Below are 57,671 nucleotides of genomic sequence, written 5' to 3'. Positions count from 1 at the left end.
GGCGCCGGCTCGACCGCGAGCTCGGCCTGCCCTCGGGCGTCGACCGCGCCCCGCGCGTCCCGGCCCCGCGGGCGGCCGAGGAGGGAGACGTCCATGTCGTTGCTTGAGACCCGGGGCATCACCGTCAGGTTCGGCGGCAACACCGCCGTCGACGACGTGAGCATCGGTGTCGACGAGGGCCGGATCACCGGGCTGATCGGGCCGAACGGCGCCGGCAAGACCACGCTGTTCAACACCGTCACCGGACTGCAGAAGCCCGCGTCGGGCCGGGTCCTGCTCGACGGGGCCGACATCACCCGGCTGGCGCCGGCCAGGCGGGCGCACCTCGGCATGGCCCGCACCTTCCAGCGGCTGGAGCTGTTCCTGTCGCTCTCGGTGCGGGACAACGTCAGGGTCGCCGGCGACATCCTGCGGGCCAACACGCGGCACCGCGTCGACGTCGACAAGGAGACCGACCGCGTCCTTTCGCGTACGGGCCTCGGCGACATCGCCCACCTGGAGATGTCCGACGTACCGACGGGACGGGCGCGGGTCGTGGAGGTCGCCAGGGCGCTGATGACCTCGCCCCGCGTACTGCTGCTGGACGAGCCCGCCTCCGGCCAGACCGAGCAGGAGACCGAGGACTTCGCCGGGCTGCTGGCCGGCCTCGCCGCCGAGGGTCTGGCGATCTGCCTGGTCGAGCATGACCTGCCGCTGGTGATGAAGCTCTGCTCGACCATCCACGTGCTCGACTACGGCGCCGTCATCGCGTCCGGCACGCCGAAGGAGATCCAGGAGTCGCCCGAGGTCATCGCGGCGTACATCGGCACCGAGGAGGTCACGGCGTGAGCGCGGCACGACAGACGGCGCCCCTGACCGGGGAGAACGCGGAACCGGCGCCGCTCCTCGAACTCGCGGGCGTACGCGCGGGCTACGGCCCGATCGAGGTGCTGCACGGCGTGGACCTGAAGGTGGGTCCAGGCTCCGTCGTCGCGCTCCTCGGCCCCAACGGCGGTGGCAAGTCCACCACCATGAAGGTCTGCGCGGGCCTGCTGCCGCTCACCGGCGGCGAGCTCAGGTTCGCCGGCCGCCGGATGAACGGCATATCGGGGGAGGACGCCGCCCGGCTCGGAGTGTGCTCCATCCCCGAGGGCCGGGGCATCTTCCCCAACCTCACGGTGCGGGAGAACCTCTGGGTCGGCACCGGCACCGGAGCGAAGCTCGCGGCCATGGAGGAGGCGGCCTACTCCCGCTTCCCGATCCTCGGCGAGCGGCGCCACCAGCTCGCCGGCTCGATGTCGGGCGGTCAGCAGCAGATGCTGGCGCTCTCCCGCGCCCTCGGCACGGACCCGGCCGTCCTGCTGCTCGACGAGCTGTCCATGGGACTCGCGCCCATGATCGTGACGCAGATGTACGACACCGTCGCGCAGCTCGTCGCCGAGGGCCTGTCCGTCCTGGTGGCGGAGCAGTTCGCCCGTGCCGTGCTGCCCATCGCCGACACCGCCGCCCTGATGCTGCACGGGCGCGTCGTCTCGGTCGGGCGGCCCGACGAGATCGAGGACCAACTCTCAAGCAGCTATCTAGGAGGCTGAGCGATGCTGACCGAGGAACGCCGTGAGAAGTTCACGTCGGACGTGGCGGACATGAAGCTGAAGACGGACGGGTCACGCGGGGACGCGTGGACGCGCGTGCTGGGCGTGCTCCTGATGATCGCCGGCGTCGTGGGCGGGTTCATCTCGTACGTGAACTCGCTGGCCCAGGACGACCTGCGCAACGTGGGCTCGTTCCAGGTGCTGGCGACCGCGTTCGCCGCGCTCACCGTGATGGGCGCCGCGCTGTACCTCGCCGCCGCGGTGGCGCGGGTGCTGCGGCTGTGGCTGCTCCGCCAGCTCCTTGAGGGGCAGGCGCACACGGACCAGATCGCGGCCGCGATCGGGGACCGCCGTCTCTGAGACGTCTTCCAAGGCGCGTCCGCGCCCCGTGACCCTCCCGTTCAGCGGGATTGGCCGGGGACGGGGGATCCTCCGCTCACTAACGTCAGCCGTGCTCCCGTGATGGAGTCCGGACGGAGGATCCCCCTTGACTCAGACAACGCCCAGGGCCCACGACGTGCCGGACGTGCTCGCTCCGGCGAAGCTCGGTCCGGTGACCCTGCGCAACCGCATCATCAAAGCGGCCACCTATGAGGGGCTGAGCCGCAAGAGCCTCGTCACCGACGAGCTCATCGAGTTCCACGTCCGGCACGCGGCCGGCGGAGTCGGGATGACCACGGTGGCCTACTGCGCGGTCGCCCCCGAGGGCCGGACCGACCGGCGCCAGATCCTGTGGACTCCGGAGGCGCTGCCCGGCCTGCGCAAGCTGACCGAGGCCGTGCACGCCGAAGGCGCCGCGGTCGCCGCGCAGATCGGCCACGCGGGTCCGGTGGCCAACCCCAAGTCCAACAGGCTCCCCGCGCTCGCGCCCAACCGGAACTTCCACGCCACCACCACCAGCTTCACGAAGGCCGCGACCCGGGACGACCTGACCCGCATCGTCGCCGCCCACGCCCACGCGGCGACCATGGCCATCGAGGCAGGGTTCGACGCCGTCGAGATCCACCTCGGGCACAACTACCTGGCCAGCTCGTTCCTGAGCCCCAAGGTCAACCACCGCAAGGACGAGTACGGCGGGAGCCTTGCGAACCGGGCCCGGCTGTCGCGGGACATCACCCGCGCCGTCCGCGACGCGGTCGGCGACCGCATCGCGATCACCGCGAAACTCAACATGGACGACGGCGTGCCCGGCGGCTTCTGGCTCGACGAGGCGATCAAGGTCGCCCAGTGGATCGAGCAGGACGGCTCCCTCGACGCCCTGGAGCTCACCGCGGGCAGCTCGCTGCTCAACCCCATGTACCTGTTCAAGGGTGACGCGCCCCTGCGGGAGTTCGCGGCCGTCATGAAGCAGCCGGTGAAGCTCGGCGTCAAGATCGTCGGCAAGCACTTCCTGCGTGCCTACCCGTACAAGGACGCCTACCTGCTGGAGGACGCCCGGCAGATCCGCGCCGCGGTCAAGATGCCGCTCATCCTCCTGGGCGGGATCACCAACAAGCAGGTCATGGACCAGGCGATGAGCGAGGGCTTCGAGTTCGTCGCGATGGCCCGCGCGCTGCTGCGGGAGCCGGACCTGATCAACAGGATCAAGGCCGACGACAGCGTCACGTCCCTGTGCATCCACTGCAACAAGTGCATGACGGCGATCTACGGCGGCACCCACTGCGTGCTCACGGGCCCCCTGATCGCGCAGCCGCCCGTGCCGTCCGCACGGAACGCGCAGTCCTGAGGAGAGAACCGAAACAGTGCGACACGAGACGATCGCCGACCTGCTGCTCGACCGGGTGGGGGACGACCGCCCGGGCCTGCGGACCCGCGAGCGGACCTGGACCTGGGACGAGGTGGTGCGCGAGAGCGCCGCCCGTGCCTCCCTCGCCGGGGCGCTGCGGATCGAAGGTCCGTTCCACATCGGGGTCCTGCTCGACAACGTGCCGGAGTACGTCTTCTGGCTCGGCGCGGCGGCGCTCAGCGGTGCCTCGATCGTCGGCATCAACTCCACCCGCCGCGGCGCGTACCTGGAGCAGGAGGTCAGGCACACCGATCTCCAGCTCGTCATCACCGACGCGGCCGGGCTGAAGCTGCTCGACGGCCTCGACATCGGCGTGGACCGCGACCGCTTCCTCCTCGTGGACGACGACGAGTACGCCGGGCAGGTCGCGGCGCACGCGTGCGAGCCCGTACGCGACCCCGGGATCACGGCGGAGACGCGGATGCTGCTGCTGTTCACCTCCGGTACCACCGGCGCGTCCAAGGCCGCCATCTGCTCCCAGGGACGGCTGACCGACCTGGGCTACTCCAACTGCGAGAAGTACGGCGTCGGCAGGGACGACATCACCTACTGCTGCATGCCGCTCTTCCACGGCAACGCGGTGATGGCGCTGTGGGCGCCGTCCCTGACGGCGGGCGCGTGTGTCACCCTCGTGCCGAAGTTCTCCGCGTCCGGCTTCCTGCCCGACGTCCGCTTCTACGGCGTCACGTTCTTCACGTACGTCGGGAAGGCCATCGCGTACGTGCTGGCCACGCGGGAACGGCCGGACGACGCGGACAACACGCTCACCCACGCGTTCGGTACCGAGGCGTCGCCCGAGGACCAGGCCGAGTTCCTGCGCCGCTTCGGCTGCCGGCTCATCGAGAGCTACGGGTCCAGCGAGGGATCGGGCATGATCCGGCTCGCGCCCGAGGGCCCGGCCGCCGCGCTGGGGCGCCCCGCCCACGCCGGTGTCGTGGTCGTCGATCCGGAGACCAGGGAGCCGCGTCCCCGCGCGGTGCTCGACGAGCACGGCCGGGTGACCAACGCGGAGGAGGCGATCGGCGAGATCGTCAACACCGAGGGCGCGGCGAAATTCGAGGGCTACTACAAGAACGACGCCGCGAACGCGGAGCGGGTCAGGCACGGCTGGTACTGGACCGGCGACCTCGGCTACGTCGACGAGGCCGGCTACATCTACTTCGCCGGGCGTTCCGGCGACTGGATCCGGGTGGACGGGGAGAACATCTCCGCGCTCCTGAGCGAGCGGGTCCTGCGCCGCCACCCCCACATCGTCGCCGCCGCCGTGTTCGGGGTGCCGGACGCGCGATCGGGCGATCAGGTGATGGCCGCGATCGAGATTCCCGAGGGGATGGGATTCGAGGACCTCGGCCTGCCCGCGTTCCTCGCCGAACAGGCGGACCTCGGCACCAAGGGGGCGCCCCGCTACGTCCGGGTGTCGCACGCGCTGCCCGCGACCGGGTCCAACAAGCTCCGCAAGAAGGAGATGCAGCACGACGGCTGGCGGATCGAGGACACCGGGGACACGGTGTACCGCTGGGTCGGCCGCGGCGAGCCGCACTACACCCTGATGACCGGAGAGGACAGGACCGCGCTGCGCGAGGAGTTCTACGCCAACGGACGCCAGAGATTCCTGCCGTAGCCCCGTCACGGCCCAGCAACCACGTAGGAGAGCGGAACATGGATCTGCGCGAGACCGCCGCGCAACGACAGCTGCGCATGGAGCTGCGCGGCTACTTCGCGAGCCTCATGCCGGAGGACGAACGCCGCCGGGTCGGCGAACAGGGCGTGGGAGGCGACCGATTCCGGGAGGTGGTCAGCCGGCTCGGCGCCGACGGCTGGCTCGGGATCGGATGGCCCACCGAGTACGGCGGGCAGGGCCGCTCGATCGAGGAGCAGTACGTCTTCTTCGACGAGGTCCAGCGGGCCGGGCTGCCGTTCCCGTTCGTCACCGTCAACACGGTCGGCCCCACGCTGATGAGCAAGGGGTCGGAGGAGCAGAAGAAGCGCTTCCTGCCCGGCATCCTGTCCGGTGACATCGTCTTCGCGATCGGCTACACCGAGCCGGACGCCGGAACCGACCTGGCGTCCCTGACGACCCGCGCGGTCCGGGACGGCGACGAGTTCGTCATCGACGGCAGCAAGATCTTCACGAGCGGCGCGAACACCGCCGACTACGTCTGGCTCGCCTGCCGTACCGACCCGGACGCGCCCAAGCACAAGGGCATCTCGATCCTGATCGTCCCGACGGACGCGCCCGGGTTCTCCTGGAGCCCGATCCAGACCGTCGGCGGCATGGTGGTCACGGCCACGTACTACGGCGGCGTCCGGGTGCCCGCGACCGAGGTGGTCGGCGAGGTCGACGGCGGCTGGCGGCTGATCACGCACCAGCTCAACCACGAGCGGATCGGCCTCGCCGCGCTCGGCGGGCGCATGATCCAGCTCTGGGAGAACGTCCTCGCCTGGGCGAAGGAGAACGGGACCATCGAGCTGCCGTGGGTCCAGCGGGACTTCGCCCGCACCTACGCCAAGCTGGAGGCGATGCGCCTGCTGAACTGGAAGATGACCAGCGCGGTGGCGCGGGACGTCCTGTCCGGCGCCGACGCCGGAGCGGCCAAGGCGTACGGCACGGAGACCCACATCGACGTGCAGCGCACCCTCACCGGCATCCTCGGCGCGGCCGGGAGGATCCGCCCCGAGTCGCCGGGAGCCGTGCTCGCCGGGCAGATCGAGCAGCTGTCCCGCCAGGGCATCGTGAACACCTTCGGCGGCGGCGTCAACGAGATCCTCAGGGACATGGTGGCCACCCAGGGGCTCGGCCTTCCCCGGTTGGGACGCGGCGCATGAACGAGGCGTACGAGGACCGGCTGCGGGCCTTCGTCGGACGCGAGATCAACCCGCTGAGGCCCGGCCAGGACCCGGTCAACCAGCCGATGATCCGGCACTGGGTCGAGGCGATGGAGGACGACAACCCGATCTACCTGGACGAGGCGGCCGCCCGCGCCACCGGCAGGGACGGGACCGTCGCGCCCGCCTCCATGGTCCAGGCGTGGACGATGCGCGGGTACGCCGCGACCGCCGCGCCGAAGGGCGGCGGCGGCTTCGACGACCTGGTCGCCCTGCTCGCCGAGGGCGGCTACACCTCGGTGGTGGCGACCGACTCCGAGTTCGAGTTCCACCGCGAGCTGGTGCCCGGTGACCACATCGGCATGCGGGAGGTCGTCGAGTCGATCTCCCCGGAGAAGGTCACCGGCCTGGGCACGGGACGCTTCGTGACCACCCTGAAGACGTACCACGACCAGGACGGTGAGATCGTGGCCGTCCAGCGCTGGCGCACCCTGCGGTTCCGCCCGAAGGAGAAGCCCGCGGAAAAGCGGAACGAGAAGCCGGAACCGAGGGCGCTGCGGCCCCGCCCGGCGCTCAACAGGGACAACACGTTCTGGTTCGAGGCGGCGCGCGAGCACCGGCTGGTGATCCAGCGGTGCGCGGCGTGCGAGACGCTGCGCCACCCGCCCGGCCCCTGCTGCCCTGAGTGCGGCTCGTTCGAATGGGACACCGTTCAGGCGTCCGGCCGCGGGCACGTCTACAGCTTCGTGGTCAACCACCACCCCCGCCATCCGGCGTTCGACTTCCCGATGATCGTCGCGGTCGTGGAACTCGCCGAAGGCACCCGGCTGATCACCAACCTGGTCGGCGTCACCCCGGAGGAGGTCGAGATCGACATGCCCGTCGTCCTCGACTGGTTGGACGCCGATCCCGAGTTGTCGCTTCCGGTGTTCCGGCCGGTCGCCCAGGAAGGTCACTGATGGACTTCACCCTTGACGAAGAGCTCGAAGCGGTCCGCGACCTGGCGCGGAAGATCTTCACCGACCGCGCCACCACCGAGCGGGTGCGCGAGGTGGAGAACTCGCCGTCGCACCTCGACGAGAGCCTGTGGGCCGAGCTGGGCAAGGCGGGCCTGCTCGGCATCGCCGCGCCCGAGGAGGCCGGCGGAGCCGGGCTCGGACTCGGCGCGCTGTGCGTCCTGCTGGAGGAGCAGGGCCGTGCCGTGGCCCCGGTCCCGCTGTGGGCGAACGCCGTCGGCGCCCTCACGATCGCCGCGTACGGCACCGCCGAGCAGCGCGCGAGCCTGCTGCCCGGCGCCGTGGACGGATCGTCGCGGCTCACCGTCGCGCTGGAGGAGTTCGGGCCGCACGCGCCCGGCGACCCCCGGTGCGCGGCCAGGCGGGACGGCGGGCAGGACGGCGGCGGCTGGCGGCTGACCGGCGTCAAGGCGGTCGTCCCCGCGCCCTTCGGCGCCGCCCACGTCCTGGTCGCCGCCCGGACCGAGACCGGCACCGGCCTGTTCCTGGTCGCCGCCGACGCGGACGGCGTCACCTGGGAGCGCGCGGAGACCACGACCCACGAGCTCAGCGGAAACCTGACCCTCGACGACGCGCCCGCGCGGGCGGTCGGCACGCCGGGCTCCGGCGTCCTCGAGTGGGCCGTCGATCACGCCTCGGTCGCGCTGGCCGCCGTACAGCTGGGCGTCGCCCGGGGCGCGCTGCGGCTCGCCGCCGGCTACCTCAGCGAGCGCAGGCAGTTCGGCCGGCCTCTGGCCACGTTCCAGGCGGTGCAGCACCAGCTCGCCGACTGCTACATCGACATCGAGGCCATGGGGGTCGCCCTCTGGCAGGCCGTCACCACGATCGAGGAGGGCGAGCCCGCCGCGGCCGCCGTCCTGGTCGCCAAGTGGTGGGCGGGCGAGGCCGGGCTGAACGTCGTCCACCGTGTCCAGCACGTCCACGGCGGCATCGGCGTCGACATCGACTATCCGGTGCACCGCTACTTCCTCTGGGGCAAGCAGATCTCGGGCACCCTGGGCGGTGCCAGCGCGGACCTCGCCCGCCTCGGCGCGGTGCTGGCTGCCGGGCCGGTGGTGTCATGACCGCGTCCACGGGAAAGCCCACCGGGCGGGCGGCGAGCCGGACGTACGACGAGGTCGCGGTGGGCGACGAGCTCCCCGAGCTGTCGATCCCGCTGACCAGGACCATGATCGTCGCGACCGCCATCGCCAGCCGCGACTACCAGGACGTGCACCACGACCCCGAGCTGGCGGTCGAGCGCGGTTCCGCGGACATCTTCATGAACATCCTGACCAGCAACGGCCTGGTCGACCGGTTCGTCACCCGCTGGGCCGGCCCCGCCGCGGTCGTCACCGCGATCAGGATCCGGCTCGGCGCGCCCAACTACCCCGGCGACACCATGGTGCTGACCGGCAGCGTCACCGCGAAGGACGACGCGGGCGACCGGGTCGAGGTCTCCGTGCGCGGCGTGAACGCGCTCGGTCCCCACGTGACGGGCACCGTCGTCGTACGGCTCCCGAAGGGAGAGAACGCGTGAACGGCGCAAGCCCCCTTTCCGGTGCCGCGGCGATCGCGGGCATCGGCGCCACCGAGTTCTCCAAGGACTCCGGGCGCAGCGAGCTGCGGCTCGCCTGCGAGGCGGTGCTCGCCGCCGTCGCCGACGCCGGGCTGAAGCCGTCCGACGTGGACGGCCTCGTCACGTTCACCGCCGACACCAACGCCGAGATCCACGTCGCGCGCAACACCGGCATCGGGGAGCTGAGGTTCTTCTCCCGCGTCGGCTACGGCGGCGGCGCGGCCTGCGGCACGCTTCAGCAGGCCGCGATGGCCGTCGCCACGGGCGTCGCCGACGTGGTCGTCTGCTACCGCGCCTTCAACGAGCGGTCCGGAGAGCGGTACGGCCTCGGCCAGGCGGACCGGGCGATGGACACCAGCGCCGACCGCGCCGCGTACTCGTGGATGACGCCGTTCGGCCTCTCCACGCCGGCGCAGTGGGTCGCGATGTTCGCCCGCCGCTACATGCACGAGTACGGCGCGACCAGCGAGGACTTCGGGCGGGTCGCGGTGGTGGACCGCAGGCACGCCGCGAACAACCCGGCGGCGTGGTTCTACCAGCGGCCGATCACCCTGGAGGAGCACCAGGCGTCGCGCTGGATCGCCGAACCTCTGCACCTGCTGGACTGCTGCCAGGAGACTGACGGCGGCCAGGCGCTGGTCGTGGTCTCGGCCGAACGCGCCCGCGACCTGCCGCACGCGCCCGCGATCATCCGGGCCGCCGCGCAGGGCTCGGGCAAGGACCAGCACATGATGACCAGCTACTACCGGCCCTCCGTCTCCGGCATCCCGGAGATGGGCCTGGTCGGCGATCAGCTCTACGCGCAGAGCGGCCTGCGTCCCGATGACATCGACGCGGCCGTCCTGTACGACCATTTCACGCCTCTGGTGCTCCCGCAGCTGGAGGAGCTGGGCTTCTGCGCCCGGGGAGAGGCCAAGGACTTCATCGCCGACGGGCACCTCGAGGTCGGAGGGCGGCTGCCGTGCAACACCCACGGCGGCCAGCTCGGCGAGGCCTACCTGCACGGTATGAACGGCGTCGCGGAGGCGGTACGGCTGGTCCGCGGCACGTCGGTGAACCAGCCGTCGTCCGAGACGCACAACGTGATCGTCACCGCTGGTACGGGCGTGCCCACCAGCGGTCTGGTTCTGGGAGTGGACGAATGAGCACGGGAACGGTTGACGTGGGGGAACAGAACGCGGGCGCCTGGGCCGGCCACAGCCTGGGCGAGCGCACGGTCGCCTACGACGAGCGGGATGTGATCCTCTACGCGCTCGCCGTCGGCGCGGCCGCGACCGACCTTGACCTGGTGTTCGAGGAGCGCCTCCGGGTGCTGCCGACGTTCGCGCTGACGCAGGCGCAGTGGGCTCCTGACGCCCTCGGCTCGCTGGGCGCGTTCGACATCACGACGGCGGTGCACGGCTCCCAGCGGCTGCTGGTACGCGAGCCGCTCCCGGTGTCCGGCGAGCTGACGATGACGGCGCGGGTCGCGGACGTGTGGGACAAGGGCAGCGCGGCGGTCTTCGACGTCGAGGTGGAGAGCGCGTACTTCCTCGCCACCTGGTCGCTGTTCGCGCCCGGCCGCGGCGGGTTCGGCGGGGACCGTGGCGCCTCACGGCCGAAGCCGCGCGAGACGCCCGCCGACCTCGAGCTGGAGGTTCGCACCGCGTCCAACCAGGCGGCGCTGTACCGCCTGCTGGGCGACCGGCACCACATGCACATCGACCCGGAGGCGGCGAAGGCGGCGGGCATGCCCCGGCCGTTCATGCACGGCCTGTGCACGCTGGCCGCGGTGACCCTGCCGCTGGCGGCGGCCGCGGGCGCGCATCCCGCGGATCTGGTCGAGTTGGAGGGGCGGTTCGCCTCCCCCGTCTTCCCCGGCGACCGGTTGGACGCGCGCGGCTGGACGGGCGGGGAGGCGGGGCAGGACGGGACGACCGTGCACTTCGAGGTGACCGCCGACGGCAGGACGGCGCTTTCAGGTGGCCGGGCCCAGTTCCGCGTCACGGCGTAGCCGTCCGTGTCGCGAGATAGCGGGCGGGGAACTCGCCCCCGCCGTGCACGGCGATGTCCGCGCCCGTGACATAGGACGCGAGGTCGCTGGCCAGGTAGAGGCAGGTGTCCGCCACGTCGGCGGGCACCGCCATCCGGCCCATCGGGATCACCGCCGCGACCGCGGCGCCCTCGTCCGGGCCATACACGTGGGCGGCCGCATCGGTCCGGATCAGCCCGGTGGTGATGTGGTTCACCCGCACCTTGGGCGACCATTCGAGCGCCAGCGCGCGGGTCAGCACGAGCAGTCCCGCCTTGGCGGCGGAGTAGGCGGCGGTGCCGGGCTGCGGGTCGTGCGCCGACACGCTGCCGATGTTGATGATGGAGCCACCGGACTCCTGCTCGCGCATCACCTTGTTGGCCGGCTGCGCCACGTAGAAAGGCGCGAGCAGGTTCAGGTCCACGATCCGCTCCACGAAACGGGGCGAGACCGTGGCCGCGTCCGCATCCGGGGACCCTCCGGCGTTGTTCACCAGCACGTCGAGCCGCCCGAGGCCGCCGACCACGCTGTCCACCAGACCGGCGGCGGCCGCGGCGTCCCGGATGTCCGCCGAGAAGAACCGCGCCGTCCTGCCGCCCGCGCGAGGCAGGACGTCGGGCTCGTTCCGCCCGCACACGGCGACATCGGCGCCCGCGGCCAGGAACCTCTCCGCGATCACGAATCCGATGCCCTTGGTGCCCCCGGTCACCAGTACGGCACGGCCGCTCAGGTCCACCGTCGCGTTCATCGCGTTCCTCTCGTCGACGTCAATCCGATCCCCCGGAGGGTACGGCCGGGTCCGTCGCGGCGGGGGTCTTGTACCGCCCACCGGGACGGCCCTGGCCGGGGGCGGATCCGGGCGACACGATGGTCATCGCGGCATGTCATCACTGGGACACGACAGATCCCCACCGAGGCAGGGAGCTCATGATCGAGAACGACACGTTGACGATTCCGGCTGTCCTGGAGCGCGCGGTACGCGAGTTCCCGGACGTCGAGGCCGTCGTGGACGGCCCGGTCCGGGTGACGTACGCGGAACTGGGGGAGCGGGTCCGCGAGGCGGCGAAGGCGTTCGTCGCGCTCGGAGTCGGGCGCGGTGACCGGATCGTGATCTGGGCGCCGAACAGCCTGCGCTGGATGGTGACCGCCCTGAGCGCGCTCGCGGCGGGCGCCGCCGTGGTTCCGGTCAACACCCGGTACAAGGGCGAAGAGGCGCGGTGGCTGATCCGGCGGAGCCGGGCCCGGATGCTCTTCGTCGAGGACGGGTTCCTCGGCAACGGCTATCTGGCCATGCTGGGGGCCTCCGCCGAAAACGCCGCCGGACTGCCCGACCTGCCTGATCTGCCCGACCTGGACACCGTGGTCACCTACGACGCCGAGCCGCGAACCGGCGCGACCTCCTGGGCGGACTTCGTCGCCGGGGCGGCGTCCGTCACGGACGAGGGGGCGGCGGCGCGGGCGGCGTCGGTGTCGCCGGACGACGTGGCGGACATCCTGTTCACCTCGGGCACGACGGGCAGGTCCAAGGGCGCCATGTGCACGCATGAGCAGAACGTCCGCACCTACCGGTCCTGGTGCGGCCGGACCGGCGTCGGCCACGGCGACCGCTACCTCATCGTGAACCCGTTCTTCCACTCCTTCGGCTACAAGGCGGGCCTGTTCGCCTGCCTGCTGCAGGGTGCCACGATGGTGCTCCAGCCCGTGTTCGAGGTCGCCGAGACGATGCGGCTGATCGAGTCCGAGCGGATCACCGTCCTGCCTGGCGCGCCGACCATCTACGTGTCGATGCTGGACGCGCCTGAGAGGGAGCGGTTCGATCTGTCCTCGCTCCGGCTCGCCGTGACCGGCGCGTCGGTGGTGCCGGTCACGCTGGTCCGGCGGATGCGGGCCGAGCTGTTCCCCCAGGTCGTCACCGCGTACGGACTGACCGAGTCGTGCGGCACGGTCACCTCCTGCTCGCTCGACGACGACGACGAGACCGTGGCGAACACGGCCGGGCGGGTCATCGACGGCGTCGAGGTCGAGGTGGTCGACGGCGGCGGCCGCCCGGTCGCGGCGGGGGAGGACGGCGAGGTCCTCGTCCGGGGCTACAACGTGATGCTCGGCTACCTCGACGACGACGAGGCGACGGCCGCCGCGATCAGGGACGGCTGGCTCGTTACCGGCGACCGCGGCCGGCTCGACGAGCACGGCAACCTGACCATCACGGGGCGCTCCAAGGACATGTTCGTGGTCGGCGGGTTCAACGTGTACCCGGCCGAGATCGAGCAGGTGCTCGCCCGCCACGAGGGCGTCGCCGAGGCGGCCGTCATCGGCGTTCCCGACCAGCGGATGGGCGAGGTCGGCCGGGCCTACGTGGTGGCGCGCCCCGGCGCCGACCTCAGGCCGGACGCGCTCGTGGCGTACTGCCGGGGCTTTCTGGCGAACTTCAAGGTGCCCCGCGAGGTCGTCATCGTGGAGGACCTGCCGAAGAACGCGTCAGGCAAGGTGCAGAAGACGGAGCTGTCCCGCGTCTGAGCTCGATCCGGACGCCGATGCGCGCGACCACCCGCGCCGGCAGCGGTCACGCACGCGTGCGTCGAGTGCGTGCGGCGCGCTCAGGTGGGCGGGTGAGGCCGGGCCGCGTCGATGAGGCGGGTGCCGAGCGCGTGGATGTGCTGGACGAGTTCGGGCGGTTCGTGCACCTGGAATGGGACGCCGAGTTGCGCGATCCACATGGCCAGTTCGTCAAGGGAGTTCGATCCGGCGTTGAGGACGCATGCGCCGTCGTCGGCCGGTTCGACCACCGCCATTGTCGGCGGCATCCGGGCGGCGATGACGTCGGCCGGGGCGTGCACCGTGAACCGGCCGCGGTAGCGGTAGGGCCCGACGGAGATCCGCTCGGAGATGTAGCGGACGAGGTCGGCACTGGGCGGCTCGCGGGGCGTGAAGCGTGGCCCGTTCGGGGTGAGCAGGCGCAGTCGGTCGACGCGGAACGTGCGCCAGTCGTCTCGGCCGGCGTCCCACGCCACCAGGTACCAGCGGCGGCCCGAGTTCACCAGCCGGTACGGCTCGGCGGTGCGGCGGTCCTCGGTGCCGTTGTGGGAGCGGTAGTCGAACCGCAGGCTTTCCCGGTGGCGGACAGCCGCGGCGATCGCGGTGAGCACGGCCGGGTCCACGGCTGTGGCCGGGCCCGCCAGCGGGACGGTGACCGACCGCAGGTCGCCGACGCGGTGCCGGAGCCGGGACGGGAGGACCTGCTCGAGTTTGGCGAGGGCGCGAACCGAGGTCTCCTGGATGCCCGTCACGCCGGAGACGGCGGCGGTGCCGAGCCCGATGGCGACCGCGACCGCCTCGTCGTCGTCGAGCAGCAGCGGCGGGAGTCCGGCGCCGGCGCCGAGCCGGTAGCCGGGTGTGCCCGCGGTGGCGTGCACGACGTAGCCGAGTTCGCGTAGCCGGTCGATGTCGCGGCGGATCGTGCGGTGCGAGACCCCGAGCCGTTCGGCCAGCTCGGCGCCCGGCCACTCCCTGGGGGTCTGCAGCAGCGACAGCAGCCGCAGCAGCCGTGCCGATGTCTCCAGCATGCCGTCAATCCTAGGACTAAGGCTGTCCTAACCGGCATCTACCGTGACAGACATGAACGACGAACTGCGAATTAGCCTGCAAATTACCCCGTTCCGGATCGATATCCCGCAGGCGCAGCTGGACGACCTGCATGGCCGGCTGGCGGCGGCCCGCTGGCCGGACGAACTGCCCGGTGTGGGCTGGTCCTACGGGGTCCCCGTCGGCTACGCGAAGAAACTGGCCGAGTATTGGCGCACCACTTTCGACTGGCGTGCCGCCGAGGCGCGGCTGAACGCCTTTGCGCAGTTCACGACCCGCATCGAGGGGCAGAACATCCACTTCCTGCACGTCCGCTCGCCCGAACCCGACGCGCTGCCGCTGATCATCACGCACGGCTGGCCGGGCTCGGTCGCCGAGTTCCTGAAGGTCATCGGCCCGCTCACCGATCCGGCGGCGCACGGCGGCGACCCGGCCGACGCCTTCCACGTCGTCGCCCCGTCGATCCCCGGGTTCGGCTTCTCCGGACCCACCACCGAGACCGGCTGGGACCTGCAGCGGGTCGCGCGGGCGTGGGCGGAGCTGATGGACCGGCTCGGCTACCGGCGATACGGCGCGCAGGGCGGCGACAGCGGCGCGGTCATCTCGCCGATGCTCGGTCGTGCCGCGCCCCAGAACGTCGTCGGCGTGCACGTCAACGGCGCGCTCGGGTTCCCGACCGGTGACCCGGCCGAGTTCGAGGGGCTCACCCATGCGGAACTCGCCCGCCTCGGCCAGTACCAGGACCAGGACCGGGCCGGTTACGCGATCATCCAGGCGACCCGGCCGCAGACCCTCGCGTTCGGGCTGCACGACTCGCCGGCGGCGCAACTGGCGTGGATCGTGGAGAAGTTCAAGGAATGGACCGACCCGGCCCGCGAACTGCCCGAGGACGCGGTGGACCTCGATCAGATGCTCACCGACGTGAGCATCTACTGGTTCACCCGGACCGCCGCCTCGGCCGCCCGTCTCTACAAGGAAGGGCAGAAAGGCTGGGGAGCGGTGGCCGAGTACTCCGCGCTGCCGCACGGCGTCGCCGTCTTCCCCGGCGACGCCGGGGTCCGGCGGATCGCCGAGCGTGAACACAACGTCGTGCACTGGTCGGAGTTCGACCGCGGCGGCCACTTCGCCGCGATGGAGGCACCCGACCTGCTCGTCGAGGATGTCAGCGCCTTCTTCCGCCCCCTCCGATGAGCTCCTGCCCCCCGGCGGCCACCGCCGCCGGGGTCCCACGTCAGATCGGCGTCAGAAGGCCGAGCCCACCGTCGCCCGGGTGGTGGCGGGACGTCAGGCGCTCTCCTGCGGCAGTTCGACGGCGATCGTGAGCCCGCCCTCCTCGCGCGGTTCGGCGGTCACGGTGCCGTCGTGGGCCTCGGCGACGACCCGGACGATGGACAGCCCGAGGCCGCTGCCGCGGTCCGAGCGCAGCCGGTCGCCGTGCAGCCGCCGGAACGGCTCGAAGATCGTCTCGATCTCGTACCGCGGCACGGGCAGCCCGGTGTTGGACACGACCAGCTCGACCCGGTCGGTCCGCCGCCGGGTGGACACCCACACCTCGCCGCCCGCGTGGTTGTGCCGGATCGCGTTCTCCACCAGGTTCTGGACCAGCCGCTCGACCAGAACCGCCTCACCGGCGGTGGGCGCGGGGTCGAGCAGCCGGTGGATGGTCACCCCCTGCTCCTTCGCCTCCTCGGCGGCCAGGTCGAGCACGTGCTCGGCCACGTCGGCCAGGTCGAACGGACGCCGGTCGAGTACGGCGCGCTCGCCCTCGGCCAGGGCGAGCAGGCCGTTGATCAGCCGCTCGTGCCGGGTGTTGACCACCAGCAGGGACTCGCCGAGCCGCTTGACGTCCTCGCTCGCGTCGGACCGCCGGACCGCCACGTCCACCAGGGTGCGGTTGATGGTGAGCGGGGTGCGCAGCTCGTGGGAGGCGTTGGCGATGAACCGCCGCTGACCGTCGAACGAGCGGGACACCCGGGCGAGGACGACGTCGACGGTGTCGGCCAGCTCCTTGATCTCGTCGTCCGGCCCCTTGTGGGCGATGCGTTCGGCGAGGTCGTGGCTCTGGGCGACGAGCAGCGCGCGTGCCGTGACCGACCGGACGGGGCGCAGCGTCCATCCGGCGGCCCGCCAGCCGGCCGCGGCCGCCAGCCCGCCGCCGGCGAGGACCGCGACGCCGCCCCAGACCAGCACGTTCTTGATCGCGTCGGCCTGGTAGACGCGCCTGACCTGCGCGACCCGCTGGCCGGCGATGTAGTACTGCTCGGTGGGGGGCCAGTAGGTGTTGCCCGCGACGCGGATCCACTGCGGCTGCCTGAGTCCGTTACGGGGCTCCAGGGTCTGCCGTACGACGAAGGCGAGCACCGCGACCAGGACGGCGCCGACGAGCATGAAGACTCCGCCGCACGCGAGGGCGAACCGGAGCCGGACACCGCTCTTCATGGGATTCGTCATGGGATCCGGTACCCCACTCCGGTGACGGTCTCGATGACCGGCGGGTCGCCGATCTTGCGGCGCAGCTTCATCATCGTCGTGCGCACCGTGTTGGTGAACGGGTCGATGTGCTCGTCCCACACCTTCTCCAGCAGCGTCTCGGCGGAGACCACCGCCCCGCGGGCGCGCAGCAGCTCGGCCAGCAGGCCGAACTCCTTGCGCGCCAGCGGCACGTAGCGCCCGTCCCGGAACACCTGCCGGTGCGCCCAGTCCAGGCGGATGCCCGCCCGCTCCAGGATCGGCGGATCGGCCGCCCGGACCCGGCGGCCCAGCGCGTGGACCCGGGCCACCAACTCCTCGAACGCGAACGGCTTGGGCAGGTAGTCGTCGGCTCCGAGGGAGAGGCCCGCCACCCGGGAGCGCACGTCACCCGACGCGGTGAGCATGAGGATGCGCACGGCCGCGGCGTCTGCCACCACGGCCCGGCACACCTCGTCGCCGTGCACGCCCGGCAGGTCCCGATCCAGGATCAGCACGTCGTAGTCGTGGATCCGCACCCGTTCCAGCGCCGCCTCCCCGTCGTAGGCGACGTCCACGGCGAGCGCCTCCCCGCGCAACCCCTCCGCGATCGAGTCGGCGAGCATCCGCTCGTCCTCGGCGACCAGTACTCGCAACGTGCCCCCTATGCCATGCCATGCCGTCGAACTGCTCGTCGAACTGCCAGCGAATCGCGCCACCATGTCATCAACGCCATAACGCGGACGTAACCGGATCAGGTGACGGCGAGTTTATCGATCATCCACTTCAGTTCTCCTCCGATGCCGGGAACCGCCCGGCCCTGGACCGGGGGACCGTCCATGCTCACCTCACCGGATGGCGTCCAGCTCGAACCCGTCACGGCGGGTCGCGGCGCGCGTCACCGCACGCGCCGGGCGCTCAGCTCGGGACACGGCCTCTTCGCCGTCGTGATCAGCCTGGCGGCGGCGCTGCGTGCCGTCGTCATGCTCGGCTACAACACCGCCCAGCTCTACTGGTACGACTCGTTCACGTACCTGGACACGGCCGTCCACCTGAAGCCCGGCGGCGCGTTCCATCCCGCCGGCTACGCGTTCTTCCTGCGGCTGCTCCGGCCGTTCCACAGTGTCGAGCTGGTGGTCGGCGTGCAGCACGTCATGGGGCTCGGCATGGGCCTGATGATCTATCTCCTGCTGCGCCGCCGTTCGCTGCCCGCGTGGGGCGCGACGCTGGCCGCGCTGCCCGTGCTGTTCGACCCGTCGTTCCTGCGGCTCGAACACGCGGTGCTCTCCGACACCCAGGTCACGTTCCTCGTCATCGCCGCGCTGACGGTCCTCATGTGGCGGGCGAAGCCCTCGGTGCGGTCCGCCGCCGTGGCCGGGGTGCTGCTGGCGGTGGCCGGGCTCACCCGGACGGCCGCGGCGCCGCTGCTCGCCCTGTTCGTGCTCTACCTGGTCCTGCGGCGGGTCGGCTGGCGGCACGTGGTCGCGCTGGCCGTCGCCGGGACGCTGCCGCTCGCCGCCTACGCGGGCTGGTATCAGCAGCACCACGGGCGCTTCGCGCTCAGCGGCTCGGACGGCGTGGCGCTGTGGGCGCGCACCATGACGTTCGCCGACTGCTCGAAGATCAAGCCACCGGCCGACGAGGCGCGGCTCTGCCCGAACGGCACCGTCGTCGACGCCGCCGGGGAGTACGTGTGGGCCGCGGACGCCTCGCTCAACCGGCTGCCGGGCGACCGCTTCTCCCACAACGACCTGGCCAGGTCGTTCGCGCTGCGCGCCATCGCCGCCCAGCCGCTCGACTACCTGCGCGAGGTCGTCTCCGACGCGTCGCTCGCCTTCGCGTGGACGCCCGTGAGCCACCCGAAGCGGGTCGTCCCGGCTCTGTCGCTTCCGGTCGGCTCGTGGCCGCTGCCCTCGTTCCCGCTCATCCACCAGGTTCGGGTGGAGTACGACCCCGCCATCCGCGGGATGGCGTCCGTCGCGCCCTACGACGCGTTCTTCACGGCGTACCGCTATCCGAACGTCCTGCACGGCCCGCTGTTCGGCGTGGTCCTGCTGCTCGGCGGGCTCGGCGGGCTCGGCGCGATCGGGCGGCGGCGTCCGGCGCTGCTGCCGTGGGCCGCGGCGATGTTCCTGTTCGTCGGGCCGATCGCCGCGCTCGACTTCGACCACCGCTACATGCTGCCCGCGGTCCCGATCGCGTGCATCGCCGCGGCCCTGGGCGCGGCGAGCCTGTGGCGCGCCCGCCCGGGCCGCCGCGCGAAGGTGCGGCCCGGCCGTCAGGCGCCGTAGACGGGCTCGGGCCTGGCGGCCTCCTTCAGCAGGCCGCCGATCTCCGGGCCCAGCTCGGCGGCGTCCCAGCGGGCGCCCCTGTCGGTGGACGGACCGTGGCGGAAGCCCTCCATCACGCAGATGCGGCCGCCCTCGACCTCGAAGACGCGGCCGGTGACGTCCTTCGACTCGGCGGAGCCGAGCCAGGCCACGAGCGGTGAGACGTTCTCCGGCGCCATCGCGTCGAAGGCGCCCTCCTCCGGCGCGGCCATCGTGGCCGCGAAGACCTGTTCGGTCATCCGCGTACGGGCCGCCGGGGCGATGGCGTTGACGGTCACGCCGTACCGGCCGAGCTCGGCGGACGCGACCAGGGTGAGGCCCACGATGCCCGCCTTGGCGGCCGAGTAGTTGCCCTGGCCCACGCTGCCGAGCAGGCCCGCGCCGGACGAGGTGTTGATCACACGGGCGTCGGGCCGCCGGCCCGCCTTGGACTCCGCCCGCCAGTGCAGCCCGGCGTGCTTCAGTGGCAGGAAGTGGCCCTTGAGGTGGACGCGCATCACGGCGTCCCACTCCTCTTCGGACAGGTTCACCAGCATGCGGTCGCGCAGGAAGCCCGCGTTGTTGACCAGCACGTCGAGCCGGCCGAAGGTCTCCAGCGCCGTGGCCACCAGCCGCTGCGCCCCGGCGTCGGTGGCGATGTCGGAGCCCTCGGCGACGGCCTCACCGCCGAGCGCGCGGATCTCCTCGACCACCCGCTGGGCGGGCCCGTCAGAGCCGCCCTCGCCGGAGAGGCTCACGCCGAGGTCGTTGACGACGACCTTGGCGCCCTGCCGGGCGAACTCCAGGGCGTGCGCGCGGCCGAGGCCACGCCCGGCGCCGGTCACGATGACGACGCGGTCCTTGCAGATCATTCTCAGCTCTCCTTGCCGGCGGCGGCGGTCGGGTAAGGCGGACCGTGTCCAGGCACGGTACCTTCTGCTACCGTCATTTCTAACAAATGTTTGGTGGAAAGGTAGCGTATGGGAATCTCCACCAGGAACCACGGCAACGGCATCACCGAGGTGGTCGTCGACGCGCCGCCGGTCAACGCGCTGACCGTGCGCGGCTGGTTCGACCTGGCCGACGCCGTACGGCAGGCAGGGCGTGAGCCGGAGACCCGCGTCGTCGTGCTCCGCGCCGAGGGGCGCGGCTTCAACGCCGGGGTGGACATCAAGGAGATGCAGGCGACCTCCGGGTTCGAGGCGCTGGTGGGCGCCAACCGGGGCTGCTACGCCGCGTTCTCGGCGGTGTACGAGTGCGAGGTGCCGGTGATCGCGGCCGTGCACGGCTTCTGCCTCGGCGGCGGCATCGGCCTCGTGGGCAACGCCGACGTCGTGGTGGCCTCCGATGACGCCTATTTCGGGCTGCCCGAGGTCGACCGCGGCGCGCTGGGCGCGGCCACGCACCTGGCCCGCCTGGTCCCGCAGCATCTGATGCGCGCGATGGTGTACACCTGCCGCAACGTCACGGCCGCCGAGTTGCACGCGTTCGGATCGGTGCTCGAGGTGGTGCCGCGCGACCGGCTCAGGGACGCCGCCTTCGAGGTCGCGGCCCAGATCGCCGACAAGGACCCCTACGTGATCCGCCGGGCCAAGGAGTCGCTGAACGGCATCGACCCGGTCGACGTCCACCGCAGCTACCGCTTCGAGCAGGGCTTCACGTTCGAGCTGAACCTCATGGGCGCGGGCGACCGGCACCGCGACAGCTTCGTCTCCGAGGGGGCCTAGATGACCACCAAGATCATGACGATCGAGGAGATCGTCGGGTCGCTGGAGAGCGGCATGACGATCGGCATCGGCGGCTGGGGCTCCCGGCGCAAGCCGATGGCCCTGGTCCGCGCGATCTACCGCTCGTCGCTCGACGACCTGACGATCGTGTCGTACGGCGGAGCCGACGTCGGCCTGCTGTGTGCCGCGGGCAAGGTCCGCAAGGTGATCGCCCCGTTCGTGACGCTCGACTCCGTCCCCCTGGAGCCCCACTTCAGGGCGGCCAGGCAGAACGGCACGATCGAGTTCGCCGAGTACGACGAGGGCATGTTCATGTTCGGCCTGCTCGCCGCCGCGCACCGGCTGCCGTTCCTGCCCACCAGGGCGGGTCTCGGCTCGGACGTCACACGGGTCAACCCGGACCTGCGCACGGTCCGCTCGCCGTACGACGACCAGGAGGAGCTCCTCGCGGTGCCCGCGCTGGCGCTCGACGTGGCCCTGGTGCACATGGACCGGGCCGACACGCGGGGCAACGGCCAGTACCTCGGCCCCGACCCGTACATGGACGACCTGTTCGCCAAGGCGGCGGGCCGCTGCTACGTGAGCTGCGAGCGCCTGGTGGACCCCGGCAAGCTGGACGGCCCGCCGCAGACGCTGCTCGTCAGCCGCATGCACACCGCGGGAGTGGTGGAGACGCCGAACGGCGGCCACTTCACCGACTGCGGGCCCGACCGCACCCGGGATGAGGCGTTCCAGCGGCACTACGCGAGCTCGGCCGCCGACCCCGAGGCGTGGACGGCGTTCGCCGACCGATTCCTGAGCGGCGACGAGACGGCCTACCAGGAGGCGGTCCAGCGGTGGCACGAGGAGCAGGAGGGGAAGGCACGATGAGCGCGACCCGTGCGGAGATCTGCGTGGTGGCCTGCGCCGAGGCGTGGCGCGGCGACGGCGAGATCCTGGCCGCGGCGATGGGCACCTGCTCGATCCTGGGCGCCCGGCTGGCCCGGCTCACCTTCGAGCCGGGGCTGCTGACCACCGACGGCGGGGCGATGCTCACCGCGGAGCCGGTGCCGTTCGGCGCGCCCGCCGGCCCGGTCGAGGGCTGGATGCCGTTCCGCGACCACCTCTGGCTGGTGCAGAACGGGCGGCGGCACGTCATGATGGGCGCCTCCCAGATCGACAGGTACGGCAACAGCAACATCTCGGCCGTCGGCGCGTGGGAGCGGCCCACGTCCCAGCTGCTCGGGGTGCGCGGCGCCCCCGGCAACACGATCTGCAACCCGACGAGCTACTGGATCCCCAGGCACTCGACCCGGGTGTTCGTGCCGAAGGTGGACATGGTCAGCGGCGTCGGATACGACCGCGCGGCCGAGCTGGGCCCGGCGGCGTCCCGCTTCCACGGCCTGGGCCGCGTGGTGACCGACCTCGGCGTGTTCGACTTCGGCACGGCCGACGGTGCGATGCGCCTGCTCTCGATTCACCCCGGGGTCACGGTCGAGCAGGTCGCCGCCGCCACCGGGTTCGACCTCGTGATCGACGGCGACGTGCCGGAGACGCGGCAGCCCACGGACGAGGAGCTGCGGCTGATCCGCGAGGTGCTCGACCCGAGGAGCCTGCGGGACCGGGAGGTCCGGGCGTGATCGAGCAGGTCCTGGACACGCCGCTGACCCGGCTCACCGGGGTGCGCCACCCCGTCGTGCAGACCGGCATGGGCTGGGTGGCGGGTCCGCGGCTGGTCTCGGCGGTGGCGAACGCGGGCGGCCTCGGCATCCTCGCCTCGGCCACCATGACGCTCGACCAGCTCGCCACCGCCATCGAGGAGGTCCGCTCGCGTACGGACGCGCCCTTCGGCGTGAACCTGCGCGCCGACGCCTCGGACGCCGGCGACCGCATCGACCTGTTGATCAGGAACCGGGTGAAGGTCGCCTCGTTCGCGCTGGCACCCCGCCAGGAGCTGATCGCCAAGCTCAAGGACGCCGGTATCGTGGTGATCCCGTCGGTCGGCGCGCGGCGGCACGCGGAGAAGGTCGCCGCGTGGGGCGCCGACGCCGTCCTGGTCCAGGGCGGTGAGGGCGGAGGCCACACCGGAGCGGTCGCCACCACGCTGCTGCTGCCCCAGGTCGTGGACGCGGTCGACATCCCGGTGATCGCCGCCGGAGGCTTCTTCGACGGGCGCGGCCTGGCCGCCGCGCTCGCGTACGGCGCGGCCGGCGTGGCCATGGGCACCCGCTTCCTGCTCACCAAGGACAGTTCGGTCCCGGACGCGGTCAAGCAGACCTACCTCGGCACGTCGGAGACCGTGGTCACCCGCCAGGTGGACGGCATGCCGCACCGGGTGCTCCGCACGCCCCTGGTCAACGGCCTGGAGCAGTCGGGCCGGGTGTCCGGCCTGATCCGCGCGGTGCGCAACGCCGCGAAGTTCCGCCGCGTCTCGGGCATGTCCTGGCCCGGCATGATCCGCGACGGGCTGGCCATGAGGCACGGCAAGGAACTCACCTGGTCCCAGGTCCTGATGGCCGCCAACACGCCCATGCTGCTCAAGGCGGCCATGGTCGACGGCCGCCCGGACCTCGGCGTGATGGCCTCCGGCCAGGTCGTGGCGCTCATCGACGACCTGCCCTCCTGCGAGGAGCTGATCGACGGGATCGTCACCCAGGCCGCCGGGGTGCTGCGCGGCCTCGGCGCCAACCTGGCGGGCTGACCCGGCGGGACGGGCCGCCCCGCATCGCCGGGGCACGCGAAGGCCGGTTCGCCCCATCCTCCCTGGGCGTACCGGCCTTCGTCGCGAGCGGCGCGGCCGCGCCGCTCCGCGCGACGGTCTCAGGCCGGTCGGCGCGTCTTCTTGAAATACGTCCAGCTGGTCTCGTTCGGGGAGCTGAACTCCTCAGGGGCGTGGGCGTACTCGGGGTGGTGCTTCTCCACGTAGGCCCGCACGCCGGACGGCAGGTCGTCGTAGTTGTCCAGCTTGGTGCCGCGGCAGTGGAAGACCAGCCCGCCGGGGCGCTGCGCCATCTCCATCCACGGGAGCCAGGCCGACAGGCGCATCCACGACACGTCGCACCGCGCGCTGGCGGCGCCCCGGTCGAGCACCTCCGCGCGCGGCGCGTAGAACTGGAAGAGCTCCACCGCGCGGTAGACGTCGTCGGCGGAGTTCTTCGGCCACTCCGCGACCGGCAGTGCCGACGGGGCGCTGATCGGGATGTCCAGGTTGAACACCACGGTCTCGCCCAGATCGGTGTACGGCGCGTGCCACGGCCCGTACGGCGACCGCACCCGGAACCGCTGGTTGACCGGGTCGTTCCAGACGTGCAGGACCTCGACGTCCTCGCCGGTGAACGGGTTGTGCCAGCTTTCGATGATCTCGCGGGTCACCGGGTCGAGATAGAAGGCCGCCTCCCGCGTGAGCAGGTCGTAGCCGCCGTCCACCGCCACGGCGCGTGCCACGTTGAAGCCGACGAAACCGAAGAGCCTGCGGGTGTCGGTGCCGGGCACCTGGCTGTAGACGTCGCCGGTCCACCAGATCGTGTACTCGCCGCCGTCGGTGCCGGCCCGGGTGCGCACCAGCGCCTCCAGGTTGCGGGCCGGGTCGTCGAGTTCCGCGATACGGGGCGCTTCGGTCGTCATGGGGTTCTCCTTCACAGCGGTGACGGATGATCGCGAGATGTTGACGCTGATGACTCCGGCGAACTATGTTCCGGAACAGCATTCCGCCAAGCGGAATTCGAGTCAAGGGTGGTGTCCGTTCCGGCGCCGCCACAGCGTCGCGGTGAAAGGACCGACCTTGCGGAGCAGCCACGATGTGGTGGTCGTCGGAGCCGGCCTCGCGGGATTGCACGCGGCGCTCACGCTGCAGGACGCCGGCCTGGACGTCCTCGTCCTGGAGGCCGGCGACCGGGTGGGCGGCCGGGTCAGGTCGCTGGACGGGCCCACCGGCGTGGAGGAGGCCGGAGCGGTCAACATCGGCGACGGGTACGCCCGGCTGCTCGCGCACGTCCGCGCCGCCGGCCTCGAACAGGAGCCGGTCACCGTGTCCATGCGGGAGCACGTCATCGTCGCGGGCGGGCACACCGGCACCCCGGCGACCTGGGCGGAGAGCGAGGGCAACCCGCTCACCGGAGCCGAGCGGGCGCTCCCGCCCGCCCTGATCGTCGCGGGCGCCCTCGCCCGCGGGAACCCGCTGACCGGCGCCCGCGACTGGATGTCGCCCGGCGCGGCCACGTGGGACGTCCCGCTGACGGACCACCTCCGCTCGACGGGCGTCTCGGACGCCGCGATCGCGCTGGCCGACCGCGCGGGCACCTTCGAGACCCTGGAGAGCACGTCGGCGCTGGCCGCGCTCCGGGCCGCGCAGCGGGCGACGCGGCACGCGCCGCAGACGTCGAACATCGTCGGCGGGAACACGCGCCTGCCCGAGTCGATGGCCGCCCGCCTGCGCACCCCGGTACGGCTCGGAAGCGCCGTCACCGCGGTGCGCGAGAGCGGGAACCTGATGGTGGTCGAGCTCGGCGACGGCGAGCGGATCGCCGCGGGGCACGTCGTCCTCGCCGTCCCGTTCACGAGCCTGCGCTCGATCGCCGTGGAGCCCGCGCTGCCCGAGCCGGTGGCGCGCCTGGTCGCCGAGCTGCCCTATCCGGCACTGACGAAGTACCACCTCGTGGCCGACCGTCCCTTCTGGGAGGAGGACGGCCTGCCGCCCGTGATGTGGACGACGAACCGGATCCAGCGGCTGCTGCCCTGGCGGCTGGCCGACGACGGACCGAGCGCGCTGGCCGTCTGGGTCACCGGCCGCGACGCACGCGTGCTCGACGCGCTCGGCGAGCGCGAGCAGCGGCGGATCGTCCTCGACGAACTCGCACGCGTACGCCCCGCGACCGCGGGGGCGGTCGAGATCACGCGGATCGTCTCGTGGGGACGTGACCCGTGGGCCGGAGGCGCGTGGGCCATGCCGCTGCCCGGCCAGATGGCCGCGCTCGCGGCCGCCGTCGAGACCGACACCGGGCGGCTCCAACTCGCCGGCGAGCACCTGAGCGTCGAGGACAGCGGCATGGAGGGCGCCCTGGAGTCCGGCGAGCGCGCCGCCGCCCGCGTCCTCGCCCGGCACGGACTGGCCTGATCTCCGGCCGCGGCGGAAGAGCCGGACCGCGCCGAGCGTGCGGAGGGGAACCGGACGTCATGGCGAGGGTGGCCTGCCGTGGAGCTCGTGCGGGGTGGGTAGCCCGTCGCCTGAACCGGGGGTATTCCCCATGGTCGTCGCCGCGGCGTGTGCCGTAGCCTCGTTCAAGCCGTTGATCTTCAGGGGCCGGAACCGGCGGCTTCCACAGAATTGGGGGACATCCATGCGCAAGCAGCTCCGCTTCCTCGGAGCCGTCGTGACAGCCGGGATCTGCGTGAGCGCGCTCGGCGCGTGCGACCTGAGGGCCAAGTCGACCCTTCAGGACGACGCCGTGGTGTCGGAGAAGATCACATCCGTACGGCTGGACAACGACTCCGGCGGCATCACGTTGCGCGGGGGGAAGAACGCCACCGAGGTGTCCGTCCGCCGCCTGATGGAGTACAGAGGTGACCCGCGGGAGGGGACGACCTACCGCGTCGAGAACGGCGTCCTGATCCTCGAGGGGTGCGGGCGGCACTGCTCGGTGAACTACACGGTCGACCTGCCCGCGGGACTGCCGGTGAGCGGTGAAACCTCCTCGGGAGCGGTCGCCCTGACCGATGTGGGCGAGGTGGACGTGACCACCACCTCCGGCGCCATCGAGCTGGACGGGGTCACCGGCGCGGTCGTCGCGCGGACCAGCAACGGCCGGATCACCGGACGCGGGCTGAACGGTGGGCGCGTCCAGGCGCGAACCTCCAACGGCGCGATCGACCTCACCCTGGTCACTCCACAGGACGTCCGAGCGGAGACGTCCAACGGCGGCATCACCCTCACCGTCCCGGCCGGGCGGTACAAGGTGTCCGCGCGGACCCAGAACGGCGGCAAGGACATCGGCGTTTCCGACGACCCCGCCGGCGAGCACCAGCTTGACCTGACCACGAGCAACGGAGCCATCACCGTCAAGCCCGCCTGATCGGGACCCGAACGCGCGCGAGCCGGTCGTTCGCCCGGCTCGCGCCCGCGTACGGGGACGTCGGTGAAGGTCCGTCAGGTCATCGCGTAGCCGAGCAGCGACTCGTAGGTCAGCCCCTCGCAGTTCGCCTGAGATGTGACCAGGTGGTCCCCGTTCACCGTGTTCCGGCACCGGTAGAGCGGCACAGAGCCGCTGACCTGCGTGGTGTACGCGTGACCGACCGGCCCCATGGGGAACTGCCCCTCGCAGCCGCCGTCACGGGTGAGCATGGTGTGGTTGCCGACCTTGCACTCGTACAGCGCCACGGTGCCGGACGCGGGCCGGCGCAGCAGCCGCCACGACTGCTCCAGGGTGACCCCGGGCGGCAGCAGCCGGGAGGAGGCCACATGGCCGCGGCTGGTGCTGAAGCCGCGCCGGAGCCGGGTGTACGGCAACTCCTCGAAGCCGCAGGACAGCTGAGCGGGCGACAGGTCGGAGCGGTTGGCCAGGGCCCAGGTGGACCAGGCGGGCTTGGCCGTGCCGTCCGTACGGCGCAGGCCGACGCCGAGCCCGGCGGCCGTCTCGTCGGGGTGGTCGCTCATCCGGTGCCAGATGTAGCTTTCGATGCCGGGTGTCCCGAGCACGTTGCGGAACGTGTCGCACAGCTTGGCGGCCTGGGCCGACTCGCTGGACGGTGACAGGGAGTTGACGCCGCTCTCGGTGAGCTGGACTTCCCAGGCCGAAGGGGTGCCGGGGAACTGCTGCCGCAGCCAGCCAACCAGGACGCCGATGTTGCCGTAGGTCACCCTCGGGAAGTCGTCGGCGGAGAAGTCCGGGCTCAGCAGGTTGGGCGGATAGGGGTGGTAGGCCACCCGCCAGGCACGGGACCCGGCCCGCGCGGCCAGCCCCTTCAGCACGGTCATGCCCGACAGCATCGCCTCGCTCGCCGCGGGCCGGTCGTAGGTGGTGCCGAAGTAGTGGTCGAGGGAGATGAGCACCTTGGCGGTGGACTGCCTGGCGATGATCGCGTCGTAGGCGGCGTTGTAGTCGGCGGCGATCGTGTTCAGCCAGGCGGTGGTGTCGCACGCGGTGCCCTGGCCGCAGCCGATGTCGAACCAGGTGTTGCTGTTGACCTCGTTCATGATGATGAAGTCGGCGATACGGCCGTTGCCGTGTTGCCCGTCGTAGCGCTGGGCGAGCATCCCGGCGAAGCGGGCGTAGTCGGCCGGGTCGTTGGGCACGCAGAACTTCTCGAATCCAGCGGCCGCCGGGGTGCAGGTCCGGCCCTGCCGGGCCCAGGCCGGTGTGCCGTACACGACCGCGCTGACGACGAGTCCTCGGTCTGTCCAGGCCTTGATGGCGGAGTCGACGTTCGTGGCGACGGTGAAGCAGTGCCCGTCGAACTCCTGCTGGCCCGTCGCGCACGGCGGAGCCTTGACGCTCGGCTCCCACTCCGCCCAGATGAGGTTCATGGCGACGCCGCCGGTGTTGTTGCCGGAGATCTCGTCCTTGTTCGACCAGAAGTCCGGTTGCAGTCCCTTGATGCGGTAGTCGGAGCGGGTGGGGTAGGGGAGCGCGTCCGCGGCCTGCGCGGTCGACGGGGCCACGCCGAACTGGGCGGCGAGGACGAGGACGAGAGCGATGAGGATGCGGTGGACTGCCCGCGCCATGCGGGACCTCCTGTAGCTGATGAGCCCCCGAGGTATTAAAACGTCTCAAGGATGGCTCGGAGGGAGGTTCGAGGCAAGAGCAGGTCCTGATATTTCGCGCAAGTCAGGTAATCATGCAGTTCAGGGAAGTACGCGAGTAGTCGGGCGCTGGATGGTACGGGCGGCCATGGCGGGCGAGGTTCACGCCAGCGCGGGAAGACCTGGCCTCATTGGGTGCCTACGTTGAAACGTATCACGACAAACCCGGGAGATCGGGTATGTGGGAGGGGCTACGAAGGGGGTCCAGGGCTCAGGCGATGGTCGTCCAGGGTGTTCCACCCCAGGTATTGCGTCCGGATGTTCGCCCGCCCGGCTCCCGGGCCAGGTTCGTGGTCGTCCGTGTGGTCGTCCGTGTGGTCGGGTCAATGGTCGCGTGAGCGGGGGAGCGCGGAGGTGGAGGCCCGCACCACCAGCTCGGGCTGGAAGACGATCTCCTGGTGCCAGTGGTTGGCGTCCCCCCGGGAGTCGGTGAGCAGCAGCTCGGCGGCGGCCTGCCCCAGCTGGTGCTTCGGCTGACGCACCGAGGTGAGCGACGGCGAGAGCAGTGCGGCGAACTCCACGTCGTCGTAGCCCATCACGGCCATCTCGTCAGGAACGGCGATGCCGCGCCGCTCCAGACCCCTGAGCGCACCCAGCGCGACCATGTCGTTGACGCAGAAGAGCGCGGTCGGCCGTGTTCTGGCGAGAAGCTCGTCGAGCCCGGTCTCTCCCCCCTGGGCGGTGAGCGCGGGGAGCGACACCTCGGTGACCACGTCCTCGGGGTCGAGCCCGGCGTCGCGGATCGCCCGGAACAGCCCCTGCCGCCGGTCGCTGCACTGCCTCACGATGGAGGGCCCGTTGAGGAAGCCGATGCGCCGGTGGCCGAGCGAGAGCAGGTGCCTCCCGGCGAGCTCGCCCCCGCGTACGTTGTCGACCGCCGCGGTGCAGAGCTGCGATCCGGCGCCGAGCCGGTCGAGCAGCACGATCCCGATGCCGCGACGGTGCAGCTCGACGAGGTGGCCGACATCGTCGCCGGCCGGGGTGATGAGGATGCCCGCCACCCGGTGCTGCTCCAGGGTCTGCAGGTGGTGGGCCTCCTTCTCGAGCGAGTCGCCGGAGCTGCACACCACGAGCAGGAGCTGCTCCTGGGACAGCCGGGCCTCGATGCCGGGGAGCACCTCGGTGAAGAACGGGTTGCCGATGTCGCGCACCACGATGCCCACCGAGCGGCTCGTGCCCGCCCGCAGTTGCCGGGCCGGCGCGCTGGGCACGAAGCCGAGCGTCTTGATGGCCTCCCGAACCCGGAGCAAAGTGGGCTCCGCGACGAGCTCCGGCCGGTTGAGCACGTTGGAGACGGTGCCGATGGACACGCCCGCGTGGGCCGCCACGTCGACCATGCTGAGCCGGCGGCGACCGGCCGCCCCGCTCTGAGCGGCCTCGGGAGTGCGGCGCGGGTTCGTGCGGGGGCGGGGGCGTGACGCCGAGATCTCGCCCGGCTTGTCGGTGTCGGACACCGGCGGACAGCCCTTCTGCTCGCCTGCGATGAAAGGCCAGTCTACTGGTTGAAATGTTTCAGCGACCACTTCATGGCCACATCGTGCCCACTTCACCCCTCGGATGGCGGTCGCATCACGCTGACGTCGGCCGGGCGCCGTCGCCGAGGGTTGACGCCACGTCGTCGCGATGTCTACGGTTCCCGGGGTTGAAATGTTTCAATATTTTGTTTCCCCTGGTGCAGGGCATGAAGGAGAGCGAACACATGGAACAGGGCTCCGCGGCCACCCTCATCGTCACCGATCCCCGGGTGGAGGGGCGGACCGAGCCGCTCGGCCTCGGCGAGTCCGCGCCGAGGTTCTCCTGGTTGCTCGCCGCCCCGGCGGGGGACCGTGGCCGCGTCCAGAGTGCCTACCGGATCCTCGTCGGCCGGGAGAGCGACCCCCTCGACGAGGACGCCGACGTGGTGTGGGACAGCGGCGTGGTCCCGTCGTCCGCGACATACGACATTCCGTACGAGGGGACGGACCTGCGCCCGCGCACGCGCTACCACTGGCGGGTGCGGGTCACCGGCGGGCCCACCGGGACCGGGGGATCCGGGGAATCCGGGGGATCCGGGGGATCCGAGGCATGGTCCGCGTGGAGTCCCGCGCACTGGTTCGAGACCGGGATCGGCGACGCGACCGGGTGGACCGCGGACTGGGTGGGCACGCCCCGCGTTCCCGGCTCCCAGCGGCTTCCGTCCCTGGAGAACGTGCCGTACATCTGGGTCGCGGGCCCGCTCGGGCCGTCGGAGTCCGAGACCGGAGCGTTCCGCGCCCGGTTCACCGTGCCCGGCGGGGCGCGTCCCCTCTCTGCGTGGCTCGTGATCGGCGGCGCGACCGCCCGCGAGGTCCACCTCAACGGCCTCCCGGTCGCCGGGGAGATCAGGGACGGCGCCTTCGTCGCCGACGCGGGCGACCTGGTGGCCTCCGGTGAGAACGTGCTCGCGCTGTCCGCCGAGGCGCGGGACGGGACGCCGGGCGGCCTGTGCGCGCGGCTGGAGATCGTGGTGGAGGGCCGTCCCGCGCTGCCCCAGCTCGTCCCCGTCGCCGGAGACGCCGCCGTGACGGTGACCTCGAACGGCCGCTGGCGGGCAGTCGAGCGGCCGGAGAGCGGCTTCGAACGTCCCGAGTTCGACGACTCCGGCTGGTCGCTCGCCGAGGAGACGGGCCTGCACGGCGATCCGCCGTGGGGGCGCGAGCCGGTCGCCGACCGGCCGAGCCCCTACCTGCGGCGCGAGTTCGACGTGCCGCGTCCCGTTCGTCGCGCGCGCCTGTACGCCACCGCACTCGGCGTCTACGAGCTGCATCTCAACGGGCGGAGGGTGGGCGCCGACCACCTCGCCCCCGGCTGGACCGACTACCACCACCGCGTCACGTACCAGACCTACGACGTCACTGCGCTGGTCTCCGAAGGCCGCAACGCGCTCGGCGCGGCGCTCGCGGACGGCTGGTACGCCGGGAACATCAGCTGGTTCGGCTCCTTCCAGTACGGCAGGCGGCTCGCGCTGCGCGCGGAGCTGGAGATCCTGCACGACGACGGCACGACGACTCGGTTGCGCACCGACCCCGACTGGAGGGCGGGCGGCGGCGCGATCAGGTACGCCGATCTCCAGAACGGTGAACGGCAGGACCTGGCCGCGGAGCCGCCGGGCTGGACGATGCCCGGGTTCGACGATTCCGGCTGGCTCCCAGCCGTACCCGTGAGCCCCCCGTCGGGGCGGCTGGCCGCCGCCGTCGCCCCGCCGATCCGGGTGCACGAGGAGCTCGCGCCGAAGGCGGTGTGGGAGGCACGGCCGGGCGTCTGGATCGCCGACTTCGGGCAGAACCTGGTCGGCTGGGTCCGCCTGACCGCACGCGCCGACCGGACGCGCCCGGTGGTGCTGCGCCACGCCGAGGTCCTCGACCACGACGGAACGCTCCACCTGGCCAACCTGCGTTCGGCCCGCGCCACGGACGAGTTCCTCCCGCGAGGCGGCGCGGACGCCGAGACCTTCGAGCCCCGGTTCACCTTCCACGGTTTCCGGTTCGTCGAGGTGACCGGGGTGCGGGAACCGCTCACCGCGGACGCGATCCGGGCCCGTGTGGCGTACGCCGCCATGGAACCGGCGGGGGAGTTCACCTGCTCCGACGAGCGCCTCGACCGGCTGCAGCGGAACATCGTGTGGGGCCAGCGAGGGAACTTCCTCTCCATCCCGACGGACTGCCCCCAGCGTGACGAACGGCTGGGCTGGACCGGTGACATCTGGGCGTTCGCGCCCACGGCACTGTTCAACTACGACGCCCGGTCGTTCCTGGAGAGCTGGCTCGCCGACGTGGTGGACGCGCAGGCCGAGGACGGCGCCGTCACGCACGTCGCGCCCGACGTGCTCTCGGGCCGCGGCCTGTCACCCAACCCCAAGGAGGCCGGCTCGCCCGGCTGGGGAGACGCCATCGTGATGGTGCCCTGGGCGTTGCACCGCCTCCGCGGGGACACGGGCGCCGTCGCCAGGTACTACGAACCGATGCGCCGCTGGCTCGGCTACCTGCACAAACGCTCGACCGCCGGCATCTTCCCCGATGAGGGCTTCGGCGACTGGCTGAGCATCGGGGCCGAGACCCCCAAGGGGCTCGTCGGCACCGCGATCTTCGCGCTGTCGGCGCGGCAGCTCGCCGGGCTCGCCGCGGCCCTCGGGCGCGACGACGACGAGCGGGCCTACCTCGACCTGTACGCCCAGGTACGACGGGCCTTCCGCGCCGCCTTCGTCACGGGTCCCGGCGTGGTCGCGAGCGGCACGCAGACCGCCTATGTGCTGGCGATCACCGCCGGCCTGCTCGAGGACGCGGAGCTGCCCAGGGCGGCGGCGCGGCTGGTCCGCGACATCGAGGCACGGGGCGGGCATCTGTCCACGGGTTTCCTCGGCACGCCGTTCCTGCTCGACACGCTGACCGGCACCGGGCACATCGAGACGGCCTACCGGCTGCTGCTGCGGGACAGCTTCCCCTCGTGGCTCTATCCGGTCGTGCACGGTGACGCCACGACCATGTGGGAGCGCTGGGACAGCTGGAGTCACCATCGCGGCCTGCAGGACCCGGGGATGAACTCCTTCAACCACTACGCCTACGGAGCGGTGGGGGACTGGATGTACCGGACGATCGGCGGGCTCGCTCCCGCGACTCCCGGTTACCGGGACATCGTGGTACGGCCCCGCCCCGGCGGGGACATCACCTGGGCCACGACGGCCCACCGCACCCGGCACGGCCGGGTGGAGGTCGCATGGCGGCGGGAGGACGGCGGCTTCGCCCTGGACGTGACCGTCCCGCCCAACACGCGTGCCGAGGTGTGGGTGCCCGCCACGGAGCCGGCGCGGGTGACCGAGGGCGGGCGCCCGGCCTCCGAGGCGGCGGGGGTCCGCTTCGACCGCCACGCCGACGGTTGTGCCGTCTATCGGGTGGGCTCGGGGTCCTACGCCTTCCGCGTCTGATAGGGAGGCGGGATGGCGGGGCGGCGGGGTGGAGCCCGGGTGAAGTCCGCCGCTCCACCTCGCCGTCCTGGGCGTTCGCCGGGCCCCGGGTAGTTGAACGTTTCACCAGGCGGAACCCGGATGAGGCGGCGACGCCGCGCACCCTCCCATGGTGAACAAACCGTTATCCCTGGCTATTGACACGTGCGAAGGGGATGACGAGACTCGAAACACTCCTGAAACGTTCAAATGCCTCCTGGGTAACCGATCGGCGGGCCGGAGGTCATTCCATGTTCGTCGTGAGGTTCCACATGATTAGCGGAGAGGCCGTTCCATCGTGATCAGCCGTAAGGCATCGCCCGGACGCCGGCGCGTCCCGTGGGGTGTCTACCTCGTCCTGTTGCCCACTTTCGTGGTGCTCGCGGTGTTCGCGTACTACCCGGCCCTGAGCGGGATGCTGCACTCCTTCTATGAGTGGCGGCCGGGGTTCAGCTCACCGTTCGTCGGCCTGGAGAACTTCGTCACCATGCTCGGCGACGACGTGTGGTGGGAGTCGTTCCGCAACGTCGGGATCATCTTCATCTGGGCGACCACCCTCATGTGGGCGTTCCCGCTGCTCGCCGCCGAACTGGTCATGTCGCTGTCGAGCGAGCGGCTGCGGTTCGTCTTCCGTACGCTGCTCATCCTTCCGCTCGCCTTCCCCGCCGTGGTCAACGTGCTGCTGTGGCAGTTCATGTACGACCCGAGGGACGGCGTCATCAACAGCTTCCTGCGCGCGGTGGGCCTCGACGGGCTCGCGCACAACTGGATCGGCGACCCGGACACCGCGCTCGCCGCGCTGATGACCGTCGGCTTCCCGTGGGTGGCGAGCCTGCCGTTCCTGGTCTTCCTGTCCGCCCTGCAGAACGTCCCCGCCGAGATCTACCAGGCGGCGGCGGTCGACGGCGCGGGTCGGCTGCGGCGGTTCTGGAGCATCGACCTGCCGATGATGCTGCGGGACGTCAAGCTGCTGCTGGTGCTCGCGGTGATCGCGGTGCTCCAGTACGGCCTGCAGGCGCACATCATGACCAAGGGCGGCCCTGACAACGCCACCCAGGTCCCGGTGCTGCGCATGCTCGACGCCGCGTTCCTGGACACGAGCTGGGGGTACGCGGCGGCTCTCGGCACCGTCCTCTTCGTGCTCACACTCGGGGTGAGTGTGGGCGCGCTGCTGATCGGCAAGAGAGGAGGCAAGGGTGCCGCTGCGTGAGGAATCCCCGAACGCGTCCCCGTCCCCGAACGCGTCCCCGGACATGGACCCGTCCCCGTCCCCGTTCACGGACACGGGTGTGGGCGTGGGCGCACGGACGGTGTCCCGACCGGCCGCGCGGAACCGGGTGAGCCGCACGCGCCGGACCGACCTGGTCGTCGGCGGACTGCTCTCGCTCCTCGCCTTCGCCGGGCTGTTCCCCTACCTGTTCATGTTCGTCGCGTCCTTCAAGGACAACGAGCAGTTCTACGCGAGTTACTGGACACCCGCCTGGCCGGTCCACCTCGGCAACTACGCCGTCGCCTGGGAGAAGGTCAGCCCCTACCTGTTCACGTCGTTCGTGGTGGCCGGGCTCGCGATCGCCGGCGCGCTGGTGCTCGCCACGGCGGCGGCCCACGTGTTCGCCCGCTTCCGTTTCCCCGGCAGGAACGTCCTGTTCGGCCTCGTCGCGGCGCTGCTCATGGTGCCCTCCATCACGAGCCTGATCCCGCTGTTCATCCTGATGCGGGATCTGGAGATCCTCGACACGCGGCTCGTGCTGATCATCCCGCACATCACCGGCAACACCGTGTTCGGGATCGTGGTCATGCGCACCTACATGGCGCAGCTCCCCGAGGAGATCTTCGAGGCGGCCCGGGTCGACGGGGCCGGCGGGATCCGCGTGTTCGTCTCGCTCATGCTGCCGCTCGCCCGCCCGGTCATCGGCACGGTGGCGCTGGTGACCGTGCTGGGCGTGTGGAACGACTACTTCTGGCCGCTTCTCACCGTGCAGACGGACGAGTTCCGCACGATTCCCGCGGGCCTCGCGTTCTTCGCCAACCAGAACGCCCAGCAATGGGGGCCGCTGTTCGCGGGGTACGCGCTGGCGAGCCTCCCGCTGCTGCTGCTGTTCACCTTCCTGTCCAAGTGGTTCCTGGCCGGGATCCAGGGCGGGATCGTCTCCGGGAAATGACCCGCTCCCGTGACCCGCTCCACGTGACCTGACCCCTGTGATCGGCTTCCTCTGACCCGCCCTCGGTTCGATCTCTGCCCGGCATCGGCCGAGCATGCGATTGAAACGTATCAATCAGCATCACCCCCCAGAAAGGATCAGGTTCCATCATGACTTCACGTACGCCCCGCCGTACGCGCACGCCCTCCGTCGCGCTGCTGGCCGCACTGCCGGCGCTGGCGGTCGCGACCGGCGGCTGCGGGCTGCTCGGCACCGACAAGAAGGCCGACACCGGCGAGGCCGGTCAGGGCAAGGTGACCATCACGCTGGCCGGTCCGAACCAGTGGAACACCAGCGGCAGCAGCTTCGGTCCTGCCTGGGAGGCGCTCGTCGACGCGTTCGAGAAGCGCGAGCCGGGCATCGAGGTGCGCACCCAGGTGCTCCCGCTCGACGGCTTCACCCAGACGATCACGTCCCAGCTCGCCGCGGGCACCGCGCCCGAACTGGTCTTCAACCAGCCGCCGCACAAGGCCCACGAGGTGCACGCGCTCGACGAGGAGCTGCAGAAGCCCAACCCGTACGTGCCGGGCAACCAGCGCTGGATCGACGTCTTCAGGAAGGAGTACTTCGGCCCCGACGTGTCCAAGGCGCTCAGCAAGGAGAGCGGGAAGCTGGAGTACATCCCGTTCAACCTGGTGGCGATCGGCCTGTTCTACAACAAGGACGCCTTTACCAAGGCGGGCATCCAGCAGGCGCCCGCGACCTGGGAGGACTTCCGGGCCGCCTGCGCGAAGCTCAAGGCCGCCGGGTACGACCCCGTCGCGCTGGACAAGGGCGCGCTCGCCGCCGGCTGGACCTGGGAGTCCATCACCACGCAGCTCACCGACAAGTACTACGACCAGTGGAACTACTTCGACGTCACCGGCAAGCCCGGCAAGGCGCCGAGCGTGACGGAGAAGTCTCTCTCCAAGGCGATCAAGGAGGGCACGCTCACCGCCGCCAAGACGCCGGAGGTGGCCGAGTCGCTCAAGCTCTACAAGGAGTTCTTCGACAACGGCACGCCGAACTGGAGCGGCGTGGCCGACGGCGGCGCCACCGTCGGCTACCGCGACTTCGTCACGGGCAAGGCGGCCATGTCGTGGGGCACCGACTTCGCCGTCGAGGCGCTCAAGACGGACGCGAAGTTCGCGATCGGCACCATGCCGTTCCCGACGATCACCAAGGCCACCACTCCGGTGTCCACGGACGCCCCGGCACGCTACGGGGCCTCGGTCGGCGGCACCAGCTACATGGTCCCGTCCACGGTCAAGGGGGAGAAGTACGCCGCCACGATCAAGTTCCTGCAGTTCATGAGCTCGCCCGCGATCAAGCCCTGGCTGGACGCCACCGGCGGGCTGCCCGCGATCGAGGGCGTGGAGCCGTCGTCCGAGACCGCCGGCCTGCTCGAAGGCGAGTGGGGCAAGATCTACCGGGTCCACGGGTTGCCCGGAGGACCGGAGGGCTCCCCCTTCCGCGAGGTGTTCGACGGCTTCCTGCTCGGCAAGCGCTCCCTGCAGGAGGAGCTGCCCGACCTGCAGAAGTGGTGGGACCGCGGCGTCGAGGCCGGGATCAAGAAGAACAACTGGGGTGACGAGGACTGGGCCAGGTAACCAGGCGATCACTTCCTGTCACCAACCCCCCGAGCAGGAGATGGAATGTCGCACACACACTCGTCCTCACCACGGGTCCGCACGCGCTCCGCGCGCCTGCGCGGCGGGCTCCTCGCGCTCACCCTGGCCCTTTCGGGACTGACGGTGAGCACTCCCGCCCACGCGCGGACCGCCCTCGGCGTCACCGGCGTCGCCGTCGGACAGGACACGGTCGTGGTGACCGGCGCGTCGAACGGCGGCCGGGTGACGCTGTACGCGCTCGACGCCTGGCAGGACCCCGAGAGCCGCGCCGGGGAGCAGCCGGTCGCCACCGTCGACGCGGCCGCCGACGGCACGTTCACCGCCGAGGTGCCCCGCCTGGACGGAGACGAGGACCGGCTGCACGACAAGTTCCTCGCTGTCGCCGACGGGGGTGAGGTGCTCGGCGGCGTGCGCTACGCCACCGACCTGCGCTTCCCCGCGGCGAACCAGTCCCCCTACCCGCAGGTGCCGGGCAAGAAGGGCCTGCAGGTGCAGATGACCGACGACGCCGAGGAGCTCGGCACCGCCCACGCGGCCATCAACCTGGCCCTCGACACGGTGATGCTGGCCGGGCCGGGAGACCCCGGCAAGACGATCGAGTTCGTCTCGCAGGGCAAGCGCTACTACTTCGACAAGAGCGCGGTCACAGGCGTGGACGCGCAGGTCAAGCCGTTGTCGGACAACGGGATCCTGGTCAACATGATCGTCCTGGTCTACGACAGCAAGAAGGCCGGCTCGGCGGCGTCCACGCTGATCCATCCCGACGCGGAGATCGGCAAGGGCACGGTGTACGCCTTCAACGTGAAGAACGCCCAAGGCGAGGAGTACTTCACCGCCGCGATGGACTTCTTCGCCCAGCGCTACACCCGCGCCGACGCGAAGTACGGCAGGGCCTGGGGCTGGATCGTCGGCAACGAGATCGACGCCCAGCAGTACTGGTACAACATGGGGCACCAGGAGCGGGGCGTCTTCCTGGAGCAGTACGCCCGTGCCCTGCGGCTGACCTGGCAGGCCGTGCGTAAGGCGGACGCCAACGGACGGGTCTACACGTCGCTGACCCACTTCTGGACCGGCGCCGTCGGCGACGACCCGACGTACACCTACAAGGGCAGGGACGTGGTGGAGGGCCTCAACGCCATCACCAAGGCCCAGGGCGATTTCGACTGGTACATCGCCTACCATCCGTACCCGGAGAACCTGTTCGATCCGGCGTTCTGGAACGACAAGACCGCGACCGACGGCTTCGACACGCTGCGCATCACGTTCAAGAACATCGAGGTGCTGCCGCGCTATCTGGCCCAGGAGCGTCTGCTCTTCGACGGGCGGCCGCGCCGGGTGATCCTGTCCGAGCAGGGGCTGAACTCCCAGGACTACACCGACGACGCGCTCAAGCTTCAGGCCGCGGCCTACGCGTACGCGTATTACAAGATCGCGTTCTCCGAGGGTATCGACTCGTTCATCCTGCACCGGCACGTCGACCACAAGCAGGAGGGCGGTCTGCGCCTCGGCCTGTGGACCTGGGACGAGGAGCACACGTCCCCGTCCAACCCCGGCGACCGCAAGCCGCTGTACGACGTCTTCAGGTACATCGACACCGAGCGCTCGCTCGAGGTGACCGAGTTCGCCAAGAAGATCATCGGCATCGCGGACTGGAAGGATGCCATCCCGGGCTTCGATCCGGCGAAGCTCGCGACACGGAAGGTCCCGTCCACCGTCGGTGTCCAGTTGGACGCGAAGCCCGCGCTGGAACGCGTGATCTCCGACTTCGAGCAGGACACCGGCGGCTGGCGCCCCTCCGACAACGCCGCGGCCGTCGAGCGGGTGGCGGTCGACGGCGGACACGCGCTGCGCGTGAGCTTCGATCGCGACCTCCCGTCCTGGTCGATGTACGCCAAGCCGTACAAGGGCGCGGACCTGCTGCTCGACAAGGCGCTGGACGCCTCGCGCACGCCGCAGCTGTCGGTGTCGGTGCGCGTGCCGGAGACCGCCGACGACGGTTTCACGCCCGGGAACGTGTTCTCGGCCAAGGTCCGCGTCTACGGTCCCGACGGACAGGTCGCGGAGGGCGTGGGCTCGATCGACCCGGCCCGCGGCTGGAACCGGCTCACCCTCGACCTGTCCCGATGGGCGGGCCGTGGCGCGATCTCCCGCGTCAAGGTGTGGGTGCGCGGCTCGGTCGGCTCCGACTGGGCGGGCTCCTACGAGATCGACCGGCTGAGTCTGGCCCCGGTGGCTGTGCCCTCGGCGGGGCACCGCAATGTCGAGATCACGGCCTCGGCCGCGGAGCGCGGGGTGATCGGGTCCGCGGTGACGTTCACCGTGACCGACCACGACGTGCTGCCTCTCGTCGGCTCGATCAGGCTGGGCGGTTGTGACAGCGTGACCGTCGATCCCGCGGTGCTCCGCGTGACCGGCGCGCGGACCGGCGAGAGCCGTACGACGACCACGAAACTCACCGCGTACTCGCCGGTGGACGGGAACCATCCGGTGGTCTGCGCGACCTACGCCGGGGAGACGCACCGGGTGACGGTGCGGCTGCCGGCGGCGGCGGCCTACGTGCCGCCCAACCCGGACGCGTTCGCCAACCGGGAGTTCTCGGACACCTTCGACACCGACAGTTCGGCGCGCTACCAGACGCACCGGGTGCTGCCGGAGGACAAGGAGACGCCGCAGTTGACTGTCGGCGGTGGCACGCTGTCGGCGGAGCATCCCACCGCGAGCTGGTTCGGCCTGGTCGCCGGGGACGTCTCGCCGCGCAACCCGGCGTTCAGCACCGCGATCACGATCAGGAAGTTCCAGGGGAACTCCACGGACATGGACACGGTGTACGCCGGGCTGGTGAAGGACGGGACGACCGACGTGGCGGCCTTCTACGTCAACACCGCCAAGTTCGCCGGCTTCGAGGTGCGCGGCCCGCAGGTGCCGGGTGGCCTCGCGGTCTTCGGCGTCAAGCAGGGCGTGACGATCCCGGACGGCGGCCGGTTCGCCCTGTCGCTGGTCGGCGACCGGGCCGCCATGTACGCCGACTCCGGTGACGGCTGGAAGCTGCTCACCGCCGCCACGCTCGAGCATCTCCCGCAGCTGACCGACCCGGACGTGCGGGCGGGGTACCGCTACGGGTTCGGCCTTCGCGGCGACGCGGGGACCGCCCCGCTGGTGCTCGACGCGGTGGAGGGGCGCAGCATCTCCTGACAAGTCTCCACACCGATCCTCCCGGGCCAGGGGCCGAGGGGACGCCGGAGCCGGGACGCCGGAGCCTGGGGCGCCGGCGTCCCCGTCGGTCAGGGGGCCCCGGCCTCCGCCGCGGCCGCGATCGGGATCATGGAGTTCACGCAGACGGTCACCGGACCGTGGGGCCGATCACTCGACGGGGGTCAGCGGGGCGGGATAGCCGGGGACCTCCTTGGACAGGCGCCACGGCTCGCGCGCGTCGATCGCGGGAAGACCGGCCAGCTCGGGGACGTACCTGCGGATGTAGGCGGCGCCGGGGTCGAACCGCCTCGCCTGCCGCACCGGGTTGAGCACGCGGCCGGGGCGGGTGGAGTTGCCGGTGCCGGCCATCCACTGCCAGTTGCCGGAGTTGTTCGCCACGTCTCCGTCGAGCAGCAGGTCGAAGAAGTGCGCGGCCCCCGCCCGCCAGTCCACGCCCAGGTGGTTGACGAGGTAGTCGGCCACGATCATGCGTGCCCGGTTGTGCATCCACCCCTCGGCGAGGAGCTGGCGCATGCCCGCGTCCACGATCGGGACGCCCGTCATGCCCTCCTTCCACGCGCTCACCGCGTGCGCGTCGTCTCGCCACCGCCGGGAGCCCGGCCGGTAGTCGTCGCGGTTGATCCGCGGGAACGCCCAGGCCACCTGGTGGAAGAAGTCGCGCCAGCAAAGCTGCCGGACGAACGTGTGCTCCTCGTCCGCCCCCGCCTCCGCGTGATCGGCGAGCTCCAGCGGTGAGACGCATCCGAAGCGCAGGTACGGGCTCAACCGCGAGGTGCGGTCGCCCGCCAGGTCGTCGTGCCCGTCGGCGTAGCCGTCCAGCCCCCGCGTCATCCACCGGTTCATGCGGGCGCGGGCGGCCGACTCGCCGCCTTCCAGGGCCGGGTGCGACGAATGGTCGGGCAGGTCGCCCGCAACCAGGCCGGACGGCACCGGGACGCGGGCCGGCGCCGGGAGCACCGCGCGGCGCCGACTGCGGGACCACGCCCGCCAATAGGGCGTGAAGACCCGGTAGTGGTCTCCGCCTCCCGACGGCGTCAGCGCGCCGGGAGGGACGACAGTCAGGCCGGGGAACAGGCGGACGTCGACCCGTTCTCCGGCGAGCCGCCGCTCCCGGCTCCGCCCGAGCTCGCTGACGTCGGCGCTCGCGTATATCGCGTCGGCCTCCACCTCACGCGCCAGCCGCATGGTCTCGGCCACCACGTCGCCCCGCCGTACGAGCAGGTCGCCGTGCCGGGACCGGAGCGACTCGCGCAGATCGGCCAGGCAGTCGAGCAGGAAGCCGGTCCGGTGGCCGGCGGGCACCTCGGGATCCAGCACGAACAGCGGCACCACGCGGCCGCCGCGCTCGCAGGCGGCGGACAGGGCCGGGTGGTCGTGCACGCGCAGGTCCCTGGTGAACAGCACAATCGCGGTGTCCATCGACGAAGCATTCGGCGCCGGCGCCCCGGCGGTTGCATCCGCGGCGGGGGTCGTACGCGAATCGACTGGCATGGGGGTGCTCCCGCGGATGGCACGCTGGAGCGGCAGACGGCGCGTGACGGCATGGGCAGGCACGGCATGGCACGGTACGGAGCGATGGACGAGGAAACGCCGAGGACACCGGAGACCGGCGGCACACCGGTCATCGAGGACGAGCACGGGGGTGAGCACGGCTACGGCATCGGCGCCGTCGCCCGCATGATCGGCGTGCCGATCCCCACGCTGCGCACCTGGAACCTGCGGTACGGCATCGGCGCGAGCGGCCGGAGCCCCGGCGGCCACCGGAGGTACAGCGCCGCCGACCTGCGACGCCTGCGGGAGATGCACCGCCTGATCCGCGCCGGCTACGTGCCCGCCGACGCGGCGAGCGCGGCGCTGGCGCCACGCCCGGCTCCCCGGCCCGAGCCCATGGAGCCGTCCCCCGCCGTCGTGGGCCGGCGAGGTTCCGGACCGGCTCTCGCGGGGGCGCGCGCGCCGGAAGGCGAGGGTGTTCCCACCGCCGCCCGCCTGGTGGGCGCGGCGGCGGCGCTGGACTCCGTCGCCGTGGCGGACGGCATCGGCGCCGCCCTGGCCCGGCACGGCGTCGAGTGGACGTGGGGGCGGCTGGTCCTGCCCGCATTCGCCGCGATCTGCCGCGGTCAGGCGGAGACCGGGCGGGGCGTCGAGGTCGAGCACCTGTTCTCCGACCGGCTCATGGCGGCGCTGAACGCGCTGTCCGCGCGGCCGGCCAGGCCGGTGCATCCACGTCCGGTCCTGCTCGCCTGCGCGGAGGACGAGCAGCACAGCCTGCCGATCCACGCGCTGGCCGCGGCGCTGTCGTCCGAGCGTGGAGTGGAGACGCGGATGCTCGGCGCCAGGACGCCGTCCTCCGCGCTCGCCGGGGCCGTACGCCGGCTGCATCCGGTGGCCGTCGTCGTCTGGTCGCAGATGCGCGAGACCGGCGACCCCGCTCCGTTGGCCGCGCTGCCGAGACAACGCCCGTCCGGCCGGATCATCGTCGGCGGCACCGGCTGGTGGGACGGGCTGCCCCCTCACGTGATCCGGGTCAGCACCTTCCACGAGGCCGTCTCCCAGGTCATGGCCGCACTGGTTTGACCCGTTCTTGGTGGCCTCATGCTCGTGATGAGGTTGACGGGTCTCAGCACGCCTGCCTATGAATAGATTTTGAGTAGTTTTCTGTACGGCCGGGGGAGCACGGCGGCAGCGCCGGGGGCACCGCAGCGGACACGTCCGAAAACGGGGGCTCGTCGACATGGACGACACACGCGGCGACACGAGCGAGACGATGGAGACGCTTCTCGCGCGCGGGGAGCCGGGAGCGCTCTGCGAGTGCTTCCGGACGTACGCGCCGATGGTCCGTTCCTACCTGCGGCGGCTGGTTCCGGCGCAGGACGTGGACGACGTGGCGCAGGTCGTCTTCGCCGAGGTGTGGCGGTCCCGGCACCGGTTCGACCCGGCCAGGAGCCTGTCCGCCTGGCTGCTGGGCATCGCGCACAAGCGGGCCGTCGACCATCTGCGCGCCCGCGCGCCGCGTACCGTGCCGATCGAGGCAGTCGCGGAGCCGACGGACGGCCGCGCGGCCGGGGACGACCTCGCCGACCGCGACCTGGTCCGCCGGGCCCTCGCCGAGCTGCCGGTGGCCCAGCGGCAGGCCATCGCGCTGGCGTACTACGGCGATCTGACCCAGCGGGAGATCGCCGAGCGCCTCCGGGTCCCCCTCGGCACGATCAAGGCCCGTACGACCCGGGGCCTGCACCGGCTTTCCGCACTTCTGGAATCGGCGGCGACATGAACATGAGCACGCACGCGAGCGTCGGAGCGACCACCGACTCGGGCGTCGAACACGTCCGGCCGCGGGTGGCGGTGTCGAGCTGCCTTCTCGGTGAGCCCGTACGGTTCAACGGGGGGCACTGTCGTGACCGCCTCCTCACCGGACCTCTGTCGGAGTTCGTGGACTGGGTGCCGTTCTGTCCTGAAATGGAGATCGGCCTCGGAACGCCCCGCGAGACGCTCAGGCTCGAACGCTCTCCCGACGGCCCGCGCCTGGTCACCCGGAAGACCCGCAGGGATCTCACCGAACCGATGACGTCCCTGGGGACCGCGAGGGCGGCGACCCTGGACGTGGACGGCTACGTCTTCAAGGCGAAGAGCCCGAGCTGCGGGATCCACGGCATCCCCGTCTACGCGGGAGACGCGGCCGCCGACCGGCGGAACCGGGGCGTGTTCGCCGCCCGGATCGTCGATGCGCACCCGCTCCTGCCCGTGGAGGACGAGGGGCGGCTGAACGACGACGTGCTGCGCGAGGCGTTCATCGAGCGGATCTTCGCGCACGCCCGGCTGCGCGCGTTCCTCACCGGTGAAACAGGCAAAGCAGGCGGGATGCGTCCCGGCGCCCTGGTGGCCTTCCACTCCCGCCACAAGTTGCAGATCCTCGCGCACGACCCCGTGGGCTACCGCCGGATGGGCGGTCTGGTGGCCGAGGCGGGCGTCCGCGCCGGTGACCGGCTCGCCGCCGACTACGCCGACGAGTTCCGCGCGGCGCTCGCCGTACGCGCGACCATCGGGCGCAACGTCAACGTGCTGCAGCACTGCCTCGGCATGGTGAGCGATCACCTCGACCCGGTCCGGCGGGCCGACCTCGACGAGGTCATCCACGACTACCAGGCCCACCTGGTGGCGTTGAGCGTGCCGCTCGCCCTGCTCCGGCACCATGCCAGGGGCGCGGGCGCCGCGTACCTGCGCGACCAGACGTATCTGTCGCCCTACCCCCACGAGCTGGGCCTGCGCAACCATGTCCCGGCCTGAGCGGGCGACCCGCTGCCTGGTGACGGGCGCCACCGGCTACGTCGGCGGGCGGCTGGTCCCCGAACTGCTCGGCGCCGGGTACGGCGTGCGATGCATGGTCAGGACACCGCGCCGGCTGCGCGACCAGACCTGGCACGGCAGAGTGGAGATCGCGAAGGCGGACGCCGCGGATCACGGGCAGACCGTACGAGCCTTGGAGGGAACGGACGTCGCCTACTACCTCATCCACACGATGGGGTCCTCCCGTGCGTTCGCCGCGCGGGACCGTGAGGCGGCGAGGGTGTTCGCGTCCGCGGCCGAGGAGGCGGGCGTGCGGCGCGTCGTCTACCTGGGCGGCCTCACGCCGCCGAGCAGGCCGTCGCCGCACATGCGCTCCAGAGCCGAGGTGGAACGGATCCTCCTCGGTTCCGGCGTCCGCACGGCGGTCCTCCGGGCCGCGGTGATCATCGGCTCCGGGTCGGTGTCGTTCGAGATGCTGCGCTACCTCACCGAGCGGCTGCCGGTCATGGTCACGCCGAGCTGGGTGCGCACCCTGACGCAGCCGATCGCGATCCGCGACGTGTTGCGCTACCTGGTCGGATGCGCCGCGCTGCCGGACGACGTACACCGGGGCTTCGACATCGGCGGCCCCGACGTCCTCACGTACGCGGACATGATGCGGGGCTACGCGGCCGTGGCGGGCCTGCCGCGCCGGCTGATCATGCCCGTGCCGGTCCTCACGCCGCGGTTGTCGAGCTACTGGGTGGGGCTGGTCACGCCGGTCCCGGCGGGCATCGCGCGACCGCTGGTCGAGTCGCTCCGGGGCGAGGCGATCTGCCGGGAACATGACATCGCGCGGTATGTTCCGGACCCGCCCGAGGGCCTGATCGGGTTCACGCAGGCGGTGGACCTGGCGCTCCGCCGGATCAAGGAGGCCGACGTCGTCACCCGCTGGTCCTCCGCGTCGATGCCCGGCGCGCCGAGCGATCCGCTGCCCACCGACCCCGACTGGGCGGGCGGCAGCCTGTACGTGGACGAGCGGCATCGGACGGTCGACGCCCCGCCGGAACGCCTGTGGCGGGTGATCGAGGGCATCGGCGGCGACAACGGGTGGTACTCCCTGCCCGTCGCGTGGCGGCTCCGCGGCTTTCTCGACCGCCTGATGGGCGGTGTCGGGTTGCGCAGGGGGAGGCGCGACCCGCACCGGCTCCGGATCGGCGACGCCCTCGACTTCTGGCGGGTGGAGGAGGTCGTGCCGGGCTCCCTGCTGCGGCTGCGCGCCGAGATGCGGCTGCCCGGCCTGGCCTGGCTGGAGCTGACCTGCCAGGAGGACAAGGGACGCACCGTGTACGGCCAGCGGGCGATCTTCCATCCCCACGGCCTGCTCGGCCACCTGTACTGGCGGACCATCACCCCGCTGCACGGGCTGATCTTCGGGCGCATGCCGGGGAACATCGCCAGAGCCGCCGCCCGCCGGCCGGGCCGTACGGGCGGAGGGGCGCGGCCGTGAACCCGCCGTGGCGGCAGGTTCTAGCGTTACCCGTGTGATCGGGAATGACGCCGCCGGACGCCGGTGGAGCATCGGTGAGCTGGCACGGGCCAGCGGGGTGACCGTGCGCGCGTTGCGTCACAGCTGTGCGAGCTGGAGGAGCAGGCCGAACGGATCGACCGGCTCAAGCACCGGATCCGCGGACTGCTGGACCAGCTGGACCGCGCGTTGATGCCCGATTCGGATAAATTTACGATGATTCTGGAGATGATCTCGATGTTCGATAGCTCTTGGCGGCCAGGACCGAGTGGGCCAGGCTGGTCGACGAGCTCCTCGGCCATGTACGGGCCGGCCCGCCGACGAGATGGTCGCCCTCGTCGCCTACCTTGAACGGGTACGTGCTGCCTAGGCGTGATGGCAGACGGCCTCGTGATCCGTGGTCAGGACGTCGAACGTCACCTCGGGCGGCATGTAGAGGGAGTTGTACACCGGGCAGTGCCGTACGGCCGCCGTGAAGGAGTCCCGCAGTCCCTCCGGGAGGCCGGGAGCATGGATCTCCAGCATGACCCTGCTGAGGTGCGCCGGTTGCAGGCCGAGGTCGTAGCGCACGGTGACCGAGACGCCGGCGGGCAGCTGGCATCGGTGGAGGTAACGCTCGGCGCAGTGCGCGACGCACGCGGCGAGGCTGCCGACGAACAGTTCGGTCGGTGTGGGACCGGTGTCGCTTCCGCCGAAGTCTCTCGGCTGGTCGATCCGCACGGAGTGCCCGCGGATCTGGATGTCGAAGCGGTCACCGCCATGCCACGCGACACACAGGGTTTCGCTCCGGCTCTCGGCCATGGCTGGCTCCACGCTGCTGACTCGGTGCTGCTGAGACGGTGCTGCTGAGACGGTGCTGCTGTTTCCGTGACGCCTGCTCTTTGTCCGGCTGCCCGCAACGTCGCCTGCCAAAACACCATAAAGGTTGATATTTCCGCATGAGGCTTTCTTGGCTCTATGTCTGATTTGTTGTGATTCTTTGGGGGAGGGGACTGACACACGCGGGTTGGCGCCATGCTCCCGAGCCACTCCGGAGGAGAGGTGGGCGTCCATGAGGGATCCGATCGTCGTCGGTGTCGACGGGTCGGCGGCCTCGCTTCACGCGGCCGAGTGGGCCGGGAACGAGGCCGTACTGCGCGGCACGCCGGTACGGGTCGTCCACGTCACACTCCAGTGGTCCTACCACGTCCCGCTGGCCCCGCAGCCGGGCCGCTGGGGCCCGGAGGAGTCGGAAGCCGCCGAGGAACTGCTGCAGCGGGCGGCCAACCGGGTCAGGGCCGGCCATCCGGACGTACAGGTCGCCACCGAGATCGTGAACGGCGGCCCGGGGGAGACGCTCGTCGCCGCATCGGAGGCGGCGGAGTTGCTGGTCGTGGGCAACCGGGGGCGTGGCGGGTTCACCGAGTTGCTGCTCGGCTCCGTGAGCCGGTACGTCGCCTCCCGGGCGTCGTGTCCCGTGGTCGTCGTACGGGAGCCGCACGCCCACCGGCGCGGCGAGATCGTCGTGGGCGTCACCGGACGGCCGGACCAGGACGCCGTCCTCGAGTTCGCGTTCCGCGAGGCCGAGCTGCGCGGCGCGGTCCTGCGCCTCCTCCACGCCTGGACCCATCCGACCAGCACGGGGCCCGGCGACATGCTGCCCGTCGTGTACGACGTGGAGGCGGTCGGGCAGGAGGAGGAGACCCTGCTCGGCGAGGCCGTCGCCGGGTGGCGCGAGACCCGGCCCGATGTCCGCCTCGTCTCGCAGGTCGTACGCGCGCATCCCGCGAAGGCCCTGATCGAGGCGTCTGCCGAGCACGATCTGACGATCGTCGGAGCCCAGGGAGAAGGTCGCTCGCTGCTCGGCCTCGGCTTCATCGCCCACGCCGTCGTGCATCACGCCCGGGGCCCGGTCGTCGTCGTACGCCGCTGACCCACGGGTCGGGGATGTGTCGGAAGTCACGGTCGGACGGGCCGGTCACCGGGGACCTTCGGCCCTGCTCGGAAGGGGCGCGCGTGTGATGCGCTGGCCTCATCCCGGAGGTGGTGCCATGAACGCTCGTGCGGCCGAAGAGATCAGCCATGCCGTCCATGCCGCGGTGGAGGCCGCTGTCTGGGCTCCTTCCATACACAACACCCAGCCGTGGGCGTTCGCGGTGTCCGGCGACGAGATCAGCCTGCGGGCCGATTCCGACCGGCGCCTCCGGGTGGGCGACCCCGAAGGCCGCCAGATGCTGATCAGTTGCGGCGCCGCCCTGTTCAACGTGCGCCTCGCCCTGCGCGCGCTGGGATACGAGTCGCGGGTGAAGGTCCTGCCCGAGCCCGACCGCCCCGCGCTGCTGGCGACGATCCGGCTGGAACCCGCGAACCGGCCGGACGACGACACGCTGTCGCTGCACGCCCAGATCGAGCGCCGCCGTACTCACCGGGCGGGGTTCACCACGCTGCCGGTGCCCGACCGCGTCATCGAGACGCTCGTACGGCAGGCCGCCGCCGAAGGCGCACGGCTGACCCCGATCCGGTCTGAGGCGGCGGTGCGGATCGTCGCGGCGCTCACCGGCGCGGCCCAGGACGTCCAGGCTCAGGACCGGGTGCTCAGCCTGGAACTGATCCGATGGGCCCGGCCGCCCGGCAGCGGCCGCCGCGACGGCGTCCCCGCGGACGCGTACCCGCGCTCGGCCACGCGCACCCAACCGCACTTCGCCCAGCGGGACTACGCCAGGGGCCACAACTGGGGCGGCGACACGGACCTCGCCGCCACCTCCCCCGGAGTAGTCGCGGTGCTCACCACTCCGGGCGACTCCCGGGAGGAATGGATAGGCGCGGGCCAGGCGCTGCAGAGCGTCCTCCTGCACGCGTGCGGGGAGAACGTGACCGCGGCCTTCCACACCCAGGCGCTGGAGATGCGCCACCTGCGCGAGTTCCTGCGTGAGGAGCTGTGCTCCGGGGAGTATCCGCAGATGATCATGAGGTTCGGGGTCACCCTCGACGTGGGCGGCACGACGCGGCGTCCGGTCTCCGAGGTGCTCGACGGCGCCTGACAGGAGCGCGACCGCGTGCGGGGCATGCCCGGCGCGGTGATCGCGGCGAGAGGGCCCGGAAGGAGATGGGTTCAGGAGGAGATGGGGCAGATGGCCGAACCGATCGTCGTGGGCACCGACGGCTCGCCCGCCGCTTCGGCCGCGATCGTGTGGGCGGCCGACGACGCGGTGAGGAAGGGGGCGCCCCTGCGGGTGGTCCACGCCATACACCGCCTGCCGTACGCGAGCCCGCCCTACCCGATCCCCGGCCTGGACGACGCCCTGACCCGGGCGGGGAGCCAGTTCCTCCGGGAGGCCGAGCAGATCGCGCGAGAGCGACACCCCGACATCGACGTATCCTCCGGGATGGTCAACGGAGTACCGACGCGCGTCCTCGTCGGCGAGGCCGAGCGAGCGTCCGAACTGGTGGTCGGCAGCCGCGGCCGGGGAGGCTTCACCGGGATGCTGCTGGGTTCGGTGAGCGCGTACGTCGCCGGGCGGACGTCCGTCCCCGTCGTCGTCGTACGGCCGGGCCACACGGCGACCCGCGCCGAGGTGGTCGTCGGCATCGACGAATCGGAGGAGTGCGAGCCCGCGCTCGCCTACGCGTTCGAGCAGGCGCGGTCGCGTGACTGCCCCCTGCGCGCGGTGCACGGATGGCGGTTGCCTCCCGAGCTCTACACCGGGTGGTTCGTCTACGACCCGCACGAGATGCAGCAACTCCGCCACAACCTCGCCACGGGCCGGGTCGCCGCCTGGCGGGCGAGATATCCCAGTGTGCCGGCGGAGGTCGAGGTGATCTGCGATCACCCGGTCACGGCGCTGGTCGAGGCGTCCAAGAACTCGGCCCTGCTCGTCGTGGGAACGCACGGCAGGAGCGGGATCGGCGCGATGGTGCTCGGTTCGGTGAGCCGTGGCGCCCTGCACCACGCCCGGTGCCCCATCGCGGTGGTGCCTTCCGAACCCGGTGGCCGAAGGTCCTCTCTCGCGTAGGCCCCCGCGCGTCCGGCGCCTCGGTTACCGCGTACGCGGGCCCGGCCGCACTCCGGCCGCACTAGCGAAGCCGTCGCCGGAACGCCGAGGGCGGGGGAGCGGTGGGCGCGAGCCGTATCCGGATGTCGACCGCCGCGACGCCGCGCGGGGTGACGATCAGCGGATTGATGTCGAGCTCGGCGACCTCGGGGAGATCGTCGAGCAGCCGGCCGATCCGGACGATCCGCTCCTCGAGCGCCCGGACGTCCGACTCGGGGCGGCCCCGATACCCGAACAGCAGCGGAGAGCAGCGCAGTTCCCTGAGCATCTCGGCGGCCTCACCGTGTGTCAGCGGCGGCACCCGGAACGCGTTGTCGGCCAGCAGTTCGGCGGTCACCCCGCCCATCCCCACCATGACCAGGGGACCGAAGGCCGCGTGCCGGACGCCGCCGACGATCATCTCCACGCCGCCGGTCACCATGCGCTGCACGAGCCCCCCGGTCATGCCGGGGCCGACCTGCTGCTCCATGTCCCGGTACGCCGCGGCCACATCCTCGGGAGTACGCAGTCCCAGGCGTACCCCTCCGACGTCGCTCTTGTGGACCAGGCCGGGCCCGGTGGCCTTCAGAACCGCGGGGAGCCCGGTCATCGCCGCCGCCTCCGCCGCGCTCTCCGGACCGTCCACGCCGATCGACTCGACCACGTCGACGCCGTAGCAGCCGAGCAACCGTGCCGCGGTCCGGTGGTCGAGCCAGCCTCCCTCCGGCGTACGGGCGAGTTCCCGGGCGACGATCTCCTCGGCCGTCGCGACGGCGCGTCGTTCCTTCTCCGACTCCGTCTCCGGCTCCGGCTCGTCCGGCAGGGCGCGCCAGCGGGCGTGCTCAACCGCGCGGGCGAGGGCGTGCACCGCCTGCTCGGGGAACGCGTACGTCGGCACCCGGCCGCCGATCAGCCCGTCATGGCCGACGACACAGGCGAGCACCGTCTTGTCCGTGCCACGCGTCGCCTCATCGATCGCCGCCTCCGTACGGGCGCGGCCGGAGCCGAACGGCGGCGTGTAGACCACGATGACGGCGTCCACGCCGGGGTCGGCCAGTACGGTCTCCAGCGTGAAGCCCAGCTCCGACGCCTCGCCGTCCGCGGTGAGGTCGACGGGATTGCCCACGGCGGCCCCGGGGCGCAGGCCCTCCCGCAGCCGCCGCCGGGTCTCCACCGACAGCTCGGGTACCTCCAGCCCCTGCCGTTCGCAGGCGTCGGCCGTCAACGCCTCGGGACCGCCGGAGTTGCCGACGATCGCCACCCGCCCGCCGCTGGGAAGCGGCTGGCCGACCAGGAGCCGCGCCGTATCGAGCAGATCCTGGACGGTGTCGACCCGGATCACCCCGGCGCCGGTCAGCAGCGCGTCCACCGCCGTGTCCGGAGTGGCCGCCGCCGCCGTGTGCGAGCGCACGGCGCGGTCGCCCGACGTGCTGCGGCCGCTCTTGACCACCACGATCGGCTTCGTACGGCCGACCCGGCGGGCGATCCGGCCGAAACGGCGCGGGTTGCCGAAGGACTCCAGATACAGGCCGATCACCTCGGTCCTGTCGTCGTCCTCCCAGTACTCCAGCAGGTCGTTGCCGCTCACGTCCGCCTTGTTGCCGACGGAGACGAAGCCGGACAGTCCGAGGCCGACCTCCGTCGCACGGTCGATCAGCGCCACCGCCACCGCTCCGGACTGCGACATCATGGCCAGGCGGCCGGGCTCGGGCGCCTTGGGCAGGAAGCTGGCGTTGAGGGCCGACCCGGTGTCGACCACGCCCAGGCAGTTGGGGCCGACCAGGCGCATCCCCGCCTCGCGGCAGATCCTCAGCAGCTCCGCCTCCGGCTTCGCGTCGCCCGTCTCGGCGAAGCCCGCGCTCACCACGACCAGGTTCCCCACGCCGGTCCGGGCGCAGTCGCGGGCCACGTCCAGTACGGCCTCCGCCGGGACGGCCACCACGGCCAGTCCGACCGGCCCCGGAACGCTGTCCAGATCCGGATAGGCGACGAGCCCGCAGAGCCGCTCGGCGCGCGGATTGATCGGGTAGATCGGCCCGGGGAAACCGCCGTCGACGAGGTTGCGCAGCACCCGATGGCCCACATTGGAGGGGTCACGGCCGGCGCCGATGACGGCCACCGACTCCGGTGAGAACAACCGGGCCAGCGAGGCCCGCTCCGCCTCGTGCGCGCGCTCCTCGACCTTCTCAAGGAGGCGCCGGGTCGGCCGCAGCGTGATGCGCAGCTGGACCTGCTCGCCGTCGTAGCTCCGCCCGACCTCCAGGCCCAGGTCCCGTACCACTTCGAGCATCGGCCGGTTCTCGGCCAGGACGTCGGCGATCATCTCGTGCACACCACTCTCGGTGGCGTCCAGGGCCAGGTGCTCCAGCAGGAGGGTGCCCAGCCCCTGCCCGTGCACGCCGTCGTCGAGGAGGATGCCGAGGTCGGCGACCTTGCCGGTGTCGTCGGGCACGTACTCGGCGACGGCCACGAGCCGACCGTTGATCAGCGCGACGAGCGCGTGGCCGTGGAAGCCGGGTTCGGTCAGGCGGTCCACATAAACATGGGCGGAGGCCCTGCCGCCGCTGAAGAACCGCAGGTAGGCCGAGCGCTCGCTGGTGCGATCGACCAGCGCTCGCAGGGCGGGCCGATCCTCAGGACGCAGTGGGCGCATGTGCGCGATCCCGCCGTCACGTAGAAGGACGTCGCATTCACCGGAGGCCGCTCGTTTCATACCTCCACCCTCTGTTCGGGGGCCGGTGCGAAACAGGGTCTTTGTGCCCCGCCGGGGACGGGCTCTCGTCCCTCAAACGTCCCACCGTTCCCTTCAGGGCATGCCGGCGCGGCTCCTTCCGGGGCCTTCACCTCAGCGCTCTCTGCGGTGTCGAACCGTGTCCGCGCGGCGGTCGCAGCCCGTCTGGTGATCGCACCGTTGCCGGAGGTCGTCTTTCAGGTCGGCGAGCACGTCTTGTTTTCAGGTGGGCCAGGGCTTCAGGTCGGCGAGAACGCCTTGCCCAGCATGTTCGTTCGAGGCGAGCGAACTCTCGGCCCCCGCATGCCCGGGCGCCAGAAGAGGCGCCCAGGGTCGTTCCGGCACCGCGTGCCCCGCCAGGTCACCGCGACGCCTGCCCGTACGGGCAGGCGCTTGATTCCGTTGATGAAGTGGCTCTGGAGGTAGGCGGGCTCGCCGACCCGCAGTCGGGGCAGGCGGTGCAGCACATGCCGCAGGAGCTCGGTGAGCTGGGCCTTGGCGACATGCGCTCCGAGGCAGTGATGCACTCCGCCGCCGCCGAACCCCACGTGTGGGTTGGGCGTCCGGTCGAGCCGAAGCTCCGCTGGCTCCACGAAGGCGCGCTCGTCCCGGTTGCCGGAGCGGTAGAACAGGGCGACCTTCTCGCCCGCCGCGATCTGCCGGCCGCCCGGCACCGTGTCCACCATGGCGGTACGCGTGAACTGGATGACAGGTGACGCGTAGCGTACGAACTCGTCCACAGCGGTGCCGATGCGACCGTCGAAGTCCGCCATCAGCCACCGCTTCTGCTCCGGATGGTCGGCGAGCGCCTTGATCGCGTGAGTGGCGGTCTGCTTGGTCGTGTCATGGCCCGCGGTGCTGAGCAACACCAGGAACGCGCCGACCTGCTCGTCACTGAGCCGCTGCCCGTCGATCTCGGCCTGGACGACACCGGTGATCAGGTCGGCGGTGGGCTCACACCGCCGTTGCCGCGCGAGCTCCGCACCGAGGCCGTGCAGGTAGGCGACCTGCTCGAGGAAGAACGACGTGGGGTCCTGCCCCTGGTTGTATTCGGGGTCGCTGGAACCGAAGATCGCCTCAGTGGCGCGGGCGACTCTGTCCCGCTCGTGCGGCGGTACACCGAGCATCTCCCACGCGGTGCGCATCGGCAGCGCCGCGGCACACCCGGACACGAAATCCACCTCGTCATCCACCCCGTCATCCGTGTCGTCGCCGGAGGCCAGGGCGGCGGCGAATCGATCGACGATTTCTTCGGCGTTGGCCTCGATCTGGCTCTGGATCCGGGTGATCTGCCGCGGGGTGAACGCGGCACTCACCAGTCGGCGGAAGGTCGTCTGCCGCGGCGGGTCCATCGCGAGGAAGAAGCTGGTCAGCGTGGCGACCTCCAGCGGGAACGGCTCCAGCGAGACACCGTTGGCCGAGCTGAAGATCTCGCTGTTCCTGCTGACGTACCGGATGTCCTCGTTGCGGGTCACCGCCCAGAATCCGCTCTCGCTGTGTGGGAACGGCACATCGATGGGGGCGCTGCCACGAGACGGGACGTTCTTCGCGCAGCTCACGGAAGGATTCGTCGCGAACGGCCGCGGGCTGCGCCCAGAACGCCGCAGACGAGGTGTCCACCTTGTCGAAGGCCCTGGCTTCAGGCATGGGTGTGCACCTCCGCCGTGCCGTTGCCGGCGTCCGCCGGAAGCCCGTCGGAGAGCGGGTGTAGGTGGTCGGAGGTGTCGTAGCCGACCGCGAGGATTCGAAAGCCGAACATGCGCCCAGCGTGGGCGGTGCACGATCCCGGCCGCCTGAGCGAAGGTTCCCGGCTCCAGGAACAGCGGAGGGACCGGGGAACAGCGGAACCAGGGAACAGCGGAACCAGGGAACAGCGGATCCCGGGAACAGCGGAGAATCCCGGGAGCATTGGGCGCGGGCCCGCCGCCTGCTCGAACTCCCCCGGGAACTTTCAAGCTCCACGAACCACACCAGAACACCTGCAGGTAACCGTGTGACAGAGAGACCAGCCTCGAAAATCCCCGCCGAAAAAGTCCGGCTCCATCCGGATCGGAGGTCCGGCTCATCCTGCCTCTGGAGACATCCGTTCCACCATCCGCCTGCGGGTCAGCACCCTGAAACCCTTCACAACTGCATTGCGCGGCAGCGCGACGATGTCGATCTTCTCCTGCTCGCTCGCTTGCTCCGTCGCGCCCTCATGCAGTCGGTCAGCGATGACGACGCTCCTCGGTTGGTAAGAACTGCGACGACAACGGCTTGGAGCGGGCGGATGCGCTATGCGCCTGTCCGTCCGTTTCCGCCTCTTGCCCCGCGCGCAGCATCCGCTGGGAGATCCGAGACGACATGCACGAGGCGTTTATTGCCCTCGCCACCGCCATCATCTACTGACGGCGCCTCATCCGGCTGATCGCTGTGTCAGGAGTTCTGGCCTGACGCGCGACGTGCCACCGCCCACCCCAACGGTAGCGGCGCTGGTATAGGCGGCAGCGGCGGCGGAACCGCCAGCGGCGCCGGTGCCACCGGAAGACAAGCATGGGTCGGGTGGCCGGGGGAGGGATCTCACGTCCCAGCCACGCCGACGATGGGTGCCGCCGCACCTTGCGCGACATATGGGGTCCCTCTCCTTACGCCTTCCCCCAGAAGGTGGAGAACACCCGGCGGTGCAGGACATTTGCAATGTCGAGAACACCCAGAATGTGCAGGACATGCAGGAACATGAAGAGCGTGCCGGACACGCAGAACATTCAGGACATTCAGAGTGTGCAGGACATTCAGAGTGTGCAGGACATGCGGGAACGCCAGAACGTGCGGGACATGCAGAACGTGCCGGACATCCAGCACATTCGGCTCACTTTTTGCGTATCGCGTCCGATATTTCCCGAATTAAGATAGCAATTTCATCATCGAAATTATTTGCGAATTCGACTTGCCGACGCCTCGCCCGTCTGGCACTATTCATACAGGCGTTCTAATCCGTGATCGGGGGTGGGGTGTGGTCGAGCTCTTCGGACCTTCCGGGTTCTATTCGGAGAAACCGGCAGATCGCATCGAATCCGGCCCTTGTGATGCGGATTGGTGGGATCGAGTAACGGCGCCAAGCTCGGCCGGGATTCCTGAAATATCCCACGGCACTTCAGTGCTGGCCATTGACGACTTTCTTCCCGGCAAGGATGAAATCGGCAGCCGGGTTTCTTCCGGCTGGGTTCCACTCGAGAAGGCACTACCACTCCCCGGATGGCCGCGACAAGGCACACTTTTCCGCGATCGGGATCCCATTTCCTCGCCGTCAAAGCCCATCACTACCGCGCCAGAGACCGCGACTTCTGAGACCGCGGCTCCAGAGACCGCGGCTTCACGCACCGCTGCCCCTGCGGGCGCCGCTTCCGACACCCCGGTTCGCGAGACCACCATCGGCGACGCCTCTGGGGGTTCTTCTCCCGGTGCGGGTCGGGTGTCGTGGCCGTTGGTGGCGTCGGTCCGGGAGACGGCGTCCGCGTTGGCTCTCGCGGTGGTGCCGGAGTCCGCGGGGGTGTGTCTGGCCGAGGTAGAGGATCTGTTGTTCGCGCGGGATCGGCTGGTTTCGGCGGTCGCGGCGCGGGTGGAGCGGGTCCACGCCGCTGGTGAGGCCAGGGCGCATGGGCATGCGTCGACGAAGTTGTGGTTGCGTACGGCGGCGGGGATGAGCGTCGCGGGGGCGGGGCGGTTGGTCGCGCTCGCGGTCGAGCTGGCTCGTCTGCCTGTGGTTCGGGCTCGGTTCGCTGACGGCAGTCTGGCGGAGGGGTATGTGACGGCGATCTGCGCGGCGACCGGCCGGTTGACCGATGAGCAGGCCGTGTTGGCGGAGCCGATTCTGGTCGCGTTGGCGGATCAGGCGGGTCCGGCGGAGATCGCGCGGGCGGGCCGGTATCTGTATGCGGTGCTCAACCCCGATGGTGAGGATGACGATGCCGAGGCCGATTATCGGCAGCGTTTCCTGCTGGTGCGGGAGAGTTCTTCGGGTGGGCTGGAGGGGGAGTTCCGGCTTCCCCGCGAGGCGGGGGCGCGGTTGCGGGCGTTGCTGGATGCCTATGCCAAGCCTCGGGCTGTGGGTGATGACCGGCCGTTGCGGGTGCGGAACGCTGACACGTTGATCGCCGTGCTGGAGCGGCAGATCGGTACCGAACTCCTTGTTCTGATCAACGCCGAGTCCCTCCCGGATGACCTGCCATCCACCACCGCCAAGGACATCACCACCAGCGAGACCGCCACCGCCGACGACACTGCGACCATGGACGCCCCCACCGAGGACACCGCGACAGAGGACGCCGGCACCGGGGACGCCAGGGCCGGGGACGCCAGCAGCGGGGACGCGCGGCATGCAGCCCATATCCCGGACGTGTGGGGCTCGGCCGTAAGTGAGCGCGAGCCCACACAGGACGGGCAGGGGCCGCCACAGGATCAACCGGACGAAGCGGTCGGCGGCCCGGACGTCGTGTGGGAGGAATCCGGCACGGCCCCATACGAGCCGGGCAGCACGCGGAGTGAGCCAGACACGGCCCGCAGCGACCCGA

At 71.2% G+C, this 57,671-nt stretch carries 46 protein-coding genes (1 of these 46 running past the window's edge); 34 read left to right on the top strand and 12 right to left on the bottom strand.

Going from position 1 to position 57,671, the window contains the following annotated elements; translation table 11 throughout:
- The 12 genes from AB0I59_RS37540 to AB0I59_RS37485 all read left to right on the top strand — a co-directional run.
- A protein-coding gene (locus tag AB0I59_RS37540; protein WP_358140809.1) for an ABC transporter permease crosses the window boundary here: on the top strand, positions 1-107 show its 3' portion. It extends 2,182 nt beyond the left edge of the window; 107 of the gene's 2,289 nt are visible here — the last part of the coding sequence; the start codon falls outside the window, past its left edge; its stop codon occupies positions 105-107.
- Positions 94-828, top strand: a complete 735-nt coding sequence (locus AB0I59_RS37535) for an ABC transporter ATP-binding protein (RefSeq protein WP_061259963.1) — start codon at positions 94-96, stop codon at positions 826-828. The genes AB0I59_RS37540 and AB0I59_RS37535 overlap by 14 nt, the downstream gene beginning before the upstream one ends.
- Complete coding sequence (locus AB0I59_RS37530; protein ID WP_358140805.1) at positions 825-1,571, top strand: ABC transporter ATP-binding protein; 747 nt, start codon at positions 825-827, stop codon at positions 1,569-1,571. Before AB0I59_RS37535 ends, AB0I59_RS37530 begins: the two co-directional genes overlap by 4 nt.
- Before the next feature lie 3 nt (positions 1,572-1,574).
- Positions 1,575-1,931: a hypothetical protein gene (locus tag AB0I59_RS37525; RefSeq protein WP_061259964.1), complete on the top strand. Its 357-nt coding sequence runs from the start codon at positions 1,575-1,577 to the stop codon at positions 1,929-1,931.
- A gap of 127 nt (positions 1,932-2,058) precedes the next feature.
- Positions 2,059-3,297 carry an NADH:flavin oxidoreductase gene (locus AB0I59_RS37520; RefSeq protein ID WP_061259965.1) on the top strand — a complete coding sequence of 413 codons (1,239 nt, stop codon included), beginning with the start codon at positions 2,059-2,061 and terminating at the stop codon, positions 3,295-3,297.
- Between the two features lie 16 nt (positions 3,298-3,313).
- Positions 3,314-4,978 carry a steroid-22-oyl-CoA synthetase gene (casI, locus tag AB0I59_RS37515; RefSeq protein ID WP_358140801.1) on the top strand — a complete coding sequence of 555 codons (1,665 nt, stop codon included), beginning with the start codon at positions 3,314-3,316 and terminating at the stop codon, positions 4,976-4,978.
- A 38-nt stretch (positions 4,979-5,016) separates the two neighbouring features.
- Positions 5,017-6,183, top strand: a complete 1,167-nt coding sequence (locus AB0I59_RS37510) for an acyl-CoA dehydrogenase family protein (RefSeq protein ID WP_061259967.1) — start codon at positions 5,017-5,019, stop codon at positions 6,181-6,183.
- Positions 6,180-7,142, top strand: coding sequence for a bifunctional MaoC family dehydratase N-terminal/OB-fold nucleic acid binding domain-containing protein (locus AB0I59_RS37505; RefSeq protein ID WP_061259968.1), 963 nt, complete (start codon positions 6,180-6,182; stop codon positions 7,140-7,142). The genes AB0I59_RS37510 and AB0I59_RS37505 overlap by 4 nt, the downstream gene beginning before the upstream one ends.
- The gene (locus tag AB0I59_RS37500) at positions 7,142-8,263 is read left to right on the top strand and encodes an acyl-CoA dehydrogenase family protein (RefSeq protein WP_358140797.1); all 1,122 of its coding nucleotides are present in this window, start codon (positions 7,142-7,144) and stop codon (positions 8,261-8,263) included. The genes AB0I59_RS37505 and AB0I59_RS37500 overlap by 1 nt, the downstream gene beginning before the upstream one ends.
- Positions 8,260-8,718 (top strand): MaoC family dehydratase, encoded by a 459-nt coding sequence (locus AB0I59_RS37495; RefSeq protein WP_061259970.1) that lies wholly within the window; start codon positions 8,260-8,262, stop codon positions 8,716-8,718. The genes AB0I59_RS37500 and AB0I59_RS37495 overlap by 4 nt, the downstream gene beginning before the upstream one ends.
- On the top strand, positions 8,715-9,902 hold the full coding sequence (locus AB0I59_RS37490; protein ID WP_061259971.1) for a lipid-transfer protein: 1,188 nt from the start codon (positions 8,715-8,717) through the stop codon (positions 9,900-9,902). The genes AB0I59_RS37495 and AB0I59_RS37490 overlap by 4 nt, the downstream gene beginning before the upstream one ends.
- Entirely contained in the window at positions 9,899-10,750 is an 852-nt protein-coding gene (locus AB0I59_RS37485) for a MaoC/PaaZ C-terminal domain-containing protein (protein WP_061259972.1), read from the top strand. The genes AB0I59_RS37490 and AB0I59_RS37485 overlap by 4 nt, the downstream gene beginning before the upstream one ends.
- Here the strand turns inward: AB0I59_RS37485 and AB0I59_RS37480 are convergent.
- Positions 10,740-11,516, bottom strand: coding sequence for an SDR family oxidoreductase (locus AB0I59_RS37480; protein WP_358140792.1), 777 nt, complete (start codon positions 11,514-11,516; stop codon positions 10,740-10,742). The genes AB0I59_RS37485 and AB0I59_RS37480 overlap by 11 nt on opposite strands.
- A 179-nt stretch (positions 11,517-11,695) precedes the next feature.
- Between AB0I59_RS37480 and AB0I59_RS37475 the strand changes: the two genes are divergently transcribed.
- Positions 11,696-13,285 carry a FadD3 family acyl-CoA ligase gene (locus AB0I59_RS37475; RefSeq protein ID WP_358140790.1) on the top strand — a complete coding sequence of 530 codons (1,590 nt, stop codon included), beginning with the start codon at positions 11,696-11,698 and terminating at the stop codon, positions 13,283-13,285.
- Between the two features lie 80 nt (positions 13,286-13,365).
- Here the strand turns inward: AB0I59_RS37475 and AB0I59_RS37470 are convergent, their stop codons facing one another.
- The gene (locus tag AB0I59_RS37470; RefSeq protein ID WP_358140787.1) at positions 13,366-14,331 is read right to left on the bottom strand and encodes a helix-turn-helix transcriptional regulator; all 966 of its coding nucleotides are present in this window, start codon (positions 14,329-14,331) and stop codon (positions 13,366-13,368) included.
- A gap of 52 nt (positions 14,332-14,383) precedes the next feature.
- Here AB0I59_RS37470 and AB0I59_RS37465 point away from each other — a divergent pair, with 52 nt between their 5' ends.
- A complete protein-coding gene (locus AB0I59_RS37465; RefSeq protein WP_358140784.1) occupies positions 14,384-15,541 on the top strand; it encodes an epoxide hydrolase family protein in 1,158 nt (385 codons plus the stop codon).
- Between the two features lie 93 nt (positions 15,542-15,634).
- Here AB0I59_RS37465 and AB0I59_RS37460 read toward each other — a convergent pair whose 3' ends face one another.
- Both AB0I59_RS37460 and AB0I59_RS37455 read right to left on the bottom strand, forming a co-directional pair.
- Positions 15,635-16,801 carry a sensor histidine kinase gene (locus AB0I59_RS37460; protein WP_358140781.1) on the bottom strand — a complete coding sequence of 389 codons (1,167 nt, stop codon included), beginning with the start codon at positions 16,799-16,801 and terminating at the stop codon, positions 15,635-15,637.
- Positions 16,798-17,454, bottom strand: a complete 657-nt coding sequence (locus AB0I59_RS37455; RefSeq protein WP_061259977.1) for a response regulator transcription factor — start codon at positions 17,452-17,454, stop codon at positions 16,798-16,800. Before AB0I59_RS37455 ends, AB0I59_RS37460 begins: the two co-directional genes overlap by 4 nt.
- Positions 17,455-17,637: 183 nt before the next feature.
- On the opposite strand from AB0I59_RS37455, the gene AB0I59_RS37450 reads away from it, so the two are divergent.
- Complete coding sequence (locus tag AB0I59_RS37450; RefSeq protein WP_358140778.1) at positions 17,638-19,089, top strand: putative glycosyltransferase family protein; 1,452 nt, start codon at positions 17,638-17,640, stop codon at positions 19,087-19,089.
- Here AB0I59_RS37450 and AB0I59_RS37445 read toward each other — a convergent pair.
- Positions 19,077-19,979 carry an SDR family oxidoreductase gene (locus AB0I59_RS37445; protein ID WP_358140775.1) on the bottom strand — a complete coding sequence of 301 codons (903 nt, stop codon included), beginning with the start codon at positions 19,977-19,979 and terminating at the stop codon, positions 19,077-19,079. The genes AB0I59_RS37450 and AB0I59_RS37445 overlap by 13 nt on opposite strands.
- A 108-nt stretch (positions 19,980-20,087) precedes the next feature.
- On the opposite strand from AB0I59_RS37445, the gene AB0I59_RS37440 reads away from it, so the two are divergent.
- From AB0I59_RS37440 to AB0I59_RS37425, 4 genes are read left to right on the top strand one after another with little or no spacing between them, the layout of a single operon-like run.
- Positions 20,088-20,834 (top strand): enoyl-CoA hydratase family protein, encoded by a 747-nt coding sequence (locus AB0I59_RS37440; RefSeq protein ID WP_061259979.1) that lies wholly within the window; start codon positions 20,088-20,090, stop codon positions 20,832-20,834.
- Positions 20,835-21,704 carry a CoA transferase subunit A gene (locus AB0I59_RS37435; protein ID WP_061259980.1) on the top strand — a complete coding sequence of 290 codons (870 nt, stop codon included), beginning with the start codon at positions 20,835-20,837 and terminating at the stop codon, positions 21,702-21,704.
- Positions 21,701-22,453: a CoA-transferase subunit beta gene (locus AB0I59_RS37430; protein ID WP_061259981.1), complete on the top strand. Its 753-nt coding sequence runs from the start codon at positions 21,701-21,703 to the stop codon at positions 22,451-22,453. The genes AB0I59_RS37435 and AB0I59_RS37430 overlap by 4 nt, the downstream gene beginning before the upstream one ends.
- Complete coding sequence (locus AB0I59_RS37425) at positions 22,453-23,514, top strand: NAD(P)H-dependent flavin oxidoreductase (RefSeq protein WP_358140898.1); 1,062 nt, start codon at positions 22,453-22,455, stop codon at positions 23,512-23,514. The genes AB0I59_RS37430 and AB0I59_RS37425 overlap by 1 nt, the downstream gene beginning before the upstream one ends.
- A gap of 119 nt (positions 23,515-23,633) precedes the next feature.
- On the opposite strand, the gene AB0I59_RS37420 is transcribed toward AB0I59_RS37425, so the two are convergent.
- On the bottom strand, positions 23,634-24,437 hold the full coding sequence (locus tag AB0I59_RS37420; protein ID WP_061259982.1) for a DUF1838 family protein: 804 nt from the start codon (positions 24,435-24,437) through the stop codon (positions 23,634-23,636).
- A 157-nt stretch (positions 24,438-24,594) separates the two neighbouring features.
- On the opposite strand from AB0I59_RS37420, the gene AB0I59_RS37415 reads away from it, so the two are divergent.
- Both AB0I59_RS37415 and AB0I59_RS37410 read left to right on the top strand, forming a co-directional pair.
- Positions 24,595-25,926, top strand: coding sequence for a flavin monoamine oxidase family protein (locus AB0I59_RS37415; protein WP_358140770.1), 1,332 nt, complete (start codon positions 24,595-24,597; stop codon positions 25,924-25,926).
- A gap of 223 nt (positions 25,927-26,149) precedes the next feature.
- Entirely contained in the window at positions 26,150-26,881 is a 732-nt protein-coding gene (locus tag AB0I59_RS37410; protein WP_358140766.1) for a DUF4097 family beta strand repeat-containing protein, read from the top strand.
- Between the two features lie 74 nt (positions 26,882-26,955).
- Here the strand turns inward: AB0I59_RS37410 and AB0I59_RS37405 are convergent, their stop codons facing one another.
- Positions 26,956-28,530: a DUF5722 domain-containing protein gene (locus tag AB0I59_RS37405; protein ID WP_061259985.1), complete on the bottom strand. Its 1,575-nt coding sequence runs from the start codon at positions 28,528-28,530 to the stop codon at positions 26,956-26,958.
- 401 nt (positions 28,531-28,931) lie between these two features.
- Positions 28,932-30,062 (bottom strand): LacI family DNA-binding transcriptional regulator, encoded by a 1,131-nt coding sequence (locus AB0I59_RS37400; RefSeq protein ID WP_082777475.1) that lies wholly within the window; start codon positions 30,060-30,062, stop codon positions 28,932-28,934.
- Positions 30,063-30,307: 245 nt separating this feature from the next.
- On the opposite strand from AB0I59_RS37400, the gene AB0I59_RS37395 reads away from it, so the two are divergent.
- From AB0I59_RS37395 to AB0I59_RS37375, 5 genes are all read left to right on the top strand, one after another.
- Positions 30,308-33,547 (top strand): family 78 glycoside hydrolase catalytic domain, encoded by a 3,240-nt coding sequence (locus tag AB0I59_RS37395; RefSeq protein WP_358140762.1) that lies wholly within the window; start codon positions 30,308-30,310, stop codon positions 33,545-33,547.
- A 316-nt stretch (positions 33,548-33,863) separates the two neighbouring features.
- Positions 33,864-34,775, top strand: coding sequence for a carbohydrate ABC transporter permease (locus AB0I59_RS37390; protein WP_358140759.1), 912 nt, complete (start codon positions 33,864-33,866; stop codon positions 34,773-34,775).
- Complete coding sequence (locus AB0I59_RS37385; protein WP_358140756.1) at positions 34,762-35,727, top strand: carbohydrate ABC transporter permease; 966 nt, start codon at positions 34,762-34,764, stop codon at positions 35,725-35,727. The genes AB0I59_RS37390 and AB0I59_RS37385 overlap by 14 nt, the downstream gene beginning before the upstream one ends.
- Positions 35,728-35,876: 149 nt before the next feature.
- Entirely contained in the window at positions 35,877-37,355 is a 1,479-nt protein-coding gene (locus tag AB0I59_RS37380) for an ABC transporter substrate-binding protein (RefSeq protein WP_358140753.1), read from the top strand.
- Positions 37,356-37,400: 45 nt separating this feature from the next.
- Positions 37,401-40,568 carry a DUF5722 domain-containing protein gene (locus AB0I59_RS37375; protein WP_358140750.1) on the top strand — a complete coding sequence of 1,056 codons (3,168 nt, stop codon included), beginning with the start codon at positions 37,401-37,403 and terminating at the stop codon, positions 40,566-40,568.
- Positions 40,569-40,736: 168 nt separating this feature from the next.
- On the opposite strand, the gene AB0I59_RS37370 is transcribed toward AB0I59_RS37375, so the two are convergent.
- The gene (locus AB0I59_RS37370; RefSeq protein ID WP_358140747.1) at positions 40,737-42,008 is read right to left on the bottom strand and encodes a cryptochrome/photolyase family protein; all 1,272 of its coding nucleotides are present in this window, start codon (positions 42,006-42,008) and stop codon (positions 40,737-40,739) included.
- Between the two features lie 156 nt (positions 42,009-42,164).
- On the opposite strand from AB0I59_RS37370, the gene AB0I59_RS37365 reads away from it, so the two are divergent.
- From AB0I59_RS37365 to AB0I59_RS37350, 4 genes are all read left to right on the top strand, one after another.
- On the top strand, positions 42,165-43,163 hold the full coding sequence (locus AB0I59_RS37365; RefSeq protein WP_358140744.1) for a MerR family transcriptional regulator: 999 nt from the start codon (positions 42,165-42,167) through the stop codon (positions 43,161-43,163).
- 157 nt (positions 43,164-43,320) lie between these two features.
- Complete coding sequence (locus AB0I59_RS37360) at positions 43,321-43,860, top strand: RNA polymerase sigma factor (RefSeq protein WP_082777476.1); 540 nt, start codon at positions 43,321-43,323, stop codon at positions 43,858-43,860.
- A 2-nt stretch (positions 43,861-43,862) separates the two neighbouring features.
- Positions 43,863-44,873, top strand: a complete 1,011-nt coding sequence (locus AB0I59_RS37355; protein WP_358140741.1) for a YbgA family protein — start codon at positions 43,863-43,865, stop codon at positions 44,871-44,873.
- The gene (locus AB0I59_RS37350) at positions 44,860-46,362 is read left to right on the top strand and encodes an SDR family oxidoreductase (RefSeq protein WP_061259991.1); all 1,503 of its coding nucleotides are present in this window, start codon (positions 44,860-44,862) and stop codon (positions 46,360-46,362) included. Before AB0I59_RS37355 ends, AB0I59_RS37350 begins: the two co-directional genes overlap by 14 nt.
- Before the next feature lie 384 nt (positions 46,363-46,746).
- On the opposite strand, the gene AB0I59_RS37345 is transcribed toward AB0I59_RS37350, so the two are convergent.
- On the bottom strand, positions 46,747-47,181 hold the full coding sequence (locus AB0I59_RS37345; protein ID WP_061259993.1) for an OsmC family protein: 435 nt from the start codon (positions 47,179-47,181) through the stop codon (positions 46,747-46,749).
- 250 nt (positions 47,182-47,431) lie between these two features.
- On the opposite strand from AB0I59_RS37345, the gene AB0I59_RS37340 reads away from it, so the two are divergent.
- The 3 genes from AB0I59_RS37340 to AB0I59_RS37330 all read left to right on the top strand — a co-directional run bounded on the left by AB0I59_RS37340 (position 47,432) and on the right by AB0I59_RS37330 (position 50,372).
- The gene (locus AB0I59_RS37340) at positions 47,432-48,292 is read left to right on the top strand and encodes a universal stress protein (RefSeq protein ID WP_061259994.1); all 861 of its coding nucleotides are present in this window, start codon (positions 47,432-47,434) and stop codon (positions 48,290-48,292) included.
- Between the two features lie 118 nt (positions 48,293-48,410).
- Positions 48,411-49,400, top strand: a complete 990-nt coding sequence (locus AB0I59_RS37335; protein WP_061259995.1) for an Acg family FMN-binding oxidoreductase — start codon at positions 48,411-48,413, stop codon at positions 49,398-49,400.
- A 90-nt stretch (positions 49,401-49,490) separates the two neighbouring features.
- On the top strand, positions 49,491-50,372 hold the full coding sequence (locus AB0I59_RS37330; protein WP_358140736.1) for a universal stress protein: 882 nt from the start codon (positions 49,491-49,493) through the stop codon (positions 50,370-50,372).
- 61 nt (positions 50,373-50,433) lie between these two features.
- On the opposite strand, the gene AB0I59_RS37325 is transcribed toward AB0I59_RS37330, so the two are convergent.
- Complete coding sequence (locus AB0I59_RS37325) at positions 50,434-53,043, bottom strand: bifunctional acetate--CoA ligase family protein/GNAT family N-acetyltransferase (RefSeq protein ID WP_358140733.1); 2,610 nt, start codon at positions 53,041-53,043, stop codon at positions 50,434-50,436.
- Positions 53,044-53,360: 317 nt separating this feature from the next.
- Positions 53,361-54,680 (bottom strand): cytochrome P450, encoded by a 1,320-nt coding sequence (locus AB0I59_RS37320; protein ID WP_358140730.1) that lies wholly within the window; start codon positions 54,678-54,680, stop codon positions 53,361-53,363.
- Positions 54,681-56,113: 1,433 nt separating this feature from the next.
- On the opposite strand from AB0I59_RS37320, the gene AB0I59_RS37315 reads away from it, so the two are divergent.
- The coding region (locus AB0I59_RS37315; RefSeq protein WP_358140727.1) for a DUF222 domain-containing protein at positions 56,114-57,671 on the top strand (1,558 nt) is incomplete at its 3' end.

Origin of the sequence: Microtetraspora glauca (assembly GCF_040656155.1) — a bacterium.
GTDB classification, from domain to species: Bacteria; Actinomycetota; Actinomycetes; order Streptosporangiales; family Streptosporangiaceae; genus Microtetraspora; species Microtetraspora glauca.
Note: the sequence above shows the minus strand (reverse complement) of the source record. Positions and strands in the feature narration are given on the sequence as shown.

What these genes read in the sequence shown, in the direction of transcription:
- AB0I59_RS37440 (WP_061259979.1), top strand. Translation starts at nt 20,088, where the DNA reads ATGGGAATCTCCACCAGGAACCACGGCAACGGCATCACCGAGGTGGTC.
- AB0I59_RS37355 (WP_358140741.1), top strand. Translation starts at nt 43,863, where the DNA reads ATGAGCACGCACGCGAGCGTCGGAGCGACCACCGACTCGGGCGTCGAA.
- AB0I59_RS37510 (WP_061259967.1), top strand. Translation starts at nt 5,017, where the DNA reads ATGGATCTGCGCGAGACCGCCGCGCAACGACAGCTGCGCATGGAGCTG.
- AB0I59_RS37410 (WP_358140766.1), top strand. Translation starts at nt 26,150, where the DNA reads ATGCGCAAGCAGCTCCGCTTCCTCGGAGCCGTCGTGACAGCCGGGATC.
- AB0I59_RS37325 (WP_358140733.1), bottom strand. Translation starts at nt 53,043, where the DNA reads ATGCGCCCACTGCGTCCTGAGGATCGGCCCGCCCTGCGAGCGCTGGTC.
- AB0I59_RS37340 (WP_061259994.1), top strand. Translation starts at nt 47,432, where the DNA reads ATGAGGGATCCGATCGTCGTCGGTGTCGACGGGTCGGCGGCCTCGCTT.
- AB0I59_RS37460 (WP_358140781.1), bottom strand. Translation starts at nt 16,801, where the DNA reads ATGACGAATCCCATGAAGAGCGGTGTCCGGCTCCGGTTCGCCCTCGCG.
- AB0I59_RS37345 (WP_061259993.1), bottom strand. Translation starts at nt 47,181, where the DNA reads ATGGCCGAGAGCCGGAGCGAAACCCTGTGTGTCGCGTGGCATGGCGGT.
- AB0I59_RS37535 (WP_061259963.1), top strand. Translation starts at nt 94, where the DNA reads ATGTCGTTGCTTGAGACCCGGGGCATCACCGTCAGGTTCGGCGGCAAC.
- AB0I59_RS37350 (WP_061259991.1), top strand. Translation starts at nt 44,860, where the DNA reads ATGTCCCGGCCTGAGCGGGCGACCCGCTGCCTGGTGACGGGCGCCACC.
- AB0I59_RS37525 (WP_061259964.1), top strand. Translation starts at nt 1,575, where the DNA reads ATGCTGACCGAGGAACGCCGTGAGAAGTTCACGTCGGACGTGGCGGAC.
- AB0I59_RS37505 (WP_061259968.1), top strand. Translation starts at nt 6,180, where the DNA reads ATGAACGAGGCGTACGAGGACCGGCTGCGGGCCTTCGTCGGACGCGAG.
- AB0I59_RS37330 (WP_358140736.1), top strand. Translation starts at nt 49,491, where the DNA reads ATGGCCGAACCGATCGTCGTGGGCACCGACGGCTCGCCCGCCGCTTCG.
- AB0I59_RS37435 (WP_061259980.1), top strand. Translation starts at nt 20,835, where the DNA reads ATGACCACCAAGATCATGACGATCGAGGAGATCGTCGGGTCGCTGGAG.
- AB0I59_RS37405 (WP_061259985.1), bottom strand. Translation starts at nt 28,530, where the DNA reads ATGGCGCGGGCAGTCCACCGCATCCTCATCGCTCTCGTCCTCGTCCTC.
- AB0I59_RS37475 (WP_358140790.1), top strand. Translation starts at nt 11,696, where the DNA reads ATGATCGAGAACGACACGTTGACGATTCCGGCTGTCCTGGAGCGCGCG.
- AB0I59_RS37335 (WP_061259995.1), top strand. Translation starts at nt 48,411, where the DNA reads ATGAACGCTCGTGCGGCCGAAGAGATCAGCCATGCCGTCCATGCCGCG.
- AB0I59_RS37360 (WP_082777476.1), top strand. Translation starts at nt 43,321, where the DNA reads ATGGACGACACACGCGGCGACACGAGCGAGACGATGGAGACGCTTCTC.
- AB0I59_RS37370 (WP_358140747.1), bottom strand. Translation starts at nt 42,008, where the DNA reads ATGGACACCGCGATTGTGCTGTTCACCAGGGACCTGCGCGTGCACGAC.
- AB0I59_RS37450 (WP_358140778.1), top strand. Translation starts at nt 17,638, where the DNA reads ATGCTCACCTCACCGGATGGCGTCCAGCTCGAACCCGTCACGGCGGGT.
- AB0I59_RS37445 (WP_358140775.1), bottom strand. Translation starts at nt 19,979, where the DNA reads ATGATCTGCAAGGACCGCGTCGTCATCGTGACCGGCGCCGGGCGTGGC.
- AB0I59_RS37470 (WP_358140787.1), bottom strand. Translation starts at nt 14,331, where the DNA reads ATGCTGGAGACATCGGCACGGCTGCTGCGGCTGCTGTCGCTGCTGCAG.
- AB0I59_RS37500 (WP_358140797.1), top strand. Translation starts at nt 7,142, where the DNA reads ATGGACTTCACCCTTGACGAAGAGCTCGAAGCGGTCCGCGACCTGGCG.
- AB0I59_RS37465 (WP_358140784.1), top strand. Translation starts at nt 14,384, where the DNA reads ATGAACGACGAACTGCGAATTAGCCTGCAAATTACCCCGTTCCGGATC.
- AB0I59_RS37420 (WP_061259982.1), bottom strand. Translation starts at nt 24,437, where the DNA reads ATGACGACCGAAGCGCCCCGTATCGCGGAACTCGACGACCCGGCCCGC.
- AB0I59_RS37380 (WP_358140753.1), top strand. Translation starts at nt 35,877, where the DNA reads ATGACTTCACGTACGCCCCGCCGTACGCGCACGCCCTCCGTCGCGCTG.
- AB0I59_RS37430 (WP_061259981.1), top strand. Translation starts at nt 21,701, where the DNA reads ATGAGCGCGACCCGTGCGGAGATCTGCGTGGTGGCCTGCGCCGAGGCG.
- AB0I59_RS37495 (WP_061259970.1), top strand. Translation starts at nt 8,260, where the DNA reads ATGACCGCGTCCACGGGAAAGCCCACCGGGCGGGCGGCGAGCCGGACG.
- AB0I59_RS37375 (WP_358140750.1), top strand. Translation starts at nt 37,401, where the DNA reads ATGTCGCACACACACTCGTCCTCACCACGGGTCCGCACGCGCTCCGCG.
- AB0I59_RS37480 (WP_358140792.1), bottom strand. Translation starts at nt 11,516, where the DNA reads ATGAACGCGACGGTGGACCTGAGCGGCCGTGCCGTACTGGTGACCGGG.
- AB0I59_RS37395 (WP_358140762.1), top strand. Translation starts at nt 30,308, where the DNA reads ATGGAACAGGGCTCCGCGGCCACCCTCATCGTCACCGATCCCCGGGTG.
- AB0I59_RS37485 (WP_061259972.1), top strand. Translation starts at nt 9,899, where the DNA reads ATGAGCACGGGAACGGTTGACGTGGGGGAACAGAACGCGGGCGCCTGG.
- AB0I59_RS37365 (WP_358140744.1), top strand. Translation starts at nt 42,165, where the DNA reads ATGGACGAGGAAACGCCGAGGACACCGGAGACCGGCGGCACACCGGTC.